At 33.7% G+C, this 57,671-nt stretch carries 49 protein-coding genes (1 of these 49 running past the window's edge); 33 read left to right on the forward strand and 16 right to left on the reverse strand.

Annotated elements, in window-relative coordinates; all coding sequences use genetic code 11:
* Positions 1-125: 125 nt before the first annotated feature.
* The 4 genes from C0512_RS03825 to C0512_RS03840 all read right to left on the reverse strand — a co-directional run bounded on the left by C0512_RS03825 (position 126) and on the right by C0512_RS03840 (position 6,079).
* Entirely contained in the window at positions 126-944 is an 819-nt protein-coding gene (locus tag C0512_RS03825; RefSeq protein WP_290859028.1) for an endo alpha-1,4 polygalactosaminidase, read from the reverse strand.
* Complete coding sequence (locus C0512_RS03830; RefSeq protein ID WP_290859030.1) at positions 931-2,544, reverse strand: hypothetical protein; 1,614 nt, start codon at positions 2,542-2,544, stop codon at positions 931-933. The genes C0512_RS03825 and C0512_RS03830 overlap by 14 nt, the downstream gene beginning before the upstream one ends.
* A gap of 65 nt (positions 2,545-2,609) precedes the next feature.
* Positions 2,610-4,157 (reverse strand): GT4 family glycosyltransferase PelF, encoded by a 1,548-nt coding sequence (gene pelF, locus C0512_RS03835; RefSeq protein ID WP_290859032.1) that lies wholly within the window; start codon positions 4,155-4,157, stop codon positions 2,610-2,612.
* Positions 4,158-4,540: 383 nt separating this feature from the next.
* A complete protein-coding gene (locus C0512_RS03840) occupies positions 4,541-6,079 on the reverse strand; it encodes a DEAD/DEAH box helicase family protein (RefSeq protein ID WP_290859034.1) in 1,539 nt (512 codons plus the stop codon).
* 194 nt (positions 6,080-6,273) lie between these two features.
* Here C0512_RS03840 and nhaA point away from each other — a divergent pair, with 194 nt between their 5' ends.
* From nhaA to C0512_RS03855, 3 genes are read left to right on the forward strand one after another with little or no spacing between them, the layout of a single operon-like run.
* On the forward strand, positions 6,274-7,635 hold the full coding sequence (gene nhaA / locus C0512_RS03845; RefSeq protein WP_290859036.1) for a Na+/H+ antiporter NhaA: 1,362 nt from the start codon (positions 6,274-6,276) through the stop codon (positions 7,633-7,635).
* 2 nt (positions 7,636-7,637) lie between these two features.
* A complete protein-coding gene (locus C0512_RS03850; protein ID WP_290859037.1) occupies positions 7,638-8,249 on the forward strand; it encodes a VTT domain-containing protein in 612 nt (203 codons plus the stop codon).
* Position 8,250: 1 nt separating this feature from the next.
* On the forward strand, positions 8,251-8,529 hold the full coding sequence (locus C0512_RS03855) for a DUF3817 domain-containing protein (RefSeq protein WP_290859039.1): 279 nt from the start codon (positions 8,251-8,253) through the stop codon (positions 8,527-8,529).
* Here C0512_RS03855 and C0512_RS03860 read toward each other — a convergent pair whose 3' ends face one another.
* Positions 8,530-8,919 carry a hotdog domain-containing protein gene (locus C0512_RS03860; protein ID WP_290859040.1) on the reverse strand — a complete coding sequence of 130 codons (390 nt, stop codon included), beginning with the start codon at positions 8,917-8,919 and terminating at the stop codon, positions 8,530-8,532.
* Positions 8,920-9,202: 283 nt separating this feature from the next.
* On the opposite strand from C0512_RS03860, the gene C0512_RS03865 reads away from it, so the two are divergent.
* Complete coding sequence (locus C0512_RS03865; protein ID WP_290859041.1) at positions 9,203-10,504, forward strand: OmpA family protein; 1,302 nt, start codon at positions 9,203-9,205, stop codon at positions 10,502-10,504.
* Between the two features lie 78 nt (positions 10,505-10,582).
* A complete protein-coding gene (locus tag C0512_RS03870) occupies positions 10,583-10,987 on the forward strand; it encodes a glyoxalase (protein WP_290859042.1) in 405 nt (134 codons plus the stop codon).
* Here the strand turns inward: C0512_RS03870 and C0512_RS03875 are convergent.
* A complete protein-coding gene (locus C0512_RS03875; RefSeq protein ID WP_290859043.1) occupies positions 10,984-11,751 on the reverse strand; it encodes an META domain-containing protein in 768 nt (255 codons plus the stop codon). The two genes, C0512_RS03870 and C0512_RS03875, sit on opposite strands and share 4 nt — an antisense overlap.
* 326 nt (positions 11,752-12,077) lie before the next feature.
* Between C0512_RS03875 and C0512_RS03880 the strand changes: the two genes are divergently transcribed.
* The 5 genes from C0512_RS03880 to C0512_RS03900 all read left to right on the forward strand — a co-directional run bounded on the left by C0512_RS03880 (position 12,078) and on the right by C0512_RS03900 (position 17,196).
* On the forward strand, positions 12,078-12,791 hold the full coding sequence (locus C0512_RS03880; protein WP_290859045.1) for an alpha/beta hydrolase-fold protein: 714 nt from the start codon (positions 12,078-12,080) through the stop codon (positions 12,789-12,791).
* A 43-nt stretch (positions 12,792-12,834) separates the two neighbouring features.
* The gene (locus C0512_RS03885) at positions 12,835-13,791 is read left to right on the forward strand and encodes a hypothetical protein (protein WP_290859046.1); all 957 of its coding nucleotides are present in this window, start codon (positions 12,835-12,837) and stop codon (positions 13,789-13,791) included.
* A gap of 50 nt (positions 13,792-13,841) precedes the next feature.
* Positions 13,842-14,951, forward strand: a complete 1,110-nt coding sequence (locus C0512_RS03890; RefSeq protein ID WP_290859047.1) for a carboxylate-amine ligase — start codon at positions 13,842-13,844, stop codon at positions 14,949-14,951.
* A gap of 152 nt (positions 14,952-15,103) precedes the next feature.
* Positions 15,104-15,931 (forward strand): homoserine O-succinyltransferase, encoded by an 828-nt coding sequence (locus C0512_RS03895; protein WP_290859049.1) that lies wholly within the window; start codon positions 15,104-15,106, stop codon positions 15,929-15,931.
* Positions 15,932-16,005: 74 nt separating this feature from the next.
* On the forward strand, positions 16,006-17,196 hold the full coding sequence (locus tag C0512_RS03900; protein ID WP_290859050.1) for a hypothetical protein: 1,191 nt from the start codon (positions 16,006-16,008) through the stop codon (positions 17,194-17,196).
* Positions 17,197-17,288: 92 nt separating this feature from the next.
* Here C0512_RS03900 and C0512_RS03905 read toward each other — a convergent pair whose 3' ends face one another.
* From C0512_RS03905 to C0512_RS03925, 5 genes are all read right to left on the reverse strand, one after another.
* The gene (locus C0512_RS03905) at positions 17,289-17,756 is read right to left on the reverse strand and encodes a hypothetical protein (RefSeq protein WP_290859052.1); all 468 of its coding nucleotides are present in this window, start codon (positions 17,754-17,756) and stop codon (positions 17,289-17,291) included.
* Between the two features lie 27 nt (positions 17,757-17,783).
* Entirely contained in the window at positions 17,784-18,326 is a 543-nt protein-coding gene (locus tag C0512_RS03910; RefSeq protein WP_290859054.1) for a hypothetical protein, read from the reverse strand.
* A 95-nt stretch (positions 18,327-18,421) separates the two neighbouring features.
* Complete coding sequence (locus tag C0512_RS03915; protein ID WP_290859056.1) at positions 18,422-19,639, reverse strand: ATP-grasp domain-containing protein; 1,218 nt, start codon at positions 19,637-19,639, stop codon at positions 18,422-18,424.
* A 3-nt stretch (positions 19,640-19,642) separates the two neighbouring features.
* Positions 19,643-21,052: a M17 family metallopeptidase gene (locus C0512_RS03920; protein ID WP_290859058.1), complete on the reverse strand. Its 1,410-nt coding sequence runs from the start codon at positions 21,050-21,052 to the stop codon at positions 19,643-19,645.
* 46 nt (positions 21,053-21,098) lie between these two features.
* Positions 21,099-22,238 (reverse strand): alpha/beta hydrolase-fold protein, encoded by a 1,140-nt coding sequence (locus C0512_RS03925; RefSeq protein ID WP_290859060.1) that lies wholly within the window; start codon positions 22,236-22,238, stop codon positions 21,099-21,101.
* A gap of 215 nt (positions 22,239-22,453) precedes the next feature.
* Here C0512_RS03925 and gcvT point away from each other — a divergent pair, with 215 nt between their 5' ends.
* The 3 genes from gcvT to C0512_RS03940 all read left to right on the forward strand — a co-directional run bounded on the left by gcvT (position 22,454) and on the right by C0512_RS03940 (position 26,241).
* Positions 22,454-23,536, forward strand: a complete 1,083-nt coding sequence (gcvT, locus tag C0512_RS03930) for a glycine cleavage system aminomethyltransferase GcvT (protein ID WP_290859062.1) — start codon at positions 22,454-22,456, stop codon at positions 23,534-23,536.
* Positions 23,537-23,625: 89 nt separating this feature from the next.
* Positions 23,626-24,336 (forward strand): YebC/PmpR family DNA-binding transcriptional regulator, encoded by a 711-nt coding sequence (locus C0512_RS03935; protein ID WP_290859064.1) that lies wholly within the window; start codon positions 23,626-23,628, stop codon positions 24,334-24,336.
* Positions 24,337-24,456: 120 nt separating this feature from the next.
* Positions 24,457-26,241: an ABC transporter transmembrane domain-containing protein gene (locus C0512_RS03940; RefSeq protein WP_290859066.1), complete on the forward strand. Its 1,785-nt coding sequence runs from the start codon at positions 24,457-24,459 to the stop codon at positions 26,239-26,241.
* Positions 26,242-26,322: 81 nt separating this feature from the next.
* Here the strand turns inward: C0512_RS03940 and C0512_RS03945 are convergent, their stop codons facing one another.
* Positions 26,323-27,363 (reverse strand): PLP-dependent cysteine synthase family protein, encoded by a 1,041-nt coding sequence (locus tag C0512_RS03945; protein ID WP_290859068.1) that lies wholly within the window; start codon positions 27,361-27,363, stop codon positions 26,323-26,325.
* 78 nt (positions 27,364-27,441) lie between these two features.
* The gene (locus C0512_RS03950; RefSeq protein WP_290859125.1) at positions 27,442-29,502 is read right to left on the reverse strand and encodes a S9 family peptidase; all 2,061 of its coding nucleotides are present in this window, start codon (positions 29,500-29,502) and stop codon (positions 27,442-27,444) included.
* A 141-nt stretch (positions 29,503-29,643) separates the two neighbouring features.
* Here C0512_RS03950 and C0512_RS03955 point away from each other — a divergent pair, with 141 nt between their 5' ends.
* Positions 29,644-29,967 (forward strand): YbaB/EbfC family nucleoid-associated protein, encoded by a 324-nt coding sequence (locus C0512_RS03955; protein ID WP_290859069.1) that lies wholly within the window; start codon positions 29,644-29,646, stop codon positions 29,965-29,967.
* Positions 29,968-29,976: 9 nt separating this feature from the next.
* Here the strand turns inward: C0512_RS03955 and C0512_RS03960 are convergent, their stop codons facing one another.
* Positions 29,977-31,002: a low specificity L-threonine aldolase gene (locus C0512_RS03960; RefSeq protein ID WP_290859070.1), complete on the reverse strand. Its 1,026-nt coding sequence runs from the start codon at positions 31,000-31,002 to the stop codon at positions 29,977-29,979.
* A gap of 125 nt (positions 31,003-31,127) precedes the next feature.
* On the opposite strand from C0512_RS03960, the gene prfB reads away from it, so the two are divergent.
* A protein-coding gene (prfB, locus tag C0512_RS03965; RefSeq protein WP_290859071.1) for a peptide chain release factor 2 occupies positions 31,128-32,223 on the forward strand; the annotation gives its coding sequence in 2 pieces (ribosomal slippage) (positions 31,128-31,190 and positions 31,192-32,223; 1,095 coding nt in all).
* Positions 32,224-32,362: 139 nt separating this feature from the next.
* A complete protein-coding gene (locus C0512_RS03970; protein WP_290859072.1) occupies positions 32,363-33,289 on the forward strand; it encodes an AraC family transcriptional regulator in 927 nt (308 codons plus the stop codon).
* Position 33,290: 1 nt separating this feature from the next.
* Here C0512_RS03970 and C0512_RS03975 read toward each other — a convergent pair whose 3' ends face one another.
* A complete protein-coding gene (locus tag C0512_RS03975) occupies positions 33,291-33,671 on the reverse strand; it encodes a DUF779 domain-containing protein (protein WP_290859074.1) in 381 nt (126 codons plus the stop codon).
* A 181-nt stretch (positions 33,672-33,852) separates the two neighbouring features.
* Positions 33,853-35,358, reverse strand: coding sequence for an aldehyde dehydrogenase family protein (locus C0512_RS03980; protein ID WP_290859075.1), 1,506 nt, complete (start codon positions 35,356-35,358; stop codon positions 33,853-33,855).
* Positions 35,359-35,653: 295 nt separating this feature from the next.
* Here C0512_RS03980 and C0512_RS03985 point away from each other — a divergent pair, with 295 nt between their 5' ends.
* The 17 genes from C0512_RS03985 to C0512_RS04065 all read left to right on the forward strand — a co-directional run.
* Positions 35,654-37,282: an acyl-CoA carboxylase subunit beta gene (locus tag C0512_RS03985; protein WP_290859076.1), complete on the forward strand. Its 1,629-nt coding sequence runs from the start codon at positions 35,654-35,656 to the stop codon at positions 37,280-37,282.
* A gap of 211 nt (positions 37,283-37,493) precedes the next feature.
* On the forward strand, positions 37,494-38,750 hold the full coding sequence (locus C0512_RS03990) for an OFA family MFS transporter (protein ID WP_290859077.1): 1,257 nt from the start codon (positions 37,494-37,496) through the stop codon (positions 38,748-38,750).
* 304 nt (positions 38,751-39,054) lie between these two features.
* Positions 39,055-40,725 carry a pseudouridine synthase gene (locus tag C0512_RS03995; protein WP_290859079.1) on the forward strand — a complete coding sequence of 557 codons (1,671 nt, stop codon included), beginning with the start codon at positions 39,055-39,057 and terminating at the stop codon, positions 40,723-40,725.
* A 99-nt stretch (positions 40,726-40,824) separates the two neighbouring features.
* On the forward strand, positions 40,825-41,655 hold the full coding sequence (locus tag C0512_RS04000) for a hypothetical protein (protein ID WP_290859081.1): 831 nt from the start codon (positions 40,825-40,827) through the stop codon (positions 41,653-41,655).
* Between the two features lie 168 nt (positions 41,656-41,823).
* Entirely contained in the window at positions 41,824-42,324 is a 501-nt protein-coding gene (locus tag C0512_RS04005) for a hypothetical protein (protein WP_290859083.1), read from the forward strand.
* A gap of 194 nt (positions 42,325-42,518) precedes the next feature.
* On the forward strand, positions 42,519-46,652 hold the full coding sequence (locus C0512_RS04010; protein WP_290859085.1) for a two-component regulator propeller domain-containing protein: 4,134 nt from the start codon (positions 42,519-42,521) through the stop codon (positions 46,650-46,652).
* A gap of 149 nt (positions 46,653-46,801) precedes the next feature.
* Complete coding sequence (locus C0512_RS04015) at positions 46,802-47,524, forward strand: hypothetical protein (protein ID WP_290859087.1); 723 nt, start codon at positions 46,802-46,804, stop codon at positions 47,522-47,524.
* Between the two features lie 168 nt (positions 47,525-47,692).
* A complete protein-coding gene (locus tag C0512_RS04020; protein WP_290859090.1) occupies positions 47,693-48,217 on the forward strand; it encodes a nuclear transport factor 2 family protein in 525 nt (174 codons plus the stop codon).
* Positions 48,218-48,303: 86 nt separating this feature from the next.
* The gene (locus C0512_RS04025; RefSeq protein ID WP_290859098.1) at positions 48,304-49,182 is read left to right on the forward strand and encodes an ester cyclase; all 879 of its coding nucleotides are present in this window, start codon (positions 48,304-48,306) and stop codon (positions 49,180-49,182) included.
* A 23-nt stretch (positions 49,183-49,205) separates the two neighbouring features.
* Entirely contained in the window at positions 49,206-49,712 is a 507-nt protein-coding gene (locus C0512_RS04030; RefSeq protein WP_290859100.1) for a RidA family protein, read from the forward strand.
* A 16-nt stretch (positions 49,713-49,728) separates the two neighbouring features.
* Complete coding sequence (locus tag C0512_RS04035) at positions 49,729-50,598, forward strand: SDR family oxidoreductase (protein WP_290859102.1); 870 nt, start codon at positions 49,729-49,731, stop codon at positions 50,596-50,598.
* Between the two features lie 34 nt (positions 50,599-50,632).
* Complete coding sequence (locus tag C0512_RS04040; RefSeq protein ID WP_290859104.1) at positions 50,633-51,997, forward strand: MFS transporter; 1,365 nt, start codon at positions 50,633-50,635, stop codon at positions 51,995-51,997.
* A 29-nt stretch (positions 51,998-52,026) separates the two neighbouring features.
* The gene (locus tag C0512_RS04045) at positions 52,027-53,079 is read left to right on the forward strand and encodes a proline iminopeptidase-family hydrolase (protein ID WP_290859105.1); all 1,053 of its coding nucleotides are present in this window, start codon (positions 52,027-52,029) and stop codon (positions 53,077-53,079) included.
* A gap of 57 nt (positions 53,080-53,136) precedes the next feature.
* Positions 53,137-54,390: a DUF418 domain-containing protein gene (locus tag C0512_RS04050; protein WP_290859106.1), complete on the forward strand. Its 1,254-nt coding sequence runs from the start codon at positions 53,137-53,139 to the stop codon at positions 54,388-54,390.
* Positions 54,391-54,422: 32 nt separating this feature from the next.
* Positions 54,423-55,463 (forward strand): hypothetical protein, encoded by a 1,041-nt coding sequence (locus C0512_RS04055; RefSeq protein ID WP_290859108.1) that lies wholly within the window; start codon positions 54,423-54,425, stop codon positions 55,461-55,463.
* Position 55,464: 1 nt separating this feature from the next.
* Complete coding sequence (locus C0512_RS04060) at positions 55,465-56,880, forward strand: MBOAT family O-acyltransferase (protein WP_290859109.1); 1,416 nt, start codon at positions 55,465-55,467, stop codon at positions 56,878-56,880.
* A 247-nt stretch (positions 56,881-57,127) separates the two neighbouring features.
* A protein-coding gene (locus C0512_RS04065) for a S9 family peptidase (RefSeq protein WP_290859110.1) crosses the window boundary here: on the forward strand, positions 57,128-57,671 show its 5' end (the start). It continues 1,490 nt past the right edge of the window; only the first 544 of its 2,034 coding nucleotides appear in the window; the start codon lies at positions 57,128-57,130; its stop codon lies off the right edge, out of view.

Genomic DNA, 57,671 nt, shown 5'->3' on the forward strand with positions numbered 1-57,671 from the left:
ATTTACGATGAATTGAATCAGGGTATGACTTTCTTGTCTTTTCACTAATTTATTATTGCAATAATATAGAAAAAGCAACAACAAAATGAGTCGCACAAAACCGATTAATATGGTGCTGGAAAGTATCATTTGATAGTTTTGGTGAAATTTGGAATTGATTGTAAGTCAATTTTTCCAATAAAATACTCGAAATTAGTTGAAGTAAGACGACTAATAACTTCTGAATATAACTTTTGATTATCAGCATATTCAACTAAAATAATTGGCAATTTATACTTAGAATGTATCGCTTTTAAACGCTCAAGATAAGCTGTATAATCCTTTATTTCTCTTAGTTTGTATGCATTATCCTTAAAACTGAAATTTGTTGCAACTGACTCAAATAGAATTGCATCAACAGATTTGTTTGTATCCTCTATAAGTTCAGCTCCTGAATTTTGAATCAATAAGTGATTGGGATATTGCTTTTTAATTTTTTTTATTAATTCAATTAATTCTTTCCGCTGGTTTTTTTGAGGACCAAAAGAAGAATAATTATCAATATTATCAAGAAATAATCCATCAAAACCTTTGTCTAAATTCTTCTTGATTAACCGCATCAAAACAATGGTTGTTTTATCTGATTTCAAATCTAAATAATGACTATTCCAATTATTATTTTTTCCTAATGTATTATCTTTTAATAAATTATAATGTGAAGCATTACTATTTACTTCACCTAAACTAATGTAGGCCAATACATTTTTATTATTCTTTTTAATGATAGTTATTTCCTCTTTTTTAAAATGTTTTTCTTCAAGAATCACATAATTATACCCTTTAATTTTTGCAGCGTCAAGTTTGCCATAACAAACCAAAACAGTACTCTTGTTTACAGGAAAACTGAAAACAGGAGAGCCTATTAACGATGGCAAAAACCACAAAAACAAATTAAAACGACGCATAATAATGATAATCTAATTTTTTGAAAAAATGAAATATGTGTTTTAAAGTATATAACATAAAAAACAGAGCTCCTATTAACATGCCTACAACACTGTACTCAAAACTTAAAAAGCGGCTCAAAATAAAACCAACGGTTATATTTATTACAATCGCATAAATTATCCCTTTTAATGGCTGTTGAGTATGTCCTAAAGTAAACAAATACAACGTATTAAGCATTCCCCAAGCTAAGAAAAAATAACCGGTTCCACCTAAATAACAAACTTTTATACTAATGTTTTGTAAATCTTCATTAAACTGGCCTTTATAACCCCATGAAGCAAACATAACTTGATAAATTAAAAAATAAATTATCAAACTGGTTATTAATAAAACCAAAATGTTTTGCCAATATAATTTGTGCAGTTCTTTATTAAAGTTTTTGGGCTTTTCAAATTGAACTAATTTTTGGGTAATATCTAAAAACCTGGTAAAAGAGGCTATACTGAACTCTAACACACCCGCTAATAATAGAAAAACCAAAATTGCCATGTCCATGCCTAATTCGTAATCTTTTTCAAAATAAATTACAAAAGGAAGTTGACCTTTAGTATTGGCAGACCAAGCTAAAATTCTATCAATGAAAATAAAGAAATAAACAAATAAACCATATAAGAAATATCTATGATTTTGATAAATAAAAACAGAGGATTTAATATTTAAATCCGCTTTAGGTGGATGATTTTTCAAATAATTTCTAAAGAAAAAATAAATATACGTTTTAGCCGAAAGTATCGCAAGTGCAATTCCGAACCAATGGGTGTAATAAATAAGTAAATCGGTATATTTATTTAATATGACCGTAACAAAAGTTCCTAAAATAACCGCAATGGTTATCATCCATCGTTGCTTAATGGTATGTAGGGGTGCTAAAACTAATAATAATGTACCCACAAAAAAAGCATATGTAAAAACAATAAATAAAACCTTGAACGGATATATGTGAATAAATATATTTATAAAACAAATGAGTAAAAATATTATTAATAATGTTTTTACTCCTAATTTAAGTAAATAATCAATGGTTTTTTTGGTCATGGAATAATCATGATAATTCCAATAAAAAGAGGCTTGCCTACCAATAACTTGAACAAAACCGCCACTTGTTATGATACCAATCATAACTCCTAAAACTACCGCGGTTGATTGCAAATGATTGAAATGAACATGCGTCCATAAAGAATAACCAAATACTACAATTGCAGCAATTTGGAGAAAAACAGGTAGTAAATGAAAAATTCCTAATGGATAATATTGAGCAAAGATTTTTGCTTTTACCATCATGTAATCCGAAAGTTGGATTGTATCGGTATTTGTTTCAACAAATTCCCGCTCCTTAACATTCAAACTATCTTTATGTTCTAGAGAAGTTGTTAACTGTCTATAAACATATACTGATAAATCCTGAATGTTAGAAACACCAAAATCGGCTTCTGTATCTATATCTCTAATGCCAAAAGATTCGATGGTAGCGGCAACAACTCTACTGCTGACCGGTTTACCTATTTTATCTTTGACATTATTGATTAAGTTTTTTATGTTTTCACTATGCTTTTCCATTTGCATTTTTTAGAACACAAATATTCTATATTTTTCGGTTAAGTTGGGTTTGGGCTTGGGTTGGTTTATGAGGCTTTTACTTGTTCTTCTTCCATAGATGGGATTAAAATTGGCATTTGAACTTCTTTTACTTCTCTTGTAATTACTCTTTCGTAAACATCTTCATATTCAGCAATAAATTTACCAATTGTAAAGTTATCTATTACTTTTTTTCTTGCATTTTCTCCCATTTTTTCTCTCAAGGCTTTGTCATTAAGCAGTTCTACTACTCTATTTCCAATTTCCTCAAAATCTTTTGGCTTACAAATATAACCACAGGAATTGTCCAATGCTTCAGTAACACCACCTACATCAGTTGCTACAACAGGAATTCCACAACTCATAGATTCCAAAACTGTATATGGAAATCCTTCAGAAATAGAAGTTAAGATGGATATATCACCTTCACAAAATAATTCATGTGGTTTACTGTGGTATCCTGCTAATTTAAAATTATTTCTTAAATCTAATTCATCAATTAATTTTTCACATTCTGCAGTATATTCCGGTACAGCATTATTATCACCATAAACTAAATACTGAATATTCGGAATTTGTTTTTTGGCAACTGCACACGATCTAATCATAGTTTCAATGTCTTTCAAATCAAAAATACGGGCAGCGGCAACAACCGTTGGTATATTTTCTAAATGAGCTGGCTTTTGTAGCGGTTTAAACACATTGTGATCTATTCCGTTGTAAATAATTTCAATTTTTTCCGGATCAGCTCCATACATTTTTTCCCATTTAATATTAAATTTATTAACGGAAAGAATTTTATCTGCTTTATAGTAAACTAATTCTGTTACACATTCTGAGAATTTAATCAACATTTTTTTCAAAAAATAAGAATACTCAGAAGAGTTGATTGCTAATAAACGCTCACGAATAAAAACGCCGTGTTCTGTAACAATCATTGGTGTTCCATATTTATATTTCAAAACTAAAGCTGGAATAACCGGGAAACCTGATAATGTTAAGTGAGAAACATCAACTCTTGGAACTTCAACAGAAAGTGGAATTAAAAATCGATAAATCCAACGCATTCCTGAAGTTAAGTCATACAAAGTAACTTTTTCATTTTCGCTTTCTGAATTCAAATCACTAACCATGTAACAAAAAGTTCTCCAAACCGGTTCACTTTTCATTGTTTTTTTATAATCGTGTTTTTGAAAATATTTCCACATTTTTCGGATAGTATCATCAAATGCTCTAACATCTCTGTTATTAGAAAAGATATGACGCAATAAATCTTGGAAAATTGGAATGAATACTTGATTGATTTTTTCTAAATCATTTTTTTCTTTTAGGGAAATAATTTTATAGTATTTTTTACCATAATCAATCATTTCTTGTGGCTCCATTGGAGACCATAAAGGAACTTGAATAACATTAGTGACATTTTCACTAAGTTTATATTTGGATTTTGATTCGAATTCAGCATTAATAGAATAAAGAGTAAAATTAGAATTTTTTACTTCATTGCAAAGCATGTGTGCCCATGTGGAGACTCCACCACCGTTAAAAGGATAAGTCCCTTCTAAAATTAACATTACATCGTGCTTTCTTTTCATAATATTTACATAATAAAGGTCCGTTCGCCGATAATTCTGACTATGCAGAACCAGACAAGTTGGTGCACTTTAACAATCTTAGGGTGGTTTGTGGTATTTTTTGGAACGCCGGCTTTTTGGGGACGACTTCTAAAAAGAACTTAAAGTTTGAAAATGCTGATTAACATAATATTAATAAATACTTTCTATCATTAAATTCTTTACAAATTTAGATTTAAATCTAGTGAGCACAAAATATAAACGCTGAAATCTGTTGAAAACACTCATTTCATCGACGAAATGCATAGTGCTCTAGACGAGTAACTTATTCTACCGATTATCGGTAATCGAATTGAAATAAAAAGTGATGAAGAATCAAATTTTAACATTAAAAATGAACCGATTTAGTCCATTGAAAAGATTTTTTCTCTGAATTTTCGACCAATGGTTACAGTAAGTCTTGTTTTGTAATCTTCAATCAGCCATTCTCTGTAGTTTTTAGTAGAACTACTTAAACAATTTGTAAAATGTCGAACTCTGCTTTCGATATCTTCTGCTAATTCTTTTGCCAATTGTTTAGCTTCAACCAATGTTTCTGAATTATCCACACACATAGTAGCATGGTGTTCAATCGATTTTTCAATCACAACTTTAGGTCTTAAATTTTTAGATAATGCAATTCTATATTCCGTTTCTACATCAAAAGTTATATCCGGAGTATTACTGAATTTAGCTTTTAACTCCTCCGGCATTGTGTAATAAAAATTCATTTCAATTTCCACATCTCCCTTGAGGTTGTGAATATATTGTTCAGGATACTTAAAAATATGTTGCCAATCTAATTTATCTGTCCATAAACCAAATCTAGCGGCATTATTCCCTAAATCAATGATAGAAAAAGCATCTTTATTAGGAAGTTTTCGAGAACCCCTTCCTATCATTTGAAAATAAAGCGTCAATGATTTGGTTGCCCGATTTAAAATAATCGATTCTACGGTTGGCTCATCAAAACCTGTTGTTAAAATTCCAACCGAGGTCAATATAGCATCCGGAGTATCTTTAAACCATTTTAAAATATCTTTTCGTTCCTCGTTGGAGTTAGTATTGTCAAGATGTTTTATGTTTTTAAATCCTGCTTCCCTAAAAGTATCTAGAACACTCAGCGACGTAATAATTCCATTATTAAAAATCAACGTCTTCTTCCCCATCGAATGGGCGGTATAGGCATGAATCAATTTTTCTTGCATGGCCAAATTAGTATACAATTCATCCGATGATTTCACTGTATAATCTCCATTAATACCAATTTTTAAAGAAGTCAATCCAACATCATAACTATATGTAGTTGCTTTAGCTAAATAACCTTTATCAATCAAGGAAGCAATACTGTGTCCAACAACCAATTCATGATAATTTTCGCCCATAGGCAATTTTATATTTGAACTGAGCGGAGTAGCTGTAACACCCAAGAAAAATGTGTTTTTAAAAGCATGAAATAATTTCCGAAACGAATTAAAGTGGGCTTCATCAATTATTAATAAACCAACATTATCAATATGCAATTTTTCATCATTCAACCTATTTTTCAAGGTTTCAACCATGGCCACAAAACAAGAATAATCATTTTGATCGGGCAAATCTTTTACAACGCTATTAATAATTTTATTTTTTACATCAAATCCTTTCAGCATTTTTGATGTTTGCTTGCAAAGTTCAATTCGATGCGTTAAAACAACCACCTTTTTATCATATTTTTCTAAATACCTTCTGGTTATTTCTGAAAAGATGACTGTTTTCCCCCCTCCTGTTGGCAATTGATATAGTAAATGATAATTATGAGGTGCCGTTTCAATTTTGTCAAAAATAAGGTCAATATCACCTAATTGATAACTGTAGAGTTTCTTCTTCTCTTCATATTCAAGCAATATATCTTTTTTTGACATTATAAAATTGAAAAATTGAATTTTGCAAAAATAAGCAGATAAAACCCTGAAAACGAATTTTAAGGTTATTAAATTAAAAAAAATAGTGACAAAGGTTAAATTAAATATAAATTGAGGGGAAAAGGCATTTAATATTCTGTATAATCAATGAACTTTCCTATTTTTACAACCCTTAAAAAAAACAAGGCTTATTAATGAAATACCGATTAAAAATAACGCCAATTGATAAATGGGTAATTAACCCAGTCAATCGCTTTATCGGTAAATCAACAACAGGTGGAATTGTGCTTTTTTTAGCTGCAGTTGTTGCATTAATTTTAGCAAATTCACCTTGGAAAGAAGCTTATCATCATTTTTGGGAACACAAATTCAGTTTAGGCTTTGATAATAAATACCTTTTAGACCAAGATTTACATCATTGGATAAATGACGGTTTAATGGCTGTTTTTTTCTTTGTGGTTGGACTTGAATTAAAGCGTGAAATAATTGGTGGTGAACTTTCAAATCCAAAAAAAGCTTTTCTACCTGTAGCGGCAGGATTTGGTGGAATGATTTTTCCAGCTCTAATATACTTACTATTTAATTCCACCGGGGAAGCTCAAAACGGTTGGGGAATACCAATGGCAACCGATATTGCTTTTGCCTTGGGTGTTTTATTTTTATTGGGAGACAGAGTCCCTACTTCCTTGAAACTGTTTTTAACGGTTTTGGCGATAGCTGATGATATTGGAGCGGTATTGGTTATAGCTTTTTTCTATACTTCAGATATTTCATTTACCAGTTTAATTATTGGTACAGCTTTTCTTTTATTATTAATTATTTCAAATTTGGTTGGTGTCCGAAATACAATTTATTATGGGATATTAGGCATTGGTGGATTGTGGATGGCTTTTTTACTCTCCGGAGTTCACGCAACCATTGCAGGTGTTTTAGCTGCTTTTACAATCCCGGCAAATGTCAAAATAGATGAGATTGGTTTTTCGGAAAAAATGAAAATGTATTTAGAAAAATTTAAAAAAGCTGACCCTAATGGAGTGCCAACTGTTACTCCAGAACAACTTCATATTTTAGAGGACATGCGTACATTGTCTAAACAAGCAATGACGCCACTTCAACGATTAGAACATGGTCTTCATCCTGTTGTTACTTTTATAATTATGCCCATTTTTGCTCTAGCCAATGCCGGAGTTACTTTATCATCGGAAACAGCTACCACAACTTCAAGTTATGTCGCAATTGGGGTGATTTTCGGGCTATTAATTGGTAAATTCATAGGAATTGTAGGAGTAACAAGTTTGTTTCTCAAATTAAAATTGGCATCATTACCGGAAGGGATGAATTATAAACATTTAATTGGTGTTGGATTATTAGCTTCTATCGGATTTACCATGTCCTTATTTGTAGCAAATTTAGCCTTTGACAATAATGAATTAATTCAACAAGCAAAAATTGGAATCCTTATTGCCTCTTTAACCGGAGGAACTATTGGATACTTATATTTATATTTTATTAAACCTAAAGCAACTATTATCATTAAAGAAAGTGATATTCATTAATTATGGAAAGAGAACGAGTTAAAAAAAATAAATGGAAACAACTTCACCTTTATTACACTTACACCGGATTTTATAAGTTCATTTTTGATGGTATAAAAAGTGCTTTTTTGCCTACCCTACTCATTTTAGGTGCTTTATTTTATGTTCATTATTATGTAATAAATATAAATGAAGCGTTAATTATGTTAACAGAACGATATAGTGATTTTGCTATATTTTCCGTGTTTTTTATTTCTGAATCTATTCTTGGACTTCTTCCACCTGATATTTTTATAGCTTGGACAAAAAACACAGACTTTCCCCTTCTTTATCTTTCGTTGTTAGCTATTCTGTCTTATTTAGGCGGTGTTGTATCTTATATAACCGGAAAAGCGATTCTTTATATTCCATCGGTAAATAAATTTATGTCTGAAAAAATGACAAAACATATTATCAATATGCGAAAATGGGGTGGTTTATTGATTGCTGTTGGGGCTTTATTACCATTACCCTTTGCTATGGCATCAATGGCGGCAGGGATGATAAAATTCAATTTCAAAAATTTTCTTTTATTTGCCTTGTTACGTTTGATGCGATTTGTAATTTACGGTTTTGCCATTTATCAAATGTTATAACATGCTAGAAATTTTCAGAAAAACAGCTTGGTTCGAAGGGGTTTCACTCATTCTGCTCTTATTTTTTGCTATGCCAATGAAGTATTTGGCAGGTCAGGATATTTTTGTAAAAACAATCGGAATGGCTCATGGACTACTATTTATTGTCTATATATTATTAGCATTAACCTTAAAGTTTTCCAGTCCTTGGAATTACAAAAAGTTTGGTATAATTTGTTTAGCTTCTATCATTCCGTTTGGAACATTTTACATTGAAAGTAAATACATTAATAAAGATTGATTATTTATCTAATCGATCAGTAATAAATTCTATTTTTGTTTTTCCATGCACTAAAGGCTTACCTTCTTGATCCAAATTTACCATTGTTATAGTATCAACAGTGATTATTGTTTCTCTCGTCATTATATTACGCACTTCACATGTTAAAGTAATTGAGGTATTTCCAAATTTTACAACATCGATACCGATCTCAACAATATCACCCGTTTTAGCTGAACTTTTAAAATTTATTTCAGACATGTGTTTGGTTACCACTCTTGGGTTTTCTAGTTGTATAATAGAATACAAAGCTACTTCTTCATCAATCCAAGCTAATAATCGTCCTCCAAATAAAGTACCATTCGGATTCAAATCTTCGGGTTTGACCCATTTTCTTGTATGAAATCTCATGTTTTTTTTAGGTAAATTTAAATTTTACTTTACTCTAAAAATAAAATTTTATGAAATCATTAACCGAAAAGGATTTCGCAATTTTTATTAAATGAGCATTGTAACAATTCGATTACAAATAAATATTTAATTATTTGGGGCTTATGTTTATATTAATTCAATTTTAAAATTCTAACTTCTTTTTAATTAACTGTTTAATTTTATTTTTTAACCAAATTTCTTGATTATCTCAACATTTGCTCTATATTTGCAAAAATTAAAATTTAACTTGATACAATTTAAAATGAAGAAACTTATACTATTAATTTCATTTTCAGTTTTGACTTTCTCACAATCTTTCGCACAAGATAAAGATACCCTAAAAACTGATCTTAATGATGAATACAACAAATGGTCTTTTGAATTCAACCTTGGTCAAAGTAAAGGTATTAAACCTTATTCTGTTGGCTATTTTGGAAGTGACCCTAATAAATCTTTTGGTTCAGTAACCTTAAATCATTATAGTGGTGGTGTTCGATATATGTTTAGCCCTAAATTTGGTTTAAAGGCAGATTTAGCTTTTGATCGTTTAGAGAATTTAAGTGATGAAAGTTTAGATTTTGAAATGCAACATATTCGCTTTGGTATTCAAGGTGTTGTCAATGGAGCACGTTTATTTGACATTCAAGAAGCATTAGGTAGATTTAGCTTATTATTTCATGGTGGTATTCAAGTGGCACAAATGACTCCTCAAATGGGAATTAATAAAGATAGAGATGAATGGAATGGTGGTATCATGATTGGATTCACTCCTGAATTTAGAATAACTAAACATTTAGCCATGAATGCTGATTTTACAATGAATTCTTATGTAAGACAACATTTCAATTGGGATGGAGCATATTCTGATCCAAATAATAATTTAGCAGGAAGTTTATATACTATTTCGTTGGGAGCTTCCTTCTCTTTTGGTGCTGAAAAAATTCACGGAGATTGGGCTGTCTTAAGAGATAAACAACAAGAAGAAATTGAAGCTCTTGAAAAACGTGTTGGTGAAATTGAAAATAATATGGGTGATACTGATCAAGATGGTGTGCCTGATTATTTAGATGTTGAACCAAATTCAATTGCAGGTATTGCTGTAGACACGAAGGGTAGAATGGTTGACTTAAATAAAAACGGAGTTCCTGACGAAATGGAAAGATACTTAAATAGTACTTACACTACCAATCAAATGTTAGTTAACTCTGAAAAAGAAACCGTTAAAAAATTAATCAACGAAGGTTATGTAGCTACCTATTTTGATTTCAACAAAACGAAACCAACAAATGTTTCTACTGAAGGAATTGACTTTATCTTAACTTATTTAAGAAATAACCCAACTGCAACTGTTGATATTATTGGTCATGCAGATGAAATTGGTAAAAATCCTTATAATGATAAGTTAGCTGCTACAAGAGCAAACAGCGTAAAAGAAATTTTATTGAAAGCAGGTATTACTGAAGACAGATTGAATGTTGTTTCTGATGGTGAAGATACTTCTGTTGATAAAGATTCAGCCGGTGCAAGAAGATTGGTAAGAAGAGTAACTTTCAAAGTGAAATAATTAACAATTCATTCTTAATAACTATAAATGAACCTCTGTTTAACGACAGAGGTTTTTTTATAATTTTAAAAGAAAAAAATGAATACTCGTGATCTTTATATTATCGAAAACAGAGGCGAAGCACTAGGAGTTGTTTCTGAACAATCCTCAAAAGAGGAAAAATTTCAAAATTTAACCATCCGCCCTATCCTAAAATTACAGAATGATTTGTTTATTGATGTATTCAAAAATTACGTTTCTAAACATAAAAACGATTTCTATTCTTATTCTGTTGAGAAGAAATTGCTATTCATAGAAAATGCTATTCAAAAAGACATCAAATTCAGAAACTCTTTAAAAGGAATGGTTATTGGTCTTTTTACAATAAGTGAATATGCAGAATATATTCAAAATTCATCTAATCTCAACAAAAGAATGATGAATATGTTAATTGAACGATTGAAAAGCAATGTGCAAATTTTTGAATTTCAAGATTTATCCTAATCTATTTTCTTAAATACAATTAGCAATTCGGATGGGTTAGATAAATATAGTCTATTATTTTTTATTTCATATTGAGTAGAACTTTGCAAACATTTCAAGTATTCCTGTTCTAAATTTGCTTCATCACAAGCCATTCTAGTACTAATAATATTTGTAAATCGAAGTAATTCACGCTCTTGAAATAAAATTCCGTTGATACGATTACAACCGGCATATCCCCTGATTTTTTTATCAGAAGCATTAATTTCTAAAAGCGGAAGTTCATTTGCAAAATTATCTTTGCTTACCTTTTTACCATTTAATTCTTCAAGAACCCAATTATCATATAGTCTATAATCAGCAATATAATTTCCACAACCATAAAAAGTAGTAATCGCAGTTTGATTTTTTTTCTTTAATTCCACTTTAACCTGATAAGAAAAATTATTATCCGACATCTTATCAGAGCAATCTTTTTGTTCTATTGTAATTTTCATTTCTTGTTCCTCTGAAACGGATATATACGTCTTTATATTTGCATCCATCACTTTAATAGGTTCCACATGAGAAATATTAATTTCGTTATCAGCATTTACTTCTTTAAATCGAATACTGTTTTCGGCTATTTCTAAATTCCAAAATGGCTCCGTACCAATTGCATGAAAATATCCTGTATTTTTTGATTTTATTAGTGGAGCTTCACTTACACTCTCACTCGTTTGAATTTTCGGACTACAGGAAAAAATAAAGTACAAAAGCAGATATATATAGGTTGCATTTTTCATAATCCTTTAGATTTTATATTAGATAAATTTCTTTTTATGTTCTATAAATTTACGCATTTTTTAGATCATTTTACTACCCTAATTGTATATACTTAAATGATTTTTAATTTAAAAAGGCATAATAGGTACTTAAAACAACTCGTAATCAATTTAAAAAGCATCAATTTTATTGCAAATTATTGAAAGGTAGTGCAATTTTAGCGGTGTTTTTTGTATTTTATTTATCCATTTCATATTCATAAACATATAATCATAAAAATCACAAAATCTCAACTCCTCATGTTATATTTTGCCTAAAATTCAGTATTATTGTTAAAACCAATGATATGAAAGAAGAGTATTTCAAATGGCACTCCCCTAACTTAGGAAGAGAGATTCAAATGTTAGTTTTTGGTCATGCAGGATATCCGGTTATTTTGTTTCCAACTTCAATGGGAAGTTTTTATGAAAATAGAGATCAAGGATTGATTGAATCCGCGAAATGGTATATCGAACAAGGGTTAATTCAAATATTTTGTCCGGATAGCATTGATAAAGACAGTTTTTATAACAAAAATATTCACCCCACACATCGCATTCAAAACCATGTTTGGTATGATAAAATGATTTGTCATGAAATTGTAGAAAGAGTCAAAAACAATACCTATTCCGGAAAAGTAGCTGTCGCCGGATGTAGTTTTGGAGGATATCATGCGGCAAATTTTGCATTTCGCCATCCGGGTTACGTAAGTCATGTCTTTTCAATGGGAGGAGCATTTAATATTAAAAACTTTATGGATGGCTACCATGATGACAATGTTTTTTATAATAGTCCCGAAGATTATTTGCATGGTTTGAACGATCGGGAATTATGGAATATGGATATTATTTTGGGTACTTCGAATTGGGATATTTGTTTTGATGCAAATCTCAAATTAAGCCGTGTTCTGGCTCACCGTGATGTTCCTCATTGGCTTGATATTCGTCAAAACCGCGAACATGATTGGCCGGTTTGGAAAGAAATGTTTCCTCATTATTTATCCAGAATTAAGTTTTTATAACAATAACGAAAGCATTATTTAATCATAATTAAATTAATACAAAATGAAAAAAATTGGAATTTTATTCGGAATGGAAGATACCTTCCCACAAGCATTTATAAATCGTGTTAATTCAAAAAATGAAAAAGAAATCATTGCTGAAGCCGTTTCCATTGATAAAGTAGTTCAAAATAAAGCAACAGAATATGCTGTAATAATTGATAGAATCTCTCAGGATGTTCCATTTTATCGTGCCTATTTAAAAAATGCTGCTTTAACCGGAACAGCAGTAATCAATAATCCATTTTGGTGGAGTGCCGATGATAAATTTTTTAATAATTGTTTAGCTGATGTATTGGGCGTTCCATTACCAAATACAGTAATTCTTCCCTCTGCAGAACATCCAACGGATACAACCAGTAAATCATTTAGAAATTTAAAATACCCAATGGATTGGGAAGCAATTTTTGACTATGTTAAATTTCCTGCCTACATGAAACCGTATGCCGGTGGTGGATGGAAAAATGTCTATCGATTAGAAGATCGTGATATGTTTTGGGAAATTCATCGTGAAACCGGACAATTAGTTATGCTTTTGCAGGAAGAAATTGTCTTTGATCAATATTTTCGTGTTTATTGTTTAGGTGGTAAAGCGGTTCGAATTATGCCCTATGAACCCCGTAATCCTCATCATTTGAGATATGTTGTCGATGGTCCTCCGGCTGATAAAAAACTATTGGCTACTGTAAAAGATTACACACTTCGCCTTTGTAAGGGATTGGGTTATGATTTTAATACTGTTGAATTTGCCGTTCGTGACGGAATTCCATACGCTATTGATTTTGGAAATCCAGCTCCTGATGCTGAATTGACTTCCGTGGGTAAAGAAAACTTTGAATGGGTTGTTGAAGAAGCTGCTAAAATGGCCATAGAATATGCTAAAAAGCACAAAGACGGGCAAATGAACCTTACTTGGGGAACTTTTATGAAAGGTTCTGTAAACGATGCAAAACGATTTTAATGCAGATAGCTTATTTTTAAATAAGTAACAGTTTTTTTAATAAAATGATTATGAAGAAAGAATTGCCGGTATTTACACTTGGTGTAGAAGAAGAATATTTGATTATTGATCCGGAAACAAGGGATTTACGTTCACACATGTCGAAAATTGTCGATGGAGCAAAAATTATTTTGCAGGAACAAGTGAAAGCTGAAATGCATCAATCCGTGGTGGAGGTAGGTACTAACATCTGTAAAAATGTAAAAGAAGCTCGGGAAGAAATCACTTTTTTACGAAAAAAAATCGTTGAATTAGCGGCTAATCAAGGTTTAGTCGTTGGTGCAGCCGGAACTCATCCTTTTTCTAAATGGCAAGACCAACCTATTACAGATGATCCAAGATATCACACTATTGTAAACGAATTACAAGACGCTGCCCGTTCAAATTTAATTTTCGGAATGCATTGTCACGTCGGCATTGAAAGTAGAGAAATTGGTTTGCAACTAATCAACCAAGCTTGTTATTTTCTACCTCACATTTTTGCCTTATCAACAAACTCCCCTTTTTGGGAAGGTAGAAACACAGGGTACAAATCATTTAGAACGAAAGTTTTTGATAAATTTCCAAGAACCGGTTTACCGGAATATTTTGATTCGGTCCAATCGTATGATAATTTTTTAGAAACCTTAGTTAAAACAAATTGTATTGATAATCCCAAGAAAATCTGGTGGGATTTACGATTGCATCCATTTTATAATACGATAGAATTTCGTATTTGTGATATGAGTTTAACGGTGGATGAAACGATTTGTATTGTAGCTATTATTCAGGCAATTGTAGCAAAATTATATAGATTAAACATGGCTAATACTAGTTTTAATGTGTATCGTTTGGCATTGATAAAAGAGAACAAATTTCGTGCGGCCCGTTATGGTGTTCAAGGCAATATGATTGATTTTGGGCTCCAAAAAGAAGTTCCAACCAAGGAATTAATTTTAGAATTATTAGATTTTATTGAAGATGTTGTGGACGAATTAGGCAGTCGTGATGAAATAAATTATGTCCACACTATTCTCAGAGAAGGAACCGGTGCCGCAAAACAATTGGCTGTTTTTGAAGAAACTCAAGATTTAACCAAAGTGGTCGATTATATTACAAGTCAATTTACAAAAGGAATTTAAAATCACTTTTCATCGTTTAAAACGATGATAAAGTTGAAATTAACCGCTTAGAAAGAAATCAAAATGTTGATAGAACATTTAATAAACAATAAAAGCAACAAAGTTGACATTCATTCAAATAAGTTATATTTGCTTCATTAAATTATTCCCAAATGAATAGACAAATCAGAATTGCAGTATTAGACATGTATGATGGAGAGCCTAATCAAGGCATGCGTTGTATTTTTGACATTATCAATGGATTTAATCAAATGGTTTCTTTTCAGGTTTTCGATATTCGTAGAAAAAAAGAATTTCCGGATATTAAAAAATTTGATATTTATATATCCACCGGTGGACCAGGAAATCCATTAGAAGGTGATGGTGATTGGGATGTAAAATATTTTGAATTGATTGATTCAATTTGGAAATGGAACAAGGAAAACGACATGAAAAAACATGTATTATTCATTTGTCATTCCTTTCAAATGGCCTGCAAACATTTTGGTTTAGCCGAGGTAAATAAAAGAAAAGACACTTCTTTTGGCGTTATGACAACTCATAAAGTAAACGAAGGCATGAATGACCCGTTATTTGAAGGGTTGGCGAATCCGTTTTACACAATAGATAGTAGAGATTTTCAAGTGGTACAGCCTCATTTGAAAAATTTTAAAAAAATGGGAGCTCAAATCATCGCTTTAGAAAAGATAAGAGACCATGTGCAATATGAAAGAGCCATCATGGGAATTCGATTTTCTAACGAATTTGTTGGTTTGCAATTTCATCCTGAAGCCGATCCGTTAAGCTTTTTAGCTCACATGAAAGATAAAAACTTTCGTGAAAAAATTATAAAAATGAAAGGTCGGGTGAAATTCTTAAAAATGTTGGAAAATCTGGTAGAAGAAGATAAAATTTATCAAACTAATGAAACGATAATTCCAAATTTCCTTCGAATAGCCATCAACGATTTATTAAAGCATAAAAAAATTCTTTCCAATTAAATTGAATAATAGTAATTTCTACAAAGGCACATCAGTTTAATTCTTTTGTGCCTTTTTGGTTAAAAAAGCAGGTTATGAATCCATTATACAGAAAACAATTCAACGAACAATTTACTGTCGAAAAATACAATCATTTAATAGAAAGTATTTCGGCTGATTTTGATTACAAACCTACTTTTCGAATTGGTGAAACACCTTTTTTTATATCCAATGAATTAAAAAATCAATTGTTAGAAGGTTGCCATGAAGTCATCCATTTTATTCAAAAGAATGATTTTAAAAATTTAACCAACAAAGCATTAGAATTAAACAGAAAAGTTCCTAATGAAGATAACCATACCACCTTTTTAGCCATTGATTTTGGTATTTGTGAAGAAAACGGAAATATCATTCCGAAGCTAATTGAAGTACAAGGCTTTCCATCCTTATATAATTTTCAAAGTAACCTTGCCCATAAATTTGAAGAGCATTACCCTTTTCTTTCGGAATTAACTCCTTTTTTAAATGGCTTGAACCAAGAATCCTACGGTAAATTAATTGAAGAAGTAATTTGTAATAATTACCCAAAAGAAAATGTCATTTTATTAGAAATTGAACCGGAAAAGCAAAATACAAAAATTGATTTTTATTACTGCAAACGGGATATTAGCATCCCTATAGTTTGTGTGACGGAATTGATTCAAAAAGGAAGAAAACTTTTTTATACTAACCAAAAAGGAATAGAAATTGAAGTAAAACGCATTTATAATCGTGTTATTTTTGACGAATTGGATTTGCGTTCTGATTTGAAACTCAACTTTGATTTTTCTGCTGATTTAGAGGTGGAATGGGCTGGACATCCGAATTGGTTTTTCCGTATCAGTAAATTCATTCTGCCTTATTTAAAAGGGAAATACTTCATTGAAACTACCTTATTATCTGACTTAAAAGAAATTCCAACCGATTTAGAAAATTATGTACTCAAACCTTTATTTTCTTTCTCCGGAAGTGGCGTAATTTTTCATGTGAAAAAAGAAGACATCGAAGCCGTAAAAGAGAAAGACTTATACATTCTACAGAAAAAAGTGAACTACCTTCCCATCATTCAATCACCGGATGGTAAAGTAAAAGCGGAAGTCCGCCTCTTAGCCGTTTGGAAAAAAGACGCTCCCTCGCCTACACTTGTAACCAACTTAGTCCGACTCAGTCGAGGTGAAATGATTGGTGTAAAATTTAACAAAGACAAAGATTGGGTTGGTGGAACGGTTGGGATGTTTGAGAAATAGTAGTTAAAGGTAAAATGTTAGGAAAGTTAGCAAATCGTTATGATAATTTACTTGAATATATTATATTCGTCTCACACAAATAATCAATATTATCAAAACTTAAGGTTTCTAAAATTTTTATTTAACTTCCTTATTTGTTTTTTTGAATAATCTAGAAAATAAATATCTTCTAAACCAAAATATACCTGATAACTTTTCCCTTTTCTTTTAAACTCTTTGTTGTATTTTTTCTCAAATAATTGTTTGTTTTCAGAATCATAAAAATTTACTTCTATAAAATTTACATTAAACAAATAATCGATTTTAGGAATTTTTACAATATGATTTTCATTTTTAATGAATAATGTACAGTTGCTTAAATTCTTATCAATATTAATAAGACCGTTAACTTTTGCCAATTTTAAGATTAAATTTGTATTATCATTAACAGCATAAACTTCATATTCAACTCTTTTTTCATTTTCAAAAAATAAAATTTCTATATTTCTAGAAATAATTTCTTGAGCAAAAATTGAAGTTGAAGCTAAAATAAAACTGAAAAATAATATTTTTTTTAACATAGTTTCATAATGTTTCTTAAATTTAAACTATTTAATCAAATTCCTCCTCGCATCTCCAAAACTCATCCCATCATAAACCATTTTCATGACAACTTCTTCTCGTAAACCCTCCAAATCTTCATACTCCAAATACTTCGCCCAATCCTCTTCGTTTAAAACTTGTTTGATAATCCTAATTGTTTTAGCGGTTTCAGAGGCATTTCGTAAAACTGCTTTTCCATCGTAAAAAGGCATCTCTTTATGAAAAAAATCAACCGTATTCTTATCAAAATCAACCTGAATAAAAAATAAGTTAGTCGTCTCATCATTTGGATAAAAATCGATCCATTTTGCAAAACCCACTTTTGTTTCTTGATTTTTATAATTTTCTAAAACGATTAATCGCCAACGGCAATTGGCCGCCCGCCCCCAATGATTGGAAATGCGGTAAACACCTTCTTTAGTAAAAAAATATTCACTACCTGACTTACTTTTGAAATGCGATTTTTGCAACTCAAAATCAGCTTGCGAAACTTGTTTCCAAAGGCAAAAAGTGTGTTTGTGGAAGTTATTTTGGTCGTAAGTTTTCAATCTAAATTATTTTTAAACATATAAGTCATATAAGTTTAAAAACATAAAAAAACTTATATGACTTATATGGTAAATAAAAATTACTATGTTTTAATTTAATGAAATTTCTTTACTTCTTTTTGTTTCAAAACAGTCGAAAAATCTTGAACCAGTCGTTCTGCATAATCATCTAACAATTCACGAACACGTTCCGGTTTATAAGATTTCACAATCAATCCGGCATGGTATTCCAACGGAACCCTAAAACAAATTTCACTGTCATTAAACCCACTCAAATCAGGGTGTTCATATTTGGATAAGGTCAATACAATTCCTGCAAACTCATTCTTTGGAGAAGGTACTTTGTACTCTATTCCACGAACAAGAGCATCTTCAATTTTAGCCCATTCTCCCCATAAATTGATACCGGATGCGGCTTCAACCATTTCTGCTAAATGAGCACCGCCTACTCGGGAAGACGTTTCTAAAAAGTAAATTTTTCCGTCTTCATCACATTTAATAAACTCGGTATGTGTGGCACCGTGTTTCATTCCAAATGATTTCATAACTTGCTCATTTACTTTCTTAATAGCTCTGTCATCGGTGGAATTGTACTTGATGTTTGCACTTCTAAAAATCCCACCTCCTTGCGAAATTTCCATTGGCGTGGCTAAATATTGCGAAGTCAAACTAAACAACACTTTGGAGTTAAAATTCAATCCGTCACAATGATAAACTGCTCCTGGTTTAAACTGCTCAACCAAATACTTAATACGATTGTCTCCCAATTCATGAATTTTATGCCATAATTCTTCTTTCGAATGTACTTTCATAATTCCGGTAGCTGAAGCTTCTGAACGTGGCTTTAAAACCCATGGAGGCGAAACGGTATCGGCAAAATGATTGATATATTCATCATTGAACAACGCACTAAAAGCAGGAACCGGAACGCCTTCCGATTGTGCTTTTACCCGCATGGCTAATTTATCCCTGAAATAACGACCGGTCGTTTGTCCCATTCCATCCATACGGATGTTTTCACGTAAAAAAGTTGCTTTTTCCACATCAAAATCATCTAAGGCTACAATAGCATCAATTTTTTCTTTCCGCATTAATCCGGCTACCCCATGTAAAAGCATATCTAAATCCCAATCCACATCCTGTCCCGGCATATAAAAAATTTCTTCAATCGAATCATGAGCCCAAGGTTTATCACGCAATTTCTCTGAAGTTATGAGATAAACTTTATTACCCAATTTCTTCATATTGATTAAAAAATCATTCCCTTTAAAATAATTAGAAATACAAATGAATGTTTTAGCAGTATTTTCCATAGACTATAGGTTTTCAATAAAATTAGTAATTAAATGCACACCAAATGCAGAAGCATGCTTGGTTTTGGCAAATTCATCATCTACAAACGAAACGCCGGCAATATCGAGATGTGCCCATGAAACATGATTTTCAGTAAAAAATTCTAAAAACTTTGCAGCAGAAATAGCACCGGCAACCGGTTTTCCGGAATAATTTTTTACATCGGCAATTTCACTTTCTACATCCGATTTATAAACATCCCATAACGGCAAAGGCCAAAGTCGTTCACCCGTTACATCACCTGCCTTTTGCAACTGTTTGGCTAACTTATCATTCTTACTAAATAACGCTCCACATTCGTATCCAAAAGTGGCCACACTGCTTCCGGTTAATGTAGCGATGTCAAGAATCGTTTCCGGGTTGTAATTTTTGATTAAATAGGATAATCCATCCGCTAAAATTAATCTTCCTTCTGCATCGGTATCAATGATTTCAATGGAATGACCACTATAACTTCCAATCACATCGCTGGGTAAGAAAGAATTAGCATCTACCGAATTTTCACAAGCAGGAACGATAGCAGTAACCCGATAAGGCAATTGTAAATCGGCAATCAGTTGCATGGTTCCCAAAACGGCTGCACCACCGGCCATATCACATTTCATATGAACTATTCCTGCCGTTTTTATGTTTAAACCACCAGTGTCAAATGTGATTCCTTTACCAACCAAACCTATGTGCTTTTTAGCTGTCGTTGGATGATAATCCATGATGATAAACTGCGATTCGTTGGCACTTCCTTTTCCTACCGAAACAAAGGCATCTAAACCTAAAATATAGGCTTGCTCAGCACCAATTACTGTAACCTCCATACCATAATTTTTACCCGTTTGCATAGCCCAATCGGCTAAATGTTTGGGTGTGATTTTATTGGGTGGTAAATCAACTAAATGATAGGTTTCTAATTGAGCTTTGGCAATTTTTAAGCCTTTAATAACAGCATTTTTAACCTCTAATATTGAATTGATTTCAAAATCAAAATTATCGTTCTCCAAAGGATGTTGCTTTTTATCTTTTTTATAATGACCTAATTGATAAGTTCCCAACCAAAGTCCTGAGATAATTGCTTCCACATTTTCGTTGGAGAAATCAGCGGAAAGAAAAAGCTTAGCCTCCTCTTTAAAATGCGAAATCTGCTTGGCTGATATTCTTCTAAACGCAGTTTTAATAACTTTATAGTCGGGTTCCTTTCCTAATCCGACGAATAGAAAAAGGTTTTCGTCCTTTTCAAAAAGGTGAAGACTGTCCTTTTTTCCGGAGAAAACTGACTTTGAAAGTTTAATTTCATTAAAAACAATACTTTCTTCCGTTTCAAAATACGGGATTAAGTTTAGTTTTTTTAAGGATTGATTATTTGTATATTTAATATTCATATCGAAACAATTTTTTATTTAATTTTTGACATTGAAAGGGATATTGTCAATCCTCTTTTGTACTAAAAAACAACCACTCTATCGCTTTTGGAAATTCATCACTCCAATACACTTCGTTATGTTTTCCTTGTTCGTTGATGCTCAATCGTACTTTCATTTTGTCATTAATGGCATCTTTTTTATGCAGTCTTTTTTTAAAATTCTTTACATGATCAATCATTGTCGCACTTTCATCTCCTCCGGCATACAAATAAATGCGAGTGTCTTGCGGCTCTTCCATATCTAAAAAAGACAACTTAATTTTAGGAACAACCCACAAAGAGGGCGAAAAAATCATTAATTTTCCAAATACTTCCGGATACATAATCCCGCTAAAAATACTCACCAATCCACCCATGGAACTTCCGCCGATACCGGTATGCTCACGTTCGGGTTTGGTTCTAAAATTTGCATCAACGAACGGTTTTAAAGTATCGGTTAGAAAACGAATATATTTTTTACCTTGCCCGGCTCCTAATACTGTATTACCAACATTATATTCAATAATACGTTCATTATCAGCGTGCTCAACGGCAATTACAATGATTTTACCAATTTTATATTCGGCCATAACAGCCAATTTTTTATCAATTTCCCAATTTCCGTATTTAGCTTTTTCGTTGAATAAATTTTGAGCGTCTTGTAAATACATTACCGGATAATGTTCTGTGGACGTTTCATAATCATGTGGCAACAATGCCCACACTTTTCTGGTTTTATTCAACTGTGGAATCTCAAATTCTTTAGAAATTAAATGAACCTTGGGTAAAAAATTAGGCTTAAAGGGCAACCAATTTCTTCTCCATTTGGCAACATGTTCCTTTTTTATACCATTATGCTGTTTGCACGAACGATTTTCAGTCCGATTTCCATATTTATCAATTTCTACTTCACTCCAATCTCCGCGGGTGAATTTGTATAACATTTCGTCCGGATATATAAAATCATAAGGGAATTTAAAATGATAAAGTCCCTTTCCTACTTTTTCCATTTGAAAATTCTTATCCTGTGTAACCCAATTGTTAAAATTTCCTGCGATATAAACCGGTCTTTCATCCTCTTCATCAGTAGTTAAAAGCATATTGAGTTGGGGTTCAATAATTTCTTTTTCAATGTGTTGTGGTACTATATTTTCTTCTTGCTTCATGCTATCAAAAAATGGAATGCATTAATTATTAAAAAAGTAAATATATGTTTTTAGGATTGTGAATGAAAATATTTTTGGACAGAAATCTGATTTATGCAAGAATAATGACTAATCGAATAAAAAAGTAACAATTAAATAAATTTGACAGCATATTTCACTCAAAAATTTCATTATTTTTAATAAATTAGCCACTTCAAATTATACACAACAAACTAATGAAAAATACCGCTTTATCACACATTCACGAGAGCTTAGGAGCTAAAATGGTTCCATTTGCTGGATACAATATGCCCGTTCAATATGAAGGAGTTACTGCCGAACACGAAACCGTTCGAAATGCCGTTGGCGTTTTTGATGTATCACACATGGGTGAATTTTTGTTAACAGGCCCTAATGCACTCGCTTTAATACAAAAAGTAACTTCTAATGATGCAGCCACTTTATACAATGGTAGAGCACAATATTCTTGCCTTCCAAATAATGATGGCGGAATTGTGGATGATTTAATCGTTTACAAAATTAAAGAGGAACAATATTTATTAGTCGTTAATGCCTCCAATATAGATAAAGATTGGAATTGGATTTCGTCTCATAATGATTTAGGCGTAGAAATGAAAAATCTTTCTGAAGATTATTCCTTATTGGCCATTCAAGGACCAAAAGCAATGGAAGCCATGCAATCATTGACATCCATTAATCTAGCTGAAATTAAATACTATCATTTTGAAGTGGCTGATTTTGCCGGAATCGAACATGTAATCATTTCCGCAACCGGTTATACCGGGTCAGGTGGATTTGAAATTTATTGTAAAAATTCGGAAGTAGTCCAAATTTGGAACAAAGTGTTTGAAGCCGGAGCTTCTTTTGGTATCAAACCTATCGGATTAGCGGCTCGTGATACTTTGCGATTGGAAATGGGTTTTTGTTTATATGGAAACGACATTAATGATACCACTTCTCCTATTGAAGCCGGTTTAGGGTGGATTACCAAATTCAACAAAGAGTTCACAAATTCTGAAAACCTGAAAAAACAAAAAGAAGCCGGTGTGACCAAAAAATTAGTTGGTTTTGAATTAACCGAACGAGGAATTCCACGACATGATTATGAAATTGTAGATGCAGACGGAAATAATATTGGAATTGTGACTTCCGGAACGATGGCTCCAACCGTTGGAAAAGGAATCGGAATGGGCTATGTTAAAACGGAATTTTCCTCTGAAGGAAGTGAAATCTTTATTCAAATCAGAAATAACAAAGTAGCTGCGAAAGTAGTAAAATTACCTTTTTATAAAAAGTAATAATTTTTTGAAATAACAGTTTAAGTGTTATTTTTGCAGTCAAATTTTGAACATTGAACAACGAAATTAGAATATTGAAATAAACAGAAATGGGAAGAGCGTTTGAATTTAGAAAAGCACGAAAAATGAAACGTTGGTCAGCGATGGCAAAAACGTTTACCAGAATAGGAAAAGACATTGTCATGGCCGTGAAAGAAGGCGGTCCGAATGCGGAAACAAATTCCAGATTAAGAGCGGTAATGCAGAATGCCAAAGCGGCTAACATGCCGAAAGACAATGTGGAACGGGCTATTAAAAAAGCATCAGATAAAGATACCGCTAACTATAAAGAAGTTCTATTTGAAGGATATGCTCCTCATGGGATTGCTATTTTGATTGAAACGGCTACCGATAATAATAACAGAACAGTTGCCAATATCAGAAGTTATTTCAACAAATGTAATGGTACTTTTGGCACACAAGGTTCGGTTGAATTTATGTTTGATCACACCTGTAATTTCAGAATACCTGCTGAAGGTCAAGATGTAGATGAACTAGAATTAGAAATGATTGATTTTGGCGTAGAAGAAATTTTTGCTGACGAAGATGGAATCTTAATGTATGCTCCCTTTGAAAGTTTTGGTGCTATTCAAAAAGAATTAGAAAACCGACACATCGAAATTTTATCTTCCGGTTTTGAACGAATCCCACAAATTACCAAAGAACTTACTCCGGAAGAAATGGCCGATGTAGAAAAATTATTGGAAAAAATTGAAGAAGACGATGACGTCATGAACGTTTATCACACGATGCAAGAATAATTTAGAACAAAAAACAATCAAAAACTCTCTATAAAGGGAGTTTTTTAGTTTTTAAACGATTGGAAATTATATATTGTTCAATCACCTATTTACTTTTTAATCATTTACTTTACAAAAAAAATGGCTCGATTTAAAGAAAACGATTTACCCAAAGCAAAAATAAACGCCTCATCACTCAGTAAAGCGTTATTGATTTTTAAGTATGCCGATGCTCATCGATGGAAATTTTTTATCGGTTTAATTTTTCTTTTATTAACGGGCGGTACTGCCCTAGCCTTCCCTAAATTAATGGGAATGTTAGTAGATTGTGTCAAAGTCAAAGACATAAATGCAGCTAATAACGTTGCCTTAGGCCTAATTGGAATTTTATTTTTGCAGTCGTTCTTTTCGTTTTTTAGAGTATATCTATTTGTAAATTTTACCGAAAATACGCTTGCAAATTTGCGTTTTGCCCTATATTCAAATTTGATAAAGCTTCCGATGAACTTTTTTTCTCAAAAAAGGGTCGGTGAATTAAACAGCCGAATCAGTTCGGATATAAATCAAATTCAAGATACTTTAACCACCACAATTGCTGAATTTTTAAGGCAGTTTATCCTGATTATTGGTGGTGTAATTTTATTAGCCAGTGAAAGCATTAAATTAACCCTGATGATGTTAGCTGTCGTCCCTTTGGTCGCTGTTGCTGCAGTTATATTCGGTCGTTTCATTCGAAAATACTCCAAGAAAGTACAAGACCAAGTGGCGGAAAGTCAAGTGATTGTTGAAGAAACCTTACAAGGCATCAGCAACGTGAAAGCTTTTGCGAACGAATGGTATGAAATTGCCCGTTACAGAAGTAAAATTAATGAAATTGTATCGATTGCTATTAAAGGCGGTCAATATCGTGGTTATTTTGCTTCCTTCATTATTTTTTGTTTATTTGGAGCTATTGTGGCGGTTGTTTGGTTTGGGGTTACTTTAAGTATAAACGGTGAAATGTCTGTAGGACAATTAATTACTTTTGTTCTATACTCCACTTTTGTAGGAGCTTCTTTTGGTGGAATTGCCGAATTATATGCTCAAATACAAAAGGCAGTTGGTGCAACTGAACGTGTTTTTGAATTATTAGATGAAAAACCGGAAGACATTAACGGTTTAGCTCCCAAATCAAGAGATAAAATAAAGGGAAATGTAACCTTTAAAAATGTGGGATTCAGCTATCCTTCTCGGAAAGAAATTGAAGTCCTTAAAGATGTTTCTTTCACGGCAAAATTTGGTCAGAAAATTGCACTCGTTGGACCAAGTGGTGCTGGAAAATCAACCATTTCGGCTTTGCTTCTTCGATTTTATGATTTAAATTCTGGAGAAATTTTAATCGATGATAAAAACATATATTCCTATGACCTGGAACAATTAAGAGGAAATATGAGTATTGTACCCCAAGACGTTATTCTTTTTGGAGGAAGCATCAAAGAAAATATTGCCTATGGTAAACCGGATGCCACTTTTGAAGAAATAAAAATAGCTGCTCAACAAGCCAATGCCTTAGAATTCATAACCGGTTTTCCGGAACAATTTGAGACCTTAGTTGGTGAACGCGGAATCAAATTATCTGGAGGTCAACGTCAACGCATCGCCATAGCCAGAGCATTGTTAAAAAATCCGAGTATCTTAATTTTAGATGAAGCCACCTCGTCTTTAGACAGCGAAAGTGAAAAACTGGTTCAGGAAGCTCTAGAAACCTTAATGAAAGGTAGAACCAGCATAATCATTGCTCATCGCTTAGCGACCATTAGAAGTGCTGACAACATCTTAGTTTTAAACAATGGAGTCATTGCTGAACAAGGAACGCATAAAGAACTAGTAGAAGTTGAAAACGGTATTTATAAAAACCTCAGTAATCTTCAATTCTCTGAATACTAAATCCTAATACCGGAAAACACTTAAATAAAAAACTCCAAGCTTTTCAACTTGGAGTTTTTTTATATTCTTTTTTCTAGTTTCTTATTTTATAAATTCAATTTTTTGAACCTCTTCCATATTGATACTGTCAAAAAATCCTTGTTCATTCATCCAGTCATCACTAAACACTTTGCTCATATAGCGAGAACCGTGGTCAGGAAAAATGGCAATTACATTTGAATTTTCATCAAATTCACCTTCCTCAGCAAACTGTCTGATGGCTTGAACAACTGCACCTGAAGTATATCCCACGAATAAACCTTCTTTTAAAGCTATTTCACGGGTAGTATGAGCACTTTCTTCGTCAGTTACTTTCATGAATTTATCAATAATATCAAAATCAGTAGCCGTCGGAATTAAGTTTTTACCTAAACCTTCAATACGGTAAGGATATATTTCTTCGTTGTCAAACTCTTTTGTCTCGTGATATTTTTTTAATACCGAGCCATAAGCATCAACACCTAAAATTCTGATATTCGGATTTTTCTCTTTTAAAAATTTAGCTGTTCCTGATATTGTACCTCCTGTACCACTACAAGCAATCAAGTGGGTTATATTTCCGTTGGTTTGTTCCCAAATCTCCGGACCGGTACTTTTGTAATGAGCATCAACATTTAATTGGTTGAAGTATTGGTTGATATAAATCGAACCTTTTGTCTCTTCATGTAACCGTTTGGCAACATTGTAATAAGATCGTTCATCATCTGCTGAAACGTGTGCCGGACAAACATAAACTTTTGCCCCCATGCTTCGCAACATATCAATTTTGTCGCGAGATGATTTTGAGCTTACCGCCAGTATACAATTATAGCCTTTTATAATACTTACCATGGCTAAACTAAAACCGGTGTTTCCGGAAGTAGTTTCAATAATTGTATCGCCGGGCGTTAAAATTCCTTGCCTCTCAGCTTCTTCAATAATATATAATGCGATTCTATCTTTTGTGGAATGGCCGGGGTTAAATGATTCAACCTTAGCATAAAAATTACCATCAAGGTTTTCAGTGACTCTATTGAGTTTAATTAAGGGAGTATTACCTATTAAATCCAATACACTATTATAGGCTTTAATCTGTTGTTTCATAAAAAATATGTTAGTCAAGGCAAACTTCTATTGTTTTTGGCAACCTCAAAACTTTGCAAATGTATAAAAAAAATTTAATTACTGAGTTATTCCTTCCAAATCTAATAAAAAACTAAATTCTTTTGCAGTCTCTTTCAATGCTTCAAAACGCCCTGAAGCTCCGCCATGACCTGCATCCATGTTTGTATCTAAAAATAATAAATTTTTATCCGTTTTTACTGTTCGTAATTTGGCTACCCATTTTGCAGGTTCCCAATATTGCACCTGTGAATCATGCAATCCGGTAGTAACCAACATGTTTGGGTAATCTTGGGCCTTTACGTTATCATAAGGTGAATAGGACCTCATGTAATCATAATATACTTTTTCATTGGGATTTCCCCATTCGTCATATTCTGAAGTTGTCAACGGAATCGTTTCGTCTAACATGGTTGTCATAACATCCACAAAAGGAACCTGAGCAATTACCCCATTATATAATTGTGGTGCCATGTTCACTACTGCTCCCATCAACAAACCTCCGGCTGAACCGCCTTCCGCATAAAGGTGTTTGGGATTGGTATATTTTTGACTGATTAAATAGTTAGAGCAATCAATATAATCCGTAAAGGTGTTTTTCTTTTTCAATAATTTCCCGTCTTCATACCATTGTCTTCCCATTTCCTCCCCACCGCGGATATGTGCAATGGCATAAATGAATCCCCTATCCAATAAACTTAAAATAGACGAATCAAATCCCGGTTCCATTGAATTACCATATGAACCATAAGCATACTGCAATAGCGGACTGTTTCCGTCTTTCTTGGTTTTTTTGTGATAAACTATAGAAATTGGAATTTTAGTTCCATCCGTAGCAGTAGCCCAAACCCGTTCTTCTTTATAATTATTTTTGTCAAATTTTCCTCCTAAAACGGCTTGTTCTTTCTTTACTTCTTTCGTTTTGGTTTTCATGTTGAAATCAATAACCGAAAAAGGTGTCGCTAACGATTGATAGCCAAAACGTAATATTTCGGTATCAAAATCAACATTTGTTCCTACAAAAGCCGAGTACGTTTCAATTTCAAAAGGTAAATAATAATCTCCTCCTCCACTCCAAGGCATTATCTTAATTTTATTCAAACCATTGGAACGCTCTTCCACTACTAAATAATTTTTAAAAATTTCGATTCCTTCAATCAAAACATCTTGTTTATGCGGAATCACATCTACCCAATTCTCTTTTGAAGTAGCCGTTTCAGGCGTTTTCATCACTTTAAAATTGGTTGCTTTATCTTTATTGGTTACAATGTAAAAATGATCATTAAAATGTGAAATATCATACTCTAAACCTCTTGTTCTCGGTTGAAAAACTTTAAAGTTTTCCTGTGGTTTATCGGCATTTAAAATTTGATATTCGGTTGTTAATGTACTATTACTGTTGATTACAAGGTATTTTTTTGATTTTGTTTTCAAAATAATTGTAGCGAATGTGTCGTCTTTTTCATGAAAAACTAAGGTTGCTTTTTTTACATCATCTCCTAAAACATGCTTAAATATTTTATCTGAACGCAACGTTTTTTTATCTTGTGTGGAGTAAAATAACGTTTTGTTGTCATTTGCCCAAACAGAATTTCCGGTTGTGTTTTCAATTTTATCCGCTAAAATTTCACCCGTTTCCAAATTCTTCACTTGCAGGGTATAAATTCTTCTTCCTTTTTCATCCGTGGCAAAAGAGACTAATTTATTGTCTTCACTCACACTCAAACCACTAAGTTTAAAATAAGATTTGCCTTTTGCGAATTCGTTGCAATCAAACATAATCTCTTCCTTCGCTGAAAGACTTCCTTTTTTTCGGGAATAAATTGGATATTCTTTCCCTTTTTCAAAACGGGTTATATAAAAATAGCCATTATATAGGTATGGAACCGATTCATCATCTTCTTTGATTCTCGACTTCATTTCTTCAAACAGTTCTTTTTGAAACGTTTTAGTATGAGCGGTCATTTGCTCATAATAGGCATTTTCATCTTTTAGATATTGAATGACTTCCGGATTTTCACGGTTGTTTAACCAATAATAAGAATCTATTCGTTTGTCTCCGTGTTTTTCAAGAACGGTATCTTTTTTTGCGGCAACTGGTGGTATACTATTTTCTGACATGTTTGTCTCTTTTTTTGCACAAGAAGTTGCAAAAATAATACAAACTAAACTCATGACTACTTTATAATTCATAAAAAAATATTATTTCAAAACTATGCAATATACTACTTTTGTAATTCATTAACTATAAAAATTATCAACATGTTTGGAGACCTGATGGGAATGATGGGAAAACTGAAAGAAACCCAGCAAAAAATAGAAGAAACTAAAAAGCGTTTAGATTCCGTTTTGATTGATGAACAAAGTAATGACGGCCTTTTGAAAGTAACCTTAACCGCTAATCGATTGGTAAAATCTATCGAAGTTGACCCAACATTATTAGACGATAAAGAGCAATTGGAAGATTATTTGGTTTTGGTTATGAACAAAGCAATAGCAAAAGCCACCAATGTAAATGAGACCGAACTAGCAGCTGTTGCCAAAGATGGCATGCCAAATATTCCGGGTATGGATTTGTTTAAATAAAGAATTTGTTTAAAAACTCATTTTTTCGAGCACTTCTAACACATACGTGTGCATCACTTCTTTGTAATCTAAGTGAGTGACGATTCTTAATTTACCTTTACCCAACAAACTAATGTGAATGTTTTTCTGTTTCAATTTTTCTATGACAACAGCATCGGAAACAAATGATTTTGGTGTAAAAACAATGATATTTGTTTCCACCGGTTCCACTTTTTCAATCCAAGAACAGCTGGCTAGTTTGCTTTCTAATTCTTTAGCTCTGCGGTGATCGTCCGCTAATTTCGTTATGTTATTTTCCAAAGCATATAATCCGGCTGCCGCTAAATAACCTGATTGACGCATGTTTCCTCCAAAAATTTTTCGAACACGTAAGGCTCTATGAATTGTTTCTTTATCTGATAACAAGACGGAACCAACCGGACAACCCAGTCCTTTTGAAAAACAAACCGAAATCGAGTCGAAAAGCTCACCGTATTGGTTTGGTGATTGATTTTTAGCAACCATAGCATTCCAAAATCGTGCACCGTCTAAATGGTATTTTAAGTTGTGTTTAGCACAAACTTGCTTGATTTTATGTAATTCTTCCATTTCATAACAAGCTCCTCCTCCTTTATTGGTAGTGTTTTCAATGCAAACCATTTTAGACAAAGGCATGTGATAAAAATTAGGGTCGTTTACTCCTTCTTCTACTTGTTCGGCAGTAATCATGCCTCTTTCACCATCTAACAAATTGAAATTAACACCACTGTTTGATGAGGCTCCTCCTGATTCATACAAATGAATGTGGGTCCATTTATCACAAATGATTTGGTCGCCCGGATTGGTATGTAATTTTATTGCTGTTTGATTTGCCATTGTCCCTGATGGGAAAAAAAGAGCCGCTTCCATTCCAAATAAATGGGCTACTTTAGCTTCAAACTCATTGACCGTAGGATCTTGTTTGAATACGTCGTCACCCACTTTAGCGTTAAACATCGCCCGAAGCATTTCGGGGCTTGGCTTAGTAACCGTATCACTAATTAAATTTATTTCCATTGAATTTTTAATTTCATTGCTGTAGGAACAGGTCGCGACCTGAACTTACGTAATAATTAATTTTTCACAATTAGGACAAATCACAACTTGTTCCTACATTTGTAAAAAACAAAACTACAATAATTATGACAAATACCGAACAAATAAAAGGTATTGTAGAGCGTCTTGGTGCGTTGAGGAGGTATCTTTGACATCGATAAGAAATTAATTGAGATTGCTAACGAAGAAGAAAAAACCTTTGACCCTACTTTTTGGAACAATCCCAAAGAAGCCGAAATCGTTGTCCGCGACTTGCGTTCAAAGAAAAAATGGGTAGAAGATTATCAAAAAGGAACTAACCTGGCAGAAGAACTTCAAATGGTTTTTGAGTTCTACAAAGACGGTGATGCCTCTGAAGAGGAAGTAGATTCTATTTTTGAACAAACTAATTCCTTAATCGAAAACCTGGAATTTAAAAACATGCTTTCCGAAGAAGGAGACAGCATGAGTGCCGTATTACAAATTACTGCCGGTGCCGGTGGTACTGAAAGTTGTGATTGGGCTTCCATGTTGATGCGTATGTATTTGATGTGGGCGGAAAAGGAAGGTTATAAAGTAAAAGAGTTAAACTTTCAAGAAGGTGATGTGGCCGGTATTAAAACAGTTACTTTAGAAATTGAAGGTGATTATGCCTTCGGTTATCTGAAAGGTGAAAATGGAGTGCACCGACTGGTTCGTATCTCCCCTTTTGACAGTAATGCTAAACGACATACTTCTTTTGCATCCGTTTATGTCTATCCCCTAGTAGATGACACCATTGAAATTGAAATCAACCCTGCTGATTTAGAGATTATTACTTCTCGTTCCAGTGGTGCCGGTGGTCAGAATGTGAATAAAGTGGAAACCAAAGTACAGTTATTCCACAAACCGACCGGAATTCAAATTCAATGTTCAGAAACGCGTTCGCAACAAGATAACCGACAACGTGCCATGCAAATGTTGCGTTCACAGTTGTATGAAATTGAATTGAAAAAACAAATGGCTCAACGTGCCGATATTGAAGCCGGAAAAATGAAAATTGAATGGGGTTCACAAATTAGAAACTACGTGATGCAACCTTATAAGTTAGTGAAAGACGTTAGAACCGGCTGTGAAACCAGCGATGTAGATGGCGTGATGAACGGAGAAATTGATGAATTTTTAAAAGCATATTTGATGATGATGGGACAAAAAGAAGAGTAATTTTGTTCGTAGAGAATATAGAAAGCTTGTCAGTAACGACAAGCTTTCTATATAAATTTAAAAATATAATTTGTTAAAATAATGAGAATTCTACCTTATTTAGATTGTTTTTTGTACTTTTTCAATCTAATTAAATGAAATGAATTCCTCTAAAATTGCATTATCTACACCAGCTTTAACACACGAGAAATCACTCAAAACTTTAGTTGAAAACAGAAGCATTTATTCCCTGAATAACTGTGAGTTAAATATATTTGAAACTTTTCAAAAAAGTGTTTTAGTTCCTTTAAAGTTTTCTGATTTAGTGGTAACTAGTATGCTTCGTGGCAAAAAAATAATGCATCTTTTTAATGATCCTGAATTTGAATACCTTCCGGGTGAAACTGTGCTTATTCCTTCTAATGTGGAAATGAAGATTGATTTTCCGGAGGCTTCCTTTAAAAACCCTACACAATGTTTGGCCTTAGCCATCGATCAATTTAAAATAAAGGAAACGTTAGACTTTTTAAACGAACGTTATCCGAAAGAAGGTGATAACCAATTTTGGAAATTAGAGTTTGATAATTACTTCTTTTACAATAATTTGGAATTGGCTACAACCATAAACAAATTGATAAAAGAATGCATGAGCACTTCCATAACAAAAGATGCTTTGGCCGATTTGACTTTGCAGGAATTATTGGTTCGGATAATTCAATCGCAAACCGTAAAAGCTCTAGAAAACCCAACATTTATTGACCGCTCAAACCCTATTCATTTTGTAGTGGAATATATTCGTCTTAATATTCAGGAAACAATTAATTTAAAAGACTTGAGTGCTAAAGCTTGCATGAGCACCACCTCATTTTACCGCTATTTTAAAAGAGAATTAGGCATGAGCCCAATTGAATTTATTTTGAATGAAAAGATAAAGTATGCCAAAAAACTTTTAAATAATCCGAAAATAAATATCTCTGAAGTTTCTTATGCTACAGGTTTTGAAGATGCTAATTATTTCATACGATTGTTCAAAAAACATGAAGGCATTACCCCTAAACAATATCAGTTAATGAATTTTAATGGCTAATTTATTCGTTTCTTTTTATGTCTTCTAAATGGGCCGCCTCATCTTCCGTAAATAACCTGTAGTGAATTATAAACGTTTTGCTATAAGGTGTTTCCAACGAAAACCCTCCTGCTCCTATTCCATCGGTAACATCTAAAGTAAAATGAGCATGTTTCCAATATTCGAATAAGTCTTTATCAACCCAAAACTCAAAACCGCTAATGGTTCCAATGCAGATATCTCCAAATCGCATATAGAATCCTCCTTTTTCAAAACATTGTGGTTGTGTTCCTTCACAACAACCACCGGCTTGATAAAACATCAAATCACCAAATTTCTCCGAAAGCATGTCTATCAAATCTAATGCTTTTTGAGTAGCATCTAAACGTTTTATTTTTTCCATAATTTGAAATTAGTAATGATATTTATTAAAACCGGTAAGCTATTTTGTTTCCTTATGTCATTTTCAACTTACCGCTCTCACTCATTTATTTTAATTTACCCTTTAATAAATATACTAAATAATAACCGCAAACTCTACAAACAATTTGCGAATTTGCGGTTACTGATTAATTAACAAACTACTAAAAGAAACCTAATTTGTGTTTGCTATATGAAATCAACATGTTTTTAGTTTGACGATAATGGGTCAACATCATTTTATGATTTTCCCTACCTATTCCTGATTGTTTATATCCTCCAAACGGTGCTCCTGCCGGATAAGCGTGGTATTGATTTACCCAAACACGTCCCGCATGAATCGCTCGTGGCACTTGATATAATTCATGTGCATCACGTGTCCAAACGCCTGCTCCTAAACCATACATGGTGTCATTGGCAATTTCTATAGCTTCTTCCGTAGTTTTGAAAGTTGTAACGGCTAACACCGGTCCGAAAATTTCTTCTTGGAAGATACGCATTTTGTTATGTCCTTTAAATAACGTGGGTTGAATATAATATCCGCCTTCTAAATCTCCTCCTAAATGATTCACTTCCCCTCCACACAATAACTCTGCTCCTTCTTCTTTCCCTAACTTAATATAGGAAAGAATTTTATCTTTTTGAATTTGCGAAGCTTGAGCTCCCATCATCACAGTTGAATCTAAAGGATTACCCATTTTTATAGCATTTACCCTTGTCAATACTTTTTCGATAAACCGGTCATATATAGATTCGTGAATTAAAAGTCTTGAAGGGCACGTACAAACTTCTCCTTGGTTTAAGGCAAATAATGCCACTCCTTCTAATGCTTTATCTAAGAATTCATCATCAGCATCCATCACTGATGGGAAGAAAATATTTGGTGATTTTCCACCCAATTCTAATGTTACCGGAATAATATTTTCTGTTGCATACTGCATCACCATTCTACCTGTTGCTGTTGAACCCGTAAAAGCTGCTTTGGCTACTTTTGGGTTGGTTACTAAAGTTCTGCCCAATTCAGCCCCAAAGCCATTTACAACATTTATCACTCCTGCAGGAATTAAATCACCAATAATTTCCATTAAAACCATAATAGAAATAGGTGTGCTTTCTGCTGGTTTTAACACAACACAGTTTCCTGCCGCTATAGCCGGAGCTAATTTCCATACCGCCATCAAAATCGGGAAATTCCACGGAATAATTTGAGCAATTACACCAAGAGGTTCGTGCATTATAATCGAAACCGTATCTTTGTCTAATTCCGTAATAGAGCCTTCTTCCGCACGAATAACACTAGCAAAATACCTGAAATGATCAATCGCCAATGGAATATCCGCTGCCATTGTTTCTCTAATCGCTTTTCCATTATCAACCGTTTCTACTGCGGCAATATAAGCTAGGTTAGCTTCTATTCTATCGGCTATTTTATTGAGCATGATACTTCTTTCCGTGGCAGAAGTTTGACTGAAAGACTTGAAAGCTTCTGCTGCGGCATCTACTGCCATTTCAACATCCATTTTTGCTGAATGTGCTGCTTTGGCCATTAATTTACCATCAATTGGCGACAGCACTTCAAAATATTGTCCTGTTGAAGGGGCTACCCATTTTCCGTTGATGTAATTATCATACTTTTCTTTTAATTGTGGTCGTTGAATTAAATTACTCATAATTATTATTTTTTGATTCTGTCAAATCTAATTTTATCCTATTACTTAAAGTAGCACATTTTAATCAAATGATAGCACAAAATTGATTATTCTTATTTTTTAAAGACTAAAATTATGATTAGTAAATTTTTTCACTTCTTTTATTATACTATTATCAATGAACAAGTGTGAATAAGTGAGAAAAAAATTTTAATGTGAGTTTAACAATACTTAACTTTACAACCCGTAACCTTTTAAGTTAAAACATAGATTTTAAATTACCGGTTCAATCAACTGATACTAAACATGCTACAAAATGGACATCAACTTCAATAAGAACGAAGATTACAATAAACTCTTAGTCGCAGAATTAAAAAGGCGTTTCGCTCAGGTAAAACTGGGAGGCGGCGAAAAACGTATTGCCAAACTGCACGGTGAAGGAAAAATGACTGCCCGTGAGCGGATTGATTATTTATTAGATACGAAAGCCAAAAATATAGAAATTGGCGGTTTCGTAGGCGACGGAATGTATGCCGAACACGGCGGATGCCCTTCCGGAGGTGTTGTTGTAAAAATGGGTTATATTCAAGGGAAGCAATGTATTGTCGTAGCAAATGATGCCACCGTAAAAGCGGGTGCTTGGTTTCCAATTACTGCAAAAAAGAATTTAAGGGCTCAAGAGATTGCCATTGAAAACCGTTTGCCTATTGTCTACCTTGTTGACAGTGCCGGTGTTTATTTGCCGATGCAAGATGAAATATTTCCCGACAAAGAACATTTCGGACGGATTTTTAGAAATAACGCGGTGATGAGCAGCATGGGAATTACTCAAATTGCTGCCGTAATGGGCAGTTGTGTGGCGGGTGGTGCCTATTTGCCCATCATGAGTGACGAAGCAATGATTGTAGATAAAACGGGAAGTATCTTCTTAGCCGGAAGTTATTTAGTGAAAGCCGCCATTGGTGAAAACATTGACAATGAAACCTTGGGTGGAGCCACAACACATTGCGAAATTTCAGGAGTGACTGACTACAAAGCCAAAGACGATAAAGATGCATTAGACCGTATTAAAAACATTATTGGAAAAATCGGCGACTATGATAAAGCCGGATTTAATCGGGTGAAAGGGGAAAAACCAACATTGAAAGAGGCCGATATTTATGGCATACTTCCCCAATCAAGATCTGATCAATATGACATGATGGAAATCATTAAACGTTTAGTGGACCATTCAGAAATAGAGGAATACAAACAAGGTTATGGGCAATCCATCATCACCGGATATGCAAGAATTGACGGTTGGGCGGTTGGAATTGTTGCTAATCAACGAACGGTTTCCAAAACTAAAAAAGGGGAAATTCAATTTGGTGGGGTAATTTATTCTGACTCCGCCGATAAAGCTACCCGTTTTATTGCGAACTGTAATCAAAAGAAAATACCGTTAGTATTCCTTCAGGATGTAACCGGTTTTATGGTGGGCAGCAAATCCGAACACGGAGGTATTATAAAAGACGGAGCCAAAATGGTGAATGCCGTGGCCAATTCTGTTGTGCCTAAATTTACGGTTGTCATCGGCAATTCGTATGGAGCCGGCAACTATGCCATGTGTGGAAAAGCGTATGACCCGCGATTAATTTTTGCTTGGCCAAGTGCCGAATTAGCGGTGATGGGTGGTACGCAAGCAGCTAAAGTATTGGCACAAATTGAAGCGTCTTCTTTAAAAGCAAAAGGGGAAAAAGTGGATGAAGCCAAAGAAAAAGAACTTTTTGATAAAATTAAAGCCCGTTATGATGCTCAAGTTTCTCCCTATTATGCGGCTTCCCGATTATGGACGGATGCTATCATTGACCCACTTGAAACCCGCACTTGGATTTCGATGGGAATTGAAGCCGCAAACCACGCTCCTATTGAAAAGAAATTTAATTTAGGGGTGATTCAGGTTTAAAAGCTACTTAAAAAATTTTTATCAAAGGTTAATTACCTCGTTTAAACAGATTTACAAATACACTTCACTTATCATCTACAGAAAATTTTTGCGGAGGTGTTGCACATGAGATATATCATCTTTGGTTCTAATTTAAACATTTATATTTGTTGACATTAACTTCTAATGGTTCTACTTTATTTAAGAAAAAAAGAACAAATTACTTTTGTTTATGAAGGATATTAAATTGAAAAACCGCTGGCTTATTGCGGTAGCTGCCGTCGGAATTCATAGCTCTATTGGTTCGGTATATGCATTTTCGGTTATAACAAATCCGGCAAAAGATTTATTTGGTGTAGAAGAAGCAGATATAAAATGGGCTTTTAAAATAGCTATTTTGTTGCTCGGATTATCAGCTGCATTATTAGGCAAATGGGTAGAAAAAGTAGGCCCAAAAGTAAGCGGAATAACTGCCGGTGTTTTTTACGGTGTCGGAATTTTAGGTTCAGGTTTGGCAGTACAGCTGCATTCAATGCCATTATTTTTACTTTGTTATGGTTTTATTGGTGGCATCGGATTAGGAATTGGCTACATTACACCTGTAAGTACTTTAGTAAAATGGTTCCCAGATAAAAGAGGCTTGGCAACAGGTATGGCAATTATGGGATTTGGCTTTTCTGCCTTACTGTTTGGACCTCTGATGCAAATGTTATTTGATTCCGTGGGAGTTTCCAATGCATTTTATTTTTTAGGAATTTTGTATATGATACTAATTATATTTTCAGCATCATTTATGGAAAAACCACCGGAAGGATACTTACCAAAAGGTTATTATCCGGGCGAAAACAAAAACATCAAACCGGATCTTTCAAATATTGATGCGAATGCAGCTTTAAAAACTACCCGTTTTTATTATATGTGGATTATGATGTTTATTAATATTTCTTGCGGAATTGCATTGATTGCGGCTGCGAGTCCTTTAATTCAAGTGAAATTAAATTATACGCCAATGGAAGCTGCAACTATTGTTGGACTCATCGGTGTCTTTAATGGAATAGGAAGAATCATTTGGTCGGGTACTTCAGATTATTTGGGTAGACCCAATACCTATATTGTCTTCTTTGCTTTTCAGGTTATTGCCTTTTATTTCTTACCCAAACTTACCTCTGAGTTTGCGTTTCTGTTCGTTTTATTTACTGTTGTAACTATGTATGGCGGTGGTTTTGCAACATTACCCGCATTTTTAAGTGACTTATTCGGTACTAAACAATTGGGAGCAGTTCATGGATTAATTCTTTCAGGTTGGGGATTAGCAGGTATTGTTGGACCTACCATCTATGATGTAATGATGAAAAAAACCCAATCATTAGATGATACGCTAGTACTATTTTCAAGCTTTTTTGTTGTAGCATTGATTGTTTCATTGCTAATGAAACGTCTAATTGCAAAACACCATAACAAACAAGCCGAAATTAATTTACCCTTATAATTTAGAAGTATATTTTTTTTATTATAGATATTGTGATTATATATTTGAAATAATCGGCTGCTAAACTATTATAAAATGGGCTGTTTTTGATTCAAAAATAAACTCTCATGAAACAAGTACTACTTTTACTATTCTGAACATTAAATTTTAATCTCATTGCTTAGAACGAAGAAAATACTTAATCACCAACTTTTTTACAATTCTATAAATCTAAAATTTTTTGGATTGAAAACTTAAAAATATCAAAGAAGGAATAAAACTCATAATCAATCATATTCCAATTTCCTTTTTTAGCTTTGCAGCAATGAAAAATGCGATTCCTTTTATTGCCTTCCAACAAAACATTTCGGGTATTGATTTACCTCAAAAATTCACCTTTCCGTTTTATTATGAACCGCATGAGTTGAGTAAAATTGCGTCTCAAGAATTGCAACAGTATTTAGAAACGCAAACCGATTGGAAACATAATTTTGGTTTGCAGGAAGACGGCGAAGGATTAGTGATTGGTAAAATGTTTGGCGTGTTAGTCGTACAAAATCAAGCGAATGAATTGGGGTATTTAGCCGCCTTTTCAGGGAAATTAGCCGACAGTAATGAACACCTACACTTTGTTCCTCCGGTTTTTGACATGTTACAACACGATGGCTTTTTTAAACAGGAAGAAAAAATATTGAATGTTTATAATCGAAAAATTGAAGATTTAGAAAAAGAGGCAGCATTTTTTTCTCTTCAAGAAAAATTGGCTTCCACCCTATCGTTAGCCGAAAAAGACAAAGCCGAAAAGAAAGAACAAAGCAAACAAAATAAAATTATTCGTGACGAAATTCGGATAAAAGCCGAAAACGAATTGGATTTTGAATCCTATAAAACCGTGCAGAAAAAATTGAGTAAAGAAAGCCAGTTAGAAAGCATTCAACTCAAACAAATGAATCATTTTTGGAAATTAGAAATTGCGAACGCCCAACAAAAAGTGGACGATTTTCAAACGAAAATAAATCAATTAAAAGAAGAACGCAAAGCCAAATCGGCAGCATTACAACAGAAATTGTTTGAACAGTATTCATTCTTAAACCAATCCGGTATTTCCAAAAGTTTAGGTGCCATTTTTGAAGGGAATCCACCCGCGAGTGCCGGTGAATGTGCGGCTCCAAAACTACTTCACTATGCGTTTGCAAACCAACTCAAACCGATTGCGTTGGCCGAATTCTGGTGGGGACAATCGCCTAAATCGGAAATCCGAAAACACGGTCATTTTTACCCCGCTTGCACCGGAAAGTGCAAACCCATTTTGGCTCACATGTTAGACGGAATGGAATTAGACGACAATCCGCTCTTGCAAAATCCGGCAGAAAACAAAGAACTGACTTTTTTATACGACGACGAGTATTTATCGGTCGTGCACAAACCGGCAGAGTTTTTATCCGTTCCCGGAAAATCGATACAGGATTCGGTGTACAGTCGCTACAAAGAAAAATTTCCTGAAGCATCAGGCCCGTTGATTGTGCATCGGTTGGACATGTCCACTTCCGGCATTTTGTTGTTGGCAAAAAGCACGGAAACCTATTTGAATTTACAAGCTCAGTTCATGAAACGAACGGTACAAAAACGCTATGTTGCTTTACTTTCCGGTAAAATTGAGCAAGACAGTGGCGAAATCAATTTGCCGTTGCGAGTCGATTTAGACAACCGCCCCAATCAGTTAGTGTGTTACCAATACGGTAAACCCGCCAAAACGCAGTGGAAAGTAATCGAACGAAGAGAAAATACCACGTTGCTACACTTTTTTCCTATCACGGGACGCACGCACCAGTTGCGGGTGCACGCCGCTCATCCGGAAGGTTTAAACACTCCCATCGTTGGCGATGATTTATACGGCACCAAAGCAGACCGCTTGTATTTGCATGCCGAAGCGATACGGTTTTGGCATCCGGTTTTGAGGAAGGAAATGGATGTTGTGGATGAGGTTGGGTTTTGATCAGAAAATCTTGTTTGGTTTGAAAAGGTTAAAAAAGTTGTATATATTTGATAATAAATAAATTATTGGCCATTTAAACAGATTACACCTAACCAAATTATGAATTCACGATATTATTTTATTTTTTTATTTTCATTGTCCCTCATTTCTTGCAATAAAGAAAAGATTGCAAAAAAGGAGAAAAAAGGACTTGACACTATAGTAATTTATAGCGAAAAAGACTTTTACGAAAATAAATTCGGCATAATTAAAATAGTAGACACATTATGTATTAATGGAATTAAAAGAGCTAAAAAAGATATTTCTGAAAACAAATTAACATACTATAACATTAAAGGATTGTCTGCAAGAGAGGTGAGCGACAAAGAACTAACCCTATTACTTCATCAGTATAACATTGGATTTAAAAATGTGTTAGGTTTTTGTATGAGACCTCCTAAAGGGTTTAAATGGTATTGCTATGAAGATGAAATCAATAATGAAATATTTAATCGATATGGAGAAAATTTTGTTGATTCACTTCGTAAAATTGCAGACAGAAAATTTGTGGAAACAAATCCCGATTTCGTTTTCATGTGGCATGAATGTGAAACAACTTCGAGATACACCAAAGTTTTAGATTACACTGAATCTCTTAACATGGTTAGAGAAGATTTGAGAAAAACCCTAATACCATTATATAAAACTAGAGGAATTGAAATTAATGATTTAAATATCTCATTTATAATTCATAGGGATAGCTCAATAAGCAAACTATCAATTACTAAATCAATTTCTCCTAAAAATTTAGAGAATGAGAAGTTGGTAGATTCTGTCATTACACAATTTATTATACGTTCCAAATGGAATCCTGGAAAATTCAATGGAATAAATGTCAATAGCGATTGGCATATATCAGGGGTTGGTCGCTTAAGTAAAAAAAACGGTTAGCTATCGAGTAGACTACCTAGCTCCCCTAAATCCTTTTTTATATGACTTCGCTCTAATTAATTCTCTGAATTCGCAGTAATAACAAAACCATAAAACATTTTCCATTCAAACTAATTCCTATATTTGTTCCGCTTAAAAAAAACCGAAAAACCTTTTTAATTTAAAATCATGCAAAAAGTAATCTCCCTATTTATTCTATTATTTAGTTTCAGCAGTTTCGGTCAAGAAATATTTGACTATGAATTTGATGACAATGTAACTATTCAAGTTGTGGAAGATGCTGAGGAAGGTGAAATTCCGGGTGGAAAATATGTAAAAGGAACGTATAAAAATGAAGTAATTGTTTTTTCCAGTTCTGATAAAGGAAAAGATAAATTAGCCAATACCGATGAAGCCGGCTTGCTTAAGTTTTTTCAAGGGGTGAAAGATGGAGCTGTCAAATCCAGCAAAGGAAAACTCCTAAACGAGGAAATTATCACGCTTCATGATATCAAAGCCTTAAAATTTTCATTTACTTTCGACGTAAATGGGAAAAAAAATATAGTTGAAAATTATGTATTCGTTTATAAAAACTTGGCTTATACGTTACAGTTTATGGACACCGAAAAAGGTTTTGACAAACTAACCGATTTTAGAACAAAAATTGTCAATTCTATTTTATTAAAGTAACAACTATCAATAAAAAAGTAATTTGTATTCCTATTAAAGCTGATTTTTAATACGTTAAATTTCTTTTTTTAACTTAATACGATTGTTTTTCCTAAATATTGTTTACTTTTATTTATTCTATCACAGTAATACGTGTTAGTTTAATTTCCACAAATCGATTTATCGCCCTATTTACGTGCAATCAATAACGATAAATGAATCGATTAAAGCATTATATAGTATTACCAATTCTTTTGTGGGGTTTGCTCCCATCGTTACTTTTTTCCCAAAACATTCGGTTTAAACACTTAACCATAAATGATGGTTTATCTCAAAATGCCATTCTTGCCATGGTGCAGGATAACGATGGTTTTATGTGGTTTGGCACCAAAGACGGATTGAATAAATATGACGGCTATCAATTCAATATCTATCAAAATGAACCGGCCAACCCAAAATCTATTTCCTCAAACTATATCACCGCCCTTTTTACCGACCGAAACGGACAATTATGGATTGCCACTGATAATGGCATCTTGAATGTTTATTCAAAAACCAGTAACAATTTTCAACGCATTTTACTTCCACTCACTATATCGGAAACTAAAAATACAAAGGAAATCACTTCCATCACGCAAGATTCTTCCGGTTCAATGTGGATTGGTACGAATGGAAATGGGATTTTTAAGATTCCAATTGTCAATAATAATCCTGCCTTTTCAAAAATCAAACAAATTACTATTTCAAAGAATCAAAAAGATGTAAAAAGCAATAAAATTAAAGCGTTACAATATGACAATTCCGGGGTCTTATGGATTGGAACAGAAAAAGGTCTGAAAAGATTTGATATACAAAAAGAGCTGTTTACCACTTTTTTAATCAATATTAAGCAACCCGGAGCCTACGGAAGTAATGATGATTTTTTAATTTCAAGTATTGCCGTTGCTGATAAGAACCATTTATGGTTGGGAACTATAAGTGGATTGGTTCATTTCAATACTGAAAATTTCTCTCGTACTGCTTACCTGCATGAATTGAGTGTTTTTCGCTATGGATGGGGACAAATTAATAAAATTGTAGCTGACAACAAAGGCTATTTATGGCTAGCCACACCCGGCGAATTAATGCGTTTTGATACTAAAACCAAAACATTTGAATCGTTTAAAAATGACCCTTTAGAACCGGAAACGATTAGTTATGACAATATCCACAGTTTATGTATTGATCGAACAGGCATTGTTTGGGCGGGCACCAACGGAATGGGGATTGATTATTATGACCCGAAAGTAAATCGTTTTGCTTTAGTTACACGAATAGCCGGTTTAAATTCAAGAATTTCAGGTTTCAGTATTCGCTCGATTGTTGAACAAGATGACCGTTATGTTTGGATTGGCAGCAATGTTCTTTATCGTTGGGACAGAAAAACGAATGAATTGAAAAGTTTTGAAACTACCTCTTTACGTCCTAATGATTTTGGAAATACCGGTATTTGGTCCATGATTCAAAGTAAAGACAATCAGCTTTGGTTTGCCACCATTGAAGGTTTGTATGTTCTTGACCCAAAAACAGAGAAAAAAGTTCATTATACTCCAACTAAAAATAATGATAAAGGATTACCTCGTAAAGATGTTACAGCAGTATTTGAGGATAAAAAGGGTGTAATTTGGATTGTTACCGAAAATTGTCTCAGTAAGCTATACAATCGTGAAAAAGGAGAATTTAAACATTATCCTTACCGAAGTAATTCCGATTTAAATGTAATGAGTCGAACGGCATTTTATGATGATGGAAAAGATAATTTGTATATCGGGACTAAAGCGGGATTAGTCATTTTTAATACAAAAAAGGAAAGCTATCACACATACCAGAATATCCCTGAAATAACGAACAGCCTAAGTAATAATATTGTAAATTCAATATGTCCGGATATTGAAAACCCCAATCGCTATTTGTGGATTGGCACTTCCGGCGGTTTAAATTTATTTGATGTTGACAAAAAAACCTTTAAACAGTATACCCAAAATGATGGTTTACCCAACAATGTGATTTATGGTATTCTTTCGGATTCACAGTATAATTTATGGTTGAGTACTAACAAAGGACTTTCTAAATTTAATCTTAAAACAAAAAAATTCAGAAATTATGATGTAGCCGATGGCTTGCAAAGCAATGAGTTTAATACCGGAGCTTTTTATAAAAGCAAAAAGGGAGAACTGTTTTTTGGCGGAATTAAAGGAATGAATTATTTTTTTCCAGAGCAAATTGTAGACAATCCCTATGAACCACCAATTAGAATTGCCGGTTTGAAAGTTTATAGCGAAAGTACAACAAATAAAGAAGGTAGTGACATTAGAGCCTTGTCAGTCAATCAGAAAGATAAAATTACGTTTACGCACCGTGATGATATGATTGTATTTGATTTTGCAGCATTGGATTTTTCAGCTCCGGAAAAAAATAAGTATGCTTATAAACTGGAAAACTTTAATGACGATTGGATTTATACCGACCATTCCCGAACCGCCACTTTTACTAATTTACCACCGGGAAATTATACCTTACGGGTAAAAGGAAGTAATAATGATGGTATTTGGAATGAAAAAGGAATAGCCATCCCGATTAAGGTTTTGCCGCATTGGACCGGGACTTGGTGGGCTTATACCCTCTATTTTATTTTATTACTTCTTCTACTCTATTTTATCAGAAAATATGAGATGAAACGAATCAAAATGAAAAACCAATTAGAACTCGAACACAAAGAATTTGATACCTTAAAAATTTTAGATCAAATGAAATCGAGGTTTTTTGCTAATATTTCACATGAGTTTAGAACGCCTTTAACATTGATTAGCGGTTATGCCGAAAATTTAATAGAAGAATTGCCAACTAATAGTACTAAAAAACAAGTGGTTGCCATTGATCAAAATGCCAAAACACTTTTGAAATTAATCAACGAATTGTTAGATATTTCAAAGTTGGAAGCCGGAAAAATGTTTCTGTGCAACACGCAACAAAATTTTGTTTTATATCTAAAACATTTATTCTTTTCCGTAGAATCATTTGCAGAGTTGAAAAAAATCAAACTGAACTTTATTTCCGATGAAGAAGATATTCAAGTTTCCTTTGATGCTGAAAAAATGGAAAAGATTATCATGAATCTCCTTTTTAACGCATTGAAATTTACTCCGGAGGGTGGTGAAATTACATTAACAGTCAAGCAAAATAATCTACGGTCCGTATCCATCTGCATCTGTGACAATGGCATTGGAATGACAGAAGAAGCTATTTCTCACATATTCAATCGTTTCTATCAGGCGGATAATTCAGACACGCGTTTATATGAAGGAACCGGAATAGGATTGGCACTAGTAAAAGAATTAATTGAATTGCATCAAGGAACGATTATCGCCCATCGAAACGAAAACTTAACCGGACAAAATGGAGCGACATTCACCATTGAACTACCCATTGGCGTAATTTCTGAAAAAGAAATTGCTTTGCCGGTTGAAATTGAAACAACACCAAAGACTACTCAATTAAAAAGTTTAGGCAAAGACATTCAATCAATTGATTTACATAAAGATAAAAAAATAATAGTATTAGTAGAAGATAATTTAAGCATTCGAACTTTTATTAAAAACATATTACAAACTAACTATAAAATAATCGAAGCTCCCAATGGCGAAGAAGGAATCCGATTAGCCAATATAATGATTCCCGACATTATTATTACAGATGTAATGATGCCAATTATGGATGGAATTACAATGGTGCAACACCTGCGTTCAGATGAAAAAACCAGTCATATTCCAATTATTATCCTATCCGGAAAAGCCACTTTAGAGGATAAATTAATTGGATTAGAAACCGGTATAGAAGCTTACTTAACGAAACCTTTCAGTGTCAAAGAGCTTCAATTAATTATAAAAAATATTTTTCAACAACGGGAACAACTCCTTAAAAAATACCAAAATAAATTTGTTGTTTCTTCAGATGAAGTTCCCTTGCCATCTGTAGACCAACAGTTTTTAGAAAAGGTGATTAACCATATTAAACAACACTTGGACAATCCTTCCTTTAGCGTAGAATTACTGGCTGACAAAATGTGTTTGAGTCCGTCACAATTAAACAGAAAACTTCAAGCTATAATTGATGAAGCTCCGGGTCAATTAATTAGAAATATTCGCTTGCAACGGGCAGCGGATTTAATCAAACAAAATGCCGGAAGCTTAACCGACATTTGTTTTCAAACCGGATTTAATGACCAAACGTATTTTTCAAAAGCGTTTAAAAATCAGTTTGGGTGTAGTCCATCTTCCTATAAAAAGCAAAATACCACTTCCCTTATTTAATTTTTGCCTTAAATAGCACAAAATCATCCAATCCTTTATTTAACAAGTGTTTATGCAATAAAATGACATTTTTATGCAAGAAATGTGCAATCTTTTGACATGTCAAGAAGTTAATTTTGGTCTTTAATTAATCAATAAATTAACAAAACATGAAAAAATTAGTGTATTGGCTACTCCTACTTCCATTTGTAATAGTAGCTCAGGAAATCAAAGAAAGTAAGATTTTATCAATTTCTGAAATCACCGTTAAAGAAGGACACAACAAGCAGTTCTTGGAAGGTGTAAAACAATGGAAAGAATGCTACCTTGAAAACAAAGGAACTGAATCCTGGAACCTTTGGAAACAATTTCAAGGAAACGGACATGTTTATGTCATGACTGGAGTTAACAAAAACTTTGCTGAGTTAGACATGGATGATTCGGCCGGTAAATCCTGTCGAGATATTGTCACAGACTTCATTATGCCACATGTTGAAAGTGTGAACTACAACATTGCCAGTACAATGCCTGATGTAAGTAGAGATTTTATGGAAGGCACTAAAATTGTTTGGGTTAATTTCTACCGAGTAAAAAACGGTGTAATTTTTACTGATTTAATCAAAGAAAGAGTTTCAATCATCAAAGAAGTAGAAGGAAGTCCAAGATCATTTTGGTATTCCTATATGGGAGGTGGACCTAATGCTCCTCATTATTTTGTTTCAACACCATTTAAAAGTTTTGCTGATATGGATGTGAAAAGAGACAATGTTTGGAAACTGATTGAAAAAGCCAAAGGCAAAAAGAAAGCAGACCAATTGCGTGATGCCGGTAGAGCGGTTATTGAAAATTCATGGTCTTATATCTATGTTTTAAACGAAGAGTTGAGTAAATAAATTCATTTCAGTAGGTTTTAAGTTTTCAATTATTAATTCATTACACCTCAATCAATTATTAAGACTAACCGTGCTAAATAATAATTGATTGGAAGGTGTAACTTAAAAATCTACTGTGTTAATCTTAAACAAAGTGTTTAAGCTTTTTTATATCAAAAAACTAAAATCATGAAAAAAATACTAATCCTTTTAGTGACATTAACCACGATGGTAGCTTGTCAAAACAAAGTACGTTACACACAAAAATCTGCGGAAATAGAGACTTATAAAAAGTCTATCAAAGATTACGAAATGGCCAATTGGGAATCAATGGCAACCCATTATGCGGATACCGCAAAAATCATGAATAATGTAACCAAGAAAAAAGGAATCTCTGTTGCCCAAAATATAGAGTTAAATAAAAAAGATATTTCTGTTTTGTCTTCTTATGGCTTTGTTGCAGATGAATCTGAATATGAAATGGTTGAAACCGACAAAGGGGAAACTTGGGTTAACTTTTGGGGATTATGGCAAGGAAGACTAAAAGCAACAGATGAACTGTTTGAAATTCCGGTGCATTTAACAGCCCGATTTATAAATGGAAAGATTGTTAGTGAATATGGTTATTGGGATAACACGGCTTTAGTAATGGCCTTGATGAAACTAGAGGAAAAAACGCCAACGGAAGAACCGGTAGCGACTACAAAAGAATAAATTCTAAACTCACTACTGTCCAATTAATTTTTTATTGGACAGTTTTGTATTGAATACAACCTCTTATAACAAACAAAAAAACAAACATGAAATCAATTTTTCAAAAAGTACAACTTTTACTTCTACTTGGATTTACAACAACTCTTTTGGCTCAAACACAAGTTGAAAAAAACATTAAAATGTATTCCACAACGTGGGACAACATTGTCAATAAAAGACAAATTGACCTCATCAATGCTGCTAATTTTGATGCAAACATTACCATGCTTTCCAGTCCTGAAAACATTGTAGGAATTGAAAATTTTAAAGCTCATTACCAAAATTACTTAACCGGATTTTCAGACATTACCTTCACAATAGTTGAAATATTCGGACAAGGTGATAAGATTGTAAAACATTGGAATTTCAAAGGTAAACATACCGGTACTTTTTTTGGCCTTCCTCCTACCGGCAAATCTGTTGATATCGAAGGAGTTACAATTGCTAAAATGAAAAACGGAAAAATTGCTCTTGAAAAGGACTTCATGGACAGTATGCCATTTATGCAACAACTAGGGTTGATTTCCAATCCCGGGAATATAACTTCCATAGACAATCTGTACAAAGCTTTTGCAAAAGGTGATGTTCCAACTGTTCTTGCAGGAATGGACGCCAATGTAATTTGGAACGAAGCAGAAGGTAATAAATATGCTGACGGCAATCCCTACAAAGGCCCTGAAGCTATTTTAAATGGTGTTTTTGGTCGAATTTTAGCCGAACACGAGTATTTCAATTTAGATGAAATTCAATTACACGAAATGTCAAACAACCAAGTATTAGCAACCTTACGTTACAAAGCAAAACTTAAAAACGGTAACGAATACAATGCTCAAGTAGCTCATTTTTGGACACTGAAAGACGGAAAAGTAATTGCTTTTCAACAATATGTAGATACTAAAAAATTGAATGATGCACTTATAAAATAATTGTTCAACAAAAAACGAAACGTATGAAAATCCAAAATTTAACTTCTAAAATAAATCTACTGGCAGTAATTATTTTACTAACGCTAAGTTGTCAAAAAACCATTGAAGAGCCTAAAACAGAACCAATAACACCAACAAGAGAAACACCTGAATACTTTAGTCTCAGACCTGAAACAGAAAAAATGTTTGGCTATACCCATGCTGTTAAAATTGGCAGTAACATACTTATTTCCGGAGCTGTAAGCATGGATAACGATGGTAAACCAATTGCAAAAGGCGATTTACTGGAGCAAATGAAAAATTGTTATGTTGATTTAGATAAAGTACTGAAACATTATGGTTGCACGTTCGATGATGTGGTTGTTGAAAATGTATTTACAACCAACATGCCTGAATTTTTAAAACACACCGGGTATCGTAATCAAATATATACCAAACAATTTCCAACTGGTTCTTGGTTAGGCGTGAAAGAATTAGCACTACCGGAATTTATGATAGAAATAGAATTAGAAGTGCATAAACCCAATTAATTTTATAAAAAGAACAATGAAAAAAATACTCATCACAGGTTGCAGCAGCGGTTTCGGATTTCAAGCCGCAAAATATCTTGCAGAAAAAGGTCATCATGTTTATGCGACGATGCGAAATACAAATAGCTCAAATAAAGAGGCAGCAGAAAATTTAAAAAAATATGCAGCAGAAAAAAACTTAAAAATTGAGGTTATTGATTTAGATGTTACCTCCGATGAAAGTGTGAAAGCAGCCATGACTAAAATTCCAACGGTAGATGTTTTAATCAATAATGCCGGACGAGGATTTGGCGGGCCTTTAGAAGCATTTTCTTCTGCTGAATGTTTAGCACAATTGGATTTAAATATTGTTGGCAATATTCGGATGGCAAAAGCAGTTCTTCCGGGAATGCGTGCCAATAAATCAGGTCTAATCATTCAACTGAGTTCGATTGCCGGACGCTTAGCTGTGCCGGGTTTTGGGATTTATCATGCCAGTAAATGGGCCGTTGAAGGCTTAAGCGAATCTTTACGATATGAACTTGGACCGCTTGGAATTGATGTTGCCATAGTACAACCCGGTCCATTTGAAACCAGTTTTTTTCCAAATATAATTCCGGGTCATGACGACGAAGTAGCCAATGCTTATCCACATGTAAACGGATTTAGTGAAGGCTTTGGAAGTAATGTTCATTCTGCTTTTGCTGACGAAAACGCTCCAACTGACCCGATGATAGTTGTAAAAACATTTGAAAAACTCATCGATACACCTGCAGGAAAAAGACCATTACGAAATGTTGCCGGATTGGACTTTGGGGTTCTAGCCATCAATGAGGCCATGGAACCTTTTAGAATAAATGTCTTAGAAAGTTTTCAAATCACCGATTGGGATGGTGTAAAAGCTTAAAATAAATAGTAATTAACCAAAAAATTATATGCCAATGAATCAGCTTAATACCTACATAAACAAAAGCAAACTTTATTTAACCGAAAACACCGTCTTAAGGTATTTGAATTTTTCTGCATTGTATGTAGCTCAAGGAATCCCGGAAGGAATAACTTTTTTTGCCATACCGGCTTGGTTAGCCATGAATGGAAAAACGCCAATGGAAATTGGCAGTTTTGTTGCCGTAATTGGAATTCCTTGGAGTTTTAAAATCTTAATTGCTCCGATAATGGATCGTTATACCATTTTATCAATGGGTCGCAAAAGACCATGGATTATTTTAGGGCAATTGGGTTTAATTTTGAGTTTTTTAAGTTTTATTTTCATTAAAGACCCGGTGAATAATTTATCGGGATTAATGATTTGCGGATTTTTCATCAGCTTTTTTGGAGCTTTCCAAGATGTAGCCACAGATGGAATGGCGATTGATGTGGTTCCTGTTAATGAACAAGCAAGAGCCAACGGTATCATGTGGGGATCAAAAACAGTAGGAACAGCTTTGTCATTAATGATTGGAACAACTTTAATCAATACCGTTGGTTTTTCAACAGCAATTGCCTCTTTATCCATTGCAGTGGCACTGATTATATTAGTTCCCATATTCTTTAGGGAAAGACCCGGTGAAAAATTAATGCCGTGGACAAAAGGAGAAGCGTCTTCGGATTCAATAAAAAACCAATTGGATGATTGGAGTCATATTTTTAAGAATCTTATTAAGGTTGTTCCACTTTCTTCCAGTATTGTCATGGGCATTTCTGTTTTGATAATTGGATTGATGTTTGGCTTGATGGACACTATTTTACCCATCTTTACCATTCAGGAACTAGGTTGGACTAACACGACCTATTCAGAAATTTATGCTTCAAGCTCAATCATTGGTGGCTTTTTGGGACTATTTATTGGTGGAGCCCTTGTTGATTTTTTTGGAAAAAGAAGAATGGCTTCCATCTATCTCATTTTTCTAATCCTTTCTATTGGTAGCTTCGCAATATTACCTCAATTTTGGCATGAAGGCAGTTTGATTTACTTGTTTATCGTGACCTATTATGTTGGTTACACCTTTCTCAATATCGCTGTTTTTGCCATTTGCATGCAACTTTGTTGGAAAACGGTTGCTGCAACGCATTTTACTTTGTTTATGGCTTTGTGCAATATGGGTAGAGCTTGGGGTGCAGGGCTTTTGGGGCCAATGAAAGAAAAAATGGAATGGAGTCAAATGTATCTTTGTATTGCCCTTATTCCTTTAACAATGCTGATTCTCATTCAATTTATCAATTTTATCAAACACAAAAAAAGTATAGACGGATTCATTATGGAAGAAGAAAAATCAACTATTTTTACTGTAATCTCTTCAAAATAATTAATTAGAAAAATCTAAAACTAACTTGTATGAAAACGAACTTTATTTTACTTTTTATTGTAACCACACTTCTACTATCCTGTTCAGAAAAACAAAATGCATCAACGGAAAGCAAAAGCACTTCCTCCTATTTTGATTATTCCAATAGTGAAGACCAATTAACCGGTGGCATCAAAATGATTCCCATTAAAACCGCTAAAGGAACTTTTAACGTATATACTAAACGTGTGGGAAATAATCCAAAAATGCGTGTGCTTTTATTACACGGCGGTCCCGGTGGAACGCACGAAGCTTTTGCCGCCTTTGATGGTTATTTACCCAACGAAGAAATCGAATACATCTACTACGATCAATTGGATTCCTATTATAGTGACAAACCCAATGATTCAACGTTGTGGACCACCGAACGTTTTGTAGAAGAAGTAGAACAAGTTCGAATCGCTTTAAACCTCACGAAAGATAATTTCTATCTGCTCGGACATTCTTGGGGAGGAATTTTAGCTATGGAATATGCTTTAAAATATCAAGATAACCTGAAAGGCTTAATCATTTCTAACATGATGATGAGTGCTCCTGCTTATGGAAAATATGCCAACGAAGTGTTAGGTCCACAACTAAAACCTGAAATTCTAAAAGAAATTAAAGACTTAGAAGCCAAGAACGATTTTAATAATCCGAGATACAGTGAATTACTCATGAACCATTATTACACCGAACATATTTTACGCATGCCGCTTGAAAAATGGCCGGAACCCATTAACCGAATGTTCAAACATTTAAACCCTAATATTTATGTTTACATGCAGGGGCATAGTGAATTCGGCATGACCGGAAATGCCACTTTAAAAAATTGGGATGTAACTAGTCAACTCAAAACTATTAAAACACCAACCTTAGTCATCGCCGGAACTTATGATACCATGGACCCCAAACACATGGAATGGGTAGCCAATGAAGTACAAAACGGACGGTATTTACTGTGTGAAAAAGGAAGCCATTGTTCGCTTTATGATGACCAAAAAACCTATTTCACCGGTTTAATAAAATTTATAAAAGACATAAATAACGGAAGTTTTAAATAATTAGGTTAACCAATAAAACAGTCCATTTAGTAATATCCAAACCAAAAAAAACGTTACATGACACCCACTATTCCAACCCAAAACAACGAACGAGAAACTTTTATGGATGCCTTACGTGGTTTTGCCATTCTCGGTATTTTTATTGCCAATTTAGCCCATTTAAGTTTCTATAATGAAGGGGCTAAAATTGTAAGTCCATACATTGTAGAAGGTTGGGATCATTCCGTCCGGTTTTTGCATTACCTGTTTATCGAGGGGAAATTCTACTCAATTTTCAGCTTATTGTTCGGGTGGGGAATTGCACTTCAATTAAAACGTGGAGCTACAAAAGGAATTGATAGTCTATCAATTGTCAAAAGAAGACTCCTTTTTATGCTGTTATTAGGAGCATTACATTTACTGATTTGGACCGGTGATATTGTTTTCTTCTATGCCTTATTGGGCTTTATTGTTTTACCCTTACGTAAGTTTTCCAATAAAATTTTATTGATTACCGGGGTGCTACTTATCCTCTCTCCTATTTTACTGTATGGGTTAAAAATGACTTATCCCATACTCAATTATCCGGCTGAAAAGCTGTATGAAACCGGTGATCGCATCACTACTTTTTTCTTTGGTGAAATGACTCGGGAAAAATATATGAATTTAATGCACGAAGGTTCTTGGTATGACCAACTCAAAGTCAATCTAGCCGAATTTTTCTATCGCTACGGCTATTTGTTTTATGTGAGCCGGATTTCAAAAGTAGTGGGAATGTTTCTAATTGGTTTTGTTATCGGACGTTCTGATTTTTATAAAAACCTGCAACAACACAAGAAAACCGTATATACAATTATTGGCATTGGTTTAGTCGTTGGGCTTATTTTTAATTATTTTCTTGCTTCTTACATGTCATCACCAATAAGTGGAGAGTATTATAATTTAAAAGAAAGCGGTTGGTACCTCACTATTTTTTATGCATTAGGAGTTGTGCCCATGGCTTTAACGTATGTTGGATTGATGATGTTAGGTTTTCAAACCAAATTTGGAAATAGACTTTTACAAGTGGTAGCTCCCGTTGGAAAAATGGCTTTTACGAACTATTTGATGCATTCGCTCATTGGTAATTTTGTGTTTCTGGGAGCCGGATTAGACATGATGGGACAAGTGGGTCCGGTATTTTTCACGCTATTTGGTATCACTGTTTTTGTTTTTCAAATCATTTTCAGCACGCTTTGGCTCAATCATTTTCAATATGGCCCAGCCGAATGGGTTTGGCGTTCACTTACCTATAAAAAAAGACAACCCTTCTTAGTGACTTCTCAGAATTAATTCAAAACCTAACCAAAACAATAAACAACTGTATGAACCTAAAAAAATCACTTCTAATTACCATTTTGCTAAGCATTTTAGCCATTGGAGCTTGGGAAGTCTATTGGCGTTCCCAAGGTTATTTTCCGGATTTGGATGACGATAAATTCCTATGGGCAAGAACGCGAGCCAAAGTTGATAAGGCAACTTCCAATGAAGTGGTGCTCGTTGGTTCTTCAAGAGTACTCTTCGATATTCAAGTGCAACAGTGGGAAAAACAAACCGGTATAAAGCCCATTCAATTGGCAAATGCCGGTGCTAGTCCTCTTCCGGTTTTTCATGACATTGTGGAAAATTCAACTTTTAACGGTACAATAGTAGTGGGTGTTACACCCGGTTTATTTTTTTCTACTACATTTCCTCAAGCTCCGCCTTGGGAAAGAGCAGCCGCACGAGCCAAGTTTTACAAAGACAGAACCTATGCTCAACAATTAAACTATGCCCTGTCTATCCCTTTGCAAAACACATTTGCTTTCATCTCTAACGATGAAGAGGAATGGTATGATGACATCAATTTAAAAGCTTTACTAAGAACCATTCAATTACCTAAACGAACAGCAAAACCTGACATGCCACCTTTTTATCGATTTCAGGATATTGACATCGATCGAAATGTTCGCATGAAACAAAAAGTAGTTACAGATACTGCTTTTGCTAATTCGGTAAAAACCGTTTGGAAATTCTTTATGTCAGGTGATAGACCTCCTCCGGATAAAGAGGGAACAATGGCTTTCTTCCTCAAAGATCTTGAAAAATTCAAAGCTCGAGGGGGAAAAGTGATATTGGTGCGATTACCTTCTTCCGGTTTTTTTCATGATTTAGAAACGAACGGATTGCCTCGCAAAGACTTTTGGGATGTATTGGTTCAAAAAGCGAATGTCCCGGCTTATTACTATTCTGATTACAAAGAACTAAGCGGATTTAACACACCTGAATGGTCACATTTATCAGGACCTGATGCAACTGTTTTCACTGAGCGATTTGTGAATATATTACTCGAAGATAACGTAATTACAAAAACTAAAACCAACTAACATGCTATTCAATTCCTTAAGTTTCATGGTTTTTTTGGTTGTAGTAATAGCTCTTTATTATTCCAATCTATTAAGTTGGGGTAATAGAAAACGTATGCTATTATTTACCAGTTATGTGTTTTATGGATTATGGAATCCACCATTGGTAATTATTCTATGGTTATCAACAATTGTAGATTGGGTAGCCGCAAACAATCTGGCTGTAGAAGAAAACCAACGCAAACGAAATGGTTGGTTAGCCTTGAGTATGGTGGTAAACTTAGGTTTCCTGGGTTTCTTTAAATACGGTAATTTTTTATTGGAAAACTTCACTTATTTAATGAATACAATTGGCGTTGAATACCAAGCTCAACCCATGGACATCATTCTTCCGATGGGAATTTCGTTTTATACCTTTCAAACCATGTCGTATACCTTAGATGTTTATAACCGAAAAGCAAAACCGGCGAATACCTTTTTAGATTTTGCACTATACGTTACTTTCTTTCCGCAATTAGTCGCCGGACCTATTGTGAGAGCCGGTGAATTAATCGACCAATTTTATACTGAAAAAAAAGCGACAATTGACCAATTTATTTGGGGACTCTTTTTGTTCACTTTAGGACTCTTTCAAAAAGTAGTTTTGGCTGATTCCTTATTGTCTGATACCGCAGATACTGTTTTCAGTAGTAAAGAAGCCCTTAATTTTTGGGATGCATGGGCAGGAACGCTCGCCTTCTCCGGACAAATATTCTTTGACTTTGCGGGATATTCCACCTGTGCCATTGGAATCGCTATGATGTTGGGATTTATATTGCCCCATAACTTCTTATATCCTTATGGTGCGATTGGTTTTACTGATTTTTGGCGACGCTGGCACATTACACTTTCCACTTGGCTTCGGGATTATTTATACATCCCGTTAGGAGGAAATAGATTAGGAATGACCCGAATGTATGTGGCGTTAATGGTGACCATGCTTGTGGGTGGACTATGGCATGGAGCTGCATGGACCTTTGTGGTTTGGGGTGCTTTACATGGTTTTTATTTAGTCATGGAAAAACTGTTTAGACGAAAAGTTAATATCAAAACTACCCAATGGAATGGAATTTTCTTGGCCTTTTTAACCTTTACGTTAATCAATTTTACCTGGGTATTTTTCAGAGCAAGAGAATTCAGTACTGCACAAAATATGATTGAATCAATGCTTTTTCTACATCCAAACGGAATCTTAGTGTTAGAATATTTTGATTTATTGAAAGTATTTGTGCTAGTTGGACTGTTATTCCTGACGCATTTTTATATGCGACACCATACCGTAAAAATGGTTTCTGAATCGGTACCCAACTGGTTGTTTTCCTTCGTATGGGCTGTAATGATTTTTTTAATTGTGATTGCACAAGGTAGTGGCGAACAGTTTATTTATTTCCAATTTTAAAAAATGAAGTAATGAATTCACATCAATGAGACAAAATATAAAAAATAAGTCTTTAATCAATAAAAACAGAGATTACCTGATTAAATTATTTTGTCGTTTTGTAGTGGTCTTTACCTTAGTATTAATACTTATCAACGGTTTTCTTTTCTTTAAATTTTTAATTGAACTTGTTAAAAAAAAATCATTCGCAGCCAATCGAATCATATAAACCATTAAATTAGATAAAATATAAAATAAAACTAACCTTATGAAATTCAAAAATGTCCTCATTATATTCTTAGTCATTTATCTACAGCAAAATATTCATGCTCAGGAAAAAACCATTCTTGAACTAAAAGATTTATTTGACATAGAGTATATCTCCGAGCCACAAATATCACCGGATGGTTCGCAGATTGTGTTTGTCAGAAACTTCAAAGACATCATGACCGATCGTGATTATTCAAATCTTTGGATTAGCAATATAAACGGAACTCGCATCCGCCAACTAACTCATGGCAATCAACGGGACTATGCTCCTCGTTGGTCAAATGACGGCAAAATGCTTGCGTTTCTATCCAATCAGGATGATCAAAAAGTAAAACTTTACCTCTTCTACCTTGATACTCGGGAGATAGTAACATTAACAAATTCATCTTTTCCTCCAAGTGCTGTAGCATGGAGTCCTGATAATAGTCAATTAGCCTTTACTCAGTTTGTGCCGCAAACAAAAAAATCATTGCTAACTATTCCCTCCAAACCCGAAGGTGCTGAATGGAATGCTCCGCCAATTTACATTGACGAAATGAATT

This window comes from Flavobacterium sp. (assembly GCF_013822155.1).
GTDB lineage: Bacteria > Bacteroidota > Bacteroidia > Flavobacteriales > Flavobacteriaceae > Flavobacterium.

Coding starts and splice junctions, on each gene's coding strand:
- C0512_RS03825 (WP_290859028.1), bottom strand. CDS start 944: ATGCGTCGTTTTAATTTGTTTTTGTGGTTTTTGCCATCGTTAATAGGC.
- C0512_RS03830 (WP_290859030.1), bottom strand. CDS start 2,544: ATGGAAAAGCATAGTGAAAACATAAAAAACTTAATCAATAATGTCAAA.
- pelF (WP_290859032.1), bottom strand. CDS start 4,157: ATGAAAAGAAAGCACGATGTAATGTTAATTTTAGAAGGGACTTATCCT.
- C0512_RS03840 (WP_290859034.1), bottom strand. CDS start 6,079: ATGTCAAAAAAAGATATATTGCTTGAATATGAAGAGAAGAAGAAACTC.
- nhaA (WP_290859036.1), top strand. CDS start 6,274: ATGAAATACCGATTAAAAATAACGCCAATTGATAAATGGGTAATTAAC.
- C0512_RS03850 (WP_290859037.1), top strand. CDS start 7,638: ATGGAAAGAGAACGAGTTAAAAAAAATAAATGGAAACAACTTCACCTT.
- C0512_RS03855 (WP_290859039.1), top strand. CDS start 8,251: ATGCTAGAAATTTTCAGAAAAACAGCTTGGTTCGAAGGGGTTTCACTC.
- C0512_RS03860 (WP_290859040.1), bottom strand. CDS start 8,919: ATGAGATTTCATACAAGAAAATGGGTCAAACCCGAAGATTTGAATCCG.
- C0512_RS03865 (WP_290859041.1), top strand. CDS start 9,203: ATGAAGAAACTTATACTATTAATTTCATTTTCAGTTTTGACTTTCTCA.
- C0512_RS03870 (WP_290859042.1), top strand. CDS start 10,583: ATGAATACTCGTGATCTTTATATTATCGAAAACAGAGGCGAAGCACTA.
- C0512_RS03875 (WP_290859043.1), bottom strand. CDS start 11,751: ATGAAAAATGCAACCTATATATATCTGCTTTTGTACTTTATTTTTTCC.
- C0512_RS03880 (WP_290859045.1), top strand. CDS start 12,078: ATGAAAGAAGAGTATTTCAAATGGCACTCCCCTAACTTAGGAAGAGAG.
- C0512_RS03885 (WP_290859046.1), top strand. CDS start 12,835: ATGAAAAAAATTGGAATTTTATTCGGAATGGAAGATACCTTCCCACAA.
- C0512_RS03890 (WP_290859047.1), top strand. CDS start 13,842: ATGAAGAAAGAATTGCCGGTATTTACACTTGGTGTAGAAGAAGAATAT.
- C0512_RS03895 (WP_290859049.1), top strand. CDS start 15,104: ATGAATAGACAAATCAGAATTGCAGTATTAGACATGTATGATGGAGAG.
- C0512_RS03900 (WP_290859050.1), top strand. CDS start 16,006: ATGAATCCATTATACAGAAAACAATTCAACGAACAATTTACTGTCGAA.
- C0512_RS03905 (WP_290859052.1), bottom strand. CDS start 17,756: ATGTTAAAAAAAATATTATTTTTCAGTTTTATTTTAGCTTCAACTTCA.
- C0512_RS03915 (WP_290859056.1), bottom strand. CDS start 19,639: ATGGAAAATACTGCTAAAACATTCATTTGTATTTCTAATTATTTTAAA.
- C0512_RS03920 (WP_290859058.1), bottom strand. CDS start 21,052: ATGAATATTAAATATACAAATAATCAATCCTTAAAAAAACTAAACTTA.
- C0512_RS03925 (WP_290859060.1), bottom strand. CDS start 22,238: ATGAAGCAAGAAGAAAATATAGTACCACAACACATTGAAAAAGAAATT.
- gcvT (WP_290859062.1), top strand. CDS start 22,454: ATGAAAAATACCGCTTTATCACACATTCACGAGAGCTTAGGAGCTAAA.
- C0512_RS03935 (WP_290859064.1), top strand. CDS start 23,626: ATGGGAAGAGCGTTTGAATTTAGAAAAGCACGAAAAATGAAACGTTGG.
- C0512_RS03940 (WP_290859066.1), top strand. CDS start 24,457: ATGGCTCGATTTAAAGAAAACGATTTACCCAAAGCAAAAATAAACGCC.
- C0512_RS03945 (WP_290859068.1), bottom strand. CDS start 27,363: ATGAAACAACAGATTAAAGCCTATAATAGTGTATTGGATTTAATAGGT.
- C0512_RS03950 (WP_290859125.1), bottom strand. CDS start 29,502: ATGTCAGAAAATAGTATACCACCAGTTGCCGCAAAAAAAGATACCGTT.
- C0512_RS03955 (WP_290859069.1), top strand. CDS start 29,644: ATGTTTGGAGACCTGATGGGAATGATGGGAAAACTGAAAGAAACCCAG.
- C0512_RS03960 (WP_290859070.1), bottom strand. CDS start 31,002: ATGGAAATAAATTTAATTAGTGATACGGTTACTAAGCCAAGCCCCGAA.
- C0512_RS03970 (WP_290859072.1), top strand. CDS start 32,363: ATGAATTCCTCTAAAATTGCATTATCTACACCAGCTTTAACACACGAG.
- C0512_RS03975 (WP_290859074.1), bottom strand. CDS start 33,671: ATGGAAAAAATAAAACGTTTAGATGCTACTCAAAAAGCATTAGATTTG.
- C0512_RS03980 (WP_290859075.1), bottom strand. CDS start 35,358: ATGAGTAATTTAATTCAACGACCACAATTAAAAGAAAAGTATGATAAT.
- C0512_RS03985 (WP_290859076.1), top strand. CDS start 35,654: ATGGACATCAACTTCAATAAGAACGAAGATTACAATAAACTCTTAGTC.
- C0512_RS03990 (WP_290859077.1), top strand. CDS start 37,494: ATGAAGGATATTAAATTGAAAAACCGCTGGCTTATTGCGGTAGCTGCC.
- C0512_RS03995 (WP_290859079.1), top strand. CDS start 39,055: ATGAAAAATGCGATTCCTTTTATTGCCTTCCAACAAAACATTTCGGGT.
- C0512_RS04000 (WP_290859081.1), top strand. CDS start 40,825: ATGAATTCACGATATTATTTTATTTTTTTATTTTCATTGTCCCTCATT.
- C0512_RS04005 (WP_290859083.1), top strand. CDS start 41,824: ATGCAAAAAGTAATCTCCCTATTTATTCTATTATTTAGTTTCAGCAGT.
- C0512_RS04010 (WP_290859085.1), top strand. CDS start 42,519: ATGAATCGATTAAAGCATTATATAGTATTACCAATTCTTTTGTGGGGT.
- C0512_RS04015 (WP_290859087.1), top strand. CDS start 46,802: ATGAAAAAATTAGTGTATTGGCTACTCCTACTTCCATTTGTAATAGTA.
- C0512_RS04020 (WP_290859090.1), top strand. CDS start 47,693: ATGAAAAAAATACTAATCCTTTTAGTGACATTAACCACGATGGTAGCT.
- C0512_RS04025 (WP_290859098.1), top strand. CDS start 48,304: ATGAAATCAATTTTTCAAAAAGTACAACTTTTACTTCTACTTGGATTT.
- C0512_RS04030 (WP_290859100.1), top strand. CDS start 49,206: ATGAAAATCCAAAATTTAACTTCTAAAATAAATCTACTGGCAGTAATT.
- C0512_RS04035 (WP_290859102.1), top strand. CDS start 49,729: ATGAAAAAAATACTCATCACAGGTTGCAGCAGCGGTTTCGGATTTCAA.
- C0512_RS04040 (WP_290859104.1), top strand. CDS start 50,633: ATGAATCAGCTTAATACCTACATAAACAAAAGCAAACTTTATTTAACC.
- C0512_RS04045 (WP_290859105.1), top strand. CDS start 52,027: ATGAAAACGAACTTTATTTTACTTTTTATTGTAACCACACTTCTACTA.
- C0512_RS04050 (WP_290859106.1), top strand. CDS start 53,137: ATGACACCCACTATTCCAACCCAAAACAACGAACGAGAAACTTTTATG.
- C0512_RS04055 (WP_290859108.1), top strand. CDS start 54,423: ATGAACCTAAAAAAATCACTTCTAATTACCATTTTGCTAAGCATTTTA.
- C0512_RS04060 (WP_290859109.1), top strand. CDS start 55,465: ATGCTATTCAATTCCTTAAGTTTCATGGTTTTTTTGGTTGTAGTAATA.